This window comes from Lachnoclostridium sp. An169 (assembly GCF_002160525.1).
Classification (GTDB): domain Bacteria; phylum Bacillota; class Clostridia; order Lachnospirales; family Lachnospiraceae; genus Mediterraneibacter; species Mediterraneibacter cottocaccae.
In genome coordinates, this window is sequence record NZ_NFKT01000033.1 from 1 (window position 1) to 50230 (window position 50230).

A 50230-nucleotide genomic window follows, 5' to 3' on the forward strand; every position below is an offset into this window, starting at 1 on the left:
TATCATCAGTATAAGAGGATGAAGACCTGTATGTAATGGCTTTTTTAATTTGACTAGGATTGGCTATTTTAGCCTGACACTAGATGGTTATTTTAACCCGACGCTAATATAGCCAGGTTAGCTAATTCCATTATATTCTGTCTTGCATTATTTATCAAGACATATAAAAAACTTCTGTACTTAACTCCCTGTACTTTTATAATGTGCCACTCCAATCCTCCATATCCCAAGTGAAAATGTGAAGAACAGAGCGCCCGCCGGAAGCGAGATCAGCCCCATGTAAGGTGCCTCCCAACCGCAGACTGCCGCAGCAGGGTAATAGCTGACTACCAGAAGCGGCGCGATAAATGTGAAAAATCCCCGGATCCATCCGGGCATATAGGGCACGGGGATCCGTGTAATCTGATAACTGGCATAGGTAAATATATTGATCCAGTCCAAAGCCTTAATCGTAAAAAATGCAATTCCGGAGCTCATAATAAAGATCCCACTGTACATAAGTGTTCCGCCGATGATTGCCAACAGAAGAAGCATCAGATTAAAGACGGAAAATGTCGCTTCCAACCGATTCAAAGCCCATAAGGAAATTCCAATTCCCGCAAAGGCTCTGGTCAGTCTGTGCACGGATATTACAGAACCGGCAACCTGTAAGATCAAGGATTTTGGGCGGAGCAACAGGCGGTCAAAATCTCCCGAACGAAGCATTTTCCATGGGAAGTTTGCAAATCCATCACAGAAAGCTTCCGCGATTCCAAAGGAAATAACCGCCAGAGAATAGATCAGAAGGATCCTTTCCATTGACCATTCTCCGATACTGCCCATACGGTAGAACATCAACACTGTGGGCAGCAGTTCAATGATGCACATGATAAACTGCTGCAGAAACGCAAGCCACCATCCCTTGTATTCAAGTTTTGACAGAAGGTGCATCTTGAAAAATTTGAAAAACAAACGGATACTTTTTCCCATTGCTTCATCCTCCCTGTACGATCAGTTTTTCTAATTTTCTGCGCATAATCAGACGGCCTGCCGCAATAAAAGCCAAAGTCCAGGCGATCTGAAGCAGGATTGCCTCTAGTGCCTGATCAGGTGCGATCGATCCTACATAGAACCTGAGCGGCAGGTCAAAGGAACTGGCAAACGGTTGCACTGTAAGAAAAGGCTGCAGAAAATCTGGCCACATCTGCAGCGGAAAATAAAGACCGGACAGAATCTCTCCGACCAGAAGCAGGATAACGCATGGTCCCTCGCCCCAGGTTATATTGATCCGCACCGCAGTGACCAGCATATGATAGGCCGCCCAGAAAACAAAAGCTGTAACCGCCGAAACAAGAAACAGGATAAAGTAAGGCAAAGATACAGGCATACCCAGCTTATATGGTCTGGGAATGATCAATGCGATCACTACCAGAATAATGGAACGCCACCATACGCCACCGATCCTCCATGCAGACAGCTTGGCGAACCAATGAGTATACAGATTCCATGGTCTGCATAGTTCCAGACCGATATCGCCATTTTCTATTTTGGCACGGAACTCCGGACAGATTCCATAAGGTGGGAGCATGAGCTGTTTCAGCCAGATATATGAAGCCATCTGAGTCAACGACAGGGACATACTCGAACCGCTGTTACTTCCATATTTATAAAATACAGTAAAAACTGTAATGTCGATCAGCGCGTAAAATACGCACATCACTGCACCGGAAAATGCCGCTGCCCGATACTGCAAGTTGTCAACAGTGCTGATACGGAAAAGCGAAAAAGCCGCTCTGATTGAATGTGTTTTCATTTCTCATCTCCTCCAAATAACGCCTTAAAAAGGCTTTTAATGCCGAAACTGAATAAGCCTTTTTAAGTCAACAGCTTCAGGTCATGGTACATCCGCACGATCACATCATCGATATCTTCTTTCTCTTGCGATCCAAAATGTGCCCTCAGGTCAGATAGTGATCCGTCGAACAGGAGTGTCCCCCGGCCTATCACCATTACACGGTTGCATACCGCTTCAATATCATCCATATCATGGGTGGTCATAAAAACCGTTACTCCGCTTTTTTCATTTTCTTCTTTCAGGAATGTCCGCAGTTCCAGTTTCGATACAGCATCGAGACCGATTGTCGGCTCGTCAAGGAAAAGGATTTGCGGGCGGTGAAGGAGAGCTGCTGCGATTTCACAACGCATTCTCTGTCCCAGAGACAACTGACGGGCAGGTGTATTCAGCAGATCCCTGATCTGCAGCCTCTCCAGAAGTTCATAGAGCCGCTCCTCATAACTGGAATTCGGAATGTTGTAGATATCTTTTAGTAGAGAAAATGAGTCCTTGACCGGCACATCCCACCACAGCTGACTCCGCTGTCCGAATACAACACCGATTCTGGAAACATGTTCAATCCTGTTTTTCCAGGGAATGCGCCCGTCGATTACACAGGAACCACTGTCTGGATTTAAGATCCCGCTCATGATCTTCACCGTGGTGGATTTTCCCGCCCCGTTTGGTCCGATAAAACCCACCAGTTCACCTCTGTTGATGCTAAAGCTCATTTCTTTCAGTGCTTCCACCTTCTTTTTGGTGCGGATAAACGCTCCTTTCAGCAAGCTCCATTTCCCCTCCAGACGTTCATATACAACAAATTCTTTATGTATTTTCTCCATTCGGATCAACTTGTCCATATCTTTTCTGCTCCTTTATCAATGTCTTCTTCTTTTTTTGCTGTCAGCCAGTCCGAAATTTTCTTTCTGCCCTCTTCTCCCCAGTTTAATGGAGTGTTCTGCAGATCATAGACAAGCAGTCCTTCTTCATTTCTTGGTTGTTCTTTCAATATTCGTCCTGATCTGTCGCATATCATTGTCGGCGCTGTCTGGCAGGGAAATATGTTATTGACTGACAATATATATGTAACATTTTCTACTGCGCGGGTCTGAATGTGAGATTTTATCATCTCATATCTGTGATCATCCTTCTGATCAGAGACATCATTAAAAAGAATAATATTAAGATCCGTATGATGGTGATATAGTTCCCTGAAAAATTCGGGAAATCTGATCTCAAAACAAATTCTGACTCCGACTTTTAATCCACCTAACTCAAACACTCCAGTAGTATTTTCAAACTTAAAATTGTCTGCATCCCATCCCCATAAGGCTCTTTTGTGATAAGACATCATCTTTCTGTCAGGTGTAAACAAGAGAGCGCTATTGAAGTAATTGTCACAATTTTTTGTAACGCTTCCAAGAATAACAAATATATCATTCCCGGAAGCAATATTCCTAATCTCTTTATATGCAAGTTCACAATGCTTAAAATTTACAGCGGCAGAATTTTTTATATTTTTCGGAGGATATCCCGTTAATGCACACTCTGGGAAAGCTAAGATCTTTATATCATTCTGACTTGCCAGAGTAATCGCTCTCTTAATAGTATTTAGATTACAAAGTACATCATCTGAAATTTCAAATTGATAAGCCCCAATTTTCATGCCGGTATCCCCCTGTCAACTTTCCCGAAATTCCATAGTTTATCCTTTATATTTTGCAGAATCTTAACCTTTCTTAAGCCCCCAAGCATCACACTCTTCCGTCTCCGCCATATTCCCCGCCAGGATTCTCCCGTCTTCATCCAGCATACGCAGCGGATTAATGGCAGAGTCAAATCCTTTGTTCCAGTCATAGCCAATCAGGTCAAGATATTCATCTTTTTTCTCATATAAGGTGGGACATCCGGGTTCTGTGCGGAAGAGTTCTTCCCACTCCTCCCACAACTTCTCATACTCATCTACTGCCTTCTCGACTTCCTGCTTTCGTCCGCCGAGCACTGCAAACACATTGGCGCGGTACATGACTTCATATAAAGAGTACAGATAAAATCCGTACCGACAAGTCGTGACAATGTATCTCTTTATCGCCAGATCGTCTGACAGGCGTTGTGCCAGACGGCAGATATCTTCCCATATTTCCACACTGCGGCGCTTCTCTTTCAGAAGCAGGTCAGTCTGTCCGACGCCGACAGCGTTCCGGATGTTGAGCATCAGGCGGGAATATTCGATGTTCTGATCTCTTGTCCAGAATACATCCCAGGAGAGGTTTTCGCTGTTTGTTCCCCGTCCCAGAAGGACCGCCCGTTCTGACTGCATGAGGATCTCATAAAAGATCACGGCATCTTTTTCGTTCATTCCAAGCTCTTCTCTGGCATACTTCATGGCATAATAGCGGTCTGAGCAAGAAGGATCTTTTGCCCAGGATGAAATGACATAAGTATTGACGTCCGCCCACAATTCCTCTCCATGCTCTACGGCCACCGTTCCGTCTTTTCCGTTTCTCCCGTTAATATAAGGACCGTCCCATCCGCCGCCTCTGGGCCAGATCCAGACGCCGGCGATCCGTGAGTTGTTTTCTCCTACACTGCTACAGCTATCTGCCTCGCCTCCGTTGCGGTCAGCATAGTCACTTTCAGCAGAGTGCCTGTCCGCACTATCCCTGCTGTCTCCAAAGATCTCCGAGAGAGATTGGACTTCATTTTCCTTCATCAGCCACTTAAATTCCTCGAATCCAGAGATCACACCACTTCCGATATAATTGGGATACGCGCCTTTGCCTTCGTATTCTCTCGCCGCCTGTATCTCTACAACCTGGCGGTGTTTTCCTTTATTGAGGGACTGGTTGAAGGGGAAATCCCGGTGGAAATCTCCGGCGGTATGTTTGATGCAGAAGAAGAACTTCTCATGGGGTTCGATCTGTCCGCTGATCTGCAGATAGCACTCCGGATCATACTGAAATGCCCCGAATCCCCAGGTACGGTAATAGATTTTTCTATTGTGCTGACGGCAGACTTTCTCCATCAGGTACCGGATCAGAAACAGATGAGCTTCCACCTCATCTCCGAGGATCGGATTGTTGCCAAAATGCCAGGGCGTCCCATAGGCCTCTCCGACATAAGTCTCCCCAAAACGGATATAAATGCCGGACACCTCCGGAAACTCGGAAAAAATTTCATCGAAAAGGACATCCATAATCTCCTTCATCTTTGGCTTCCGGATATCGATTTTGTGATCTTCATTGAAGATCTCCGGATAAATGCTTCCGATCCGTTTGGGTAGCACGATGATATCCATCATAAAAAGCACATCCAGGCCGCATTGCTGTGCCTCCCTGTACTTTTTCTTCAGATCCTTTTTCCGCTCCAGAACCCAGAGCCTCTCTTCGCTCCCGGCGGGAAAGACTTTCTCTCTGTCCGGATTCGCCGCATCCAGTCCATCCCATAAGAGCGCGAACTGGGCGCAGTCGAAAAGATCGAACACTTTCCCGTCAAAATTTCTTTTTTTCAGGAAATGCGGGTCGTTATATTTCGACTCATAGGGAGCCAGACCCGGATTATTGTGAATCATACTGTGAGTGAAAAGTTTTGATTTCATTTTTCTACCCTCCTTCAGAAACTGTCAATCCAAAGAGTTTGTTAATAATGTCAAATTGATCATTTTTCTCTGCATTACGAAATGAACTATATTAAGATCCCGTAGAAGTATATTTTTTCACTCCTATTTTCCAAAATATCACCACCAGCACTGTATAGGGTATTACAAACAGCGGTGTAAAAGCATATAGCATATTTCCTGTTTTTCCGGTAAGATAGCTTATAGGATAATACTGGATACAGGCAACTGGCACAACATATGTAAATATCTTAAGAACTTTATCACCGTAAACTGCAAAAGGATACTTTCCGAATTCCCTGCTCCCATCGGTAAATATATTGAATATTTCTAATCCTTGTGTTGTAAAAAAACAAATCGTTGCATATAAAATGAATAGAGAAACAAATAAAACAAAACCGCATATTTGTATTTCCAGTAAAACAAATATGTTAAAAAAATTCCATACTATCTTACTTCTAGGCAATACCCATATATATATCAAAATTGCTTGAAACAACCTTCCTAACCTACTAATTTCAAAAGTTGCTCCTAAAATCTGAAGAATTGCCCCTCTTGGTCGTAATAAAATCCTGTCAAATCTTCCATCTGATATTAAATACGGAAATGTGTCAAATCCTCTTGCGAAAAATTCTGCTAAAGAAAAGGCAAATGTTATATTTGAATAACATAATAGTATTTCCTCGTAAGTAAAGCCACCTAATGAATTAAACTGTGAAAACAAAAAGTTTATTCCTAAAAGAGAGAACAACGAGGTTAGAAATTGACCAATTATAGTAAGTATTGCTGACTTCTTATACTGGGAAATGGACATAAAATAGGCCTTTAAATATTGAATATATAGAATCATTTATCCTCCAAACACTATCACTTTTTTAATAGCTTTCTGCATTAAAATATTTCCAACTAAAATAAAAATCAATACCCAAATAGTTTGCATGAAAAGCGAGTATATAATTTCAAAACCAGCTATACTTCCGCAAAAAATCTGTAAAGGTATATTCTGCATATATGTAAATGGAGAAATTGCCAAAATTTTATTCATCCATTCCGGAAAAAAAGCTAAGGGTATAACTGCTCCTGTCATAAAATCTAAAAGTGCAGACAAAATCATTTTTATTCCTAGAGGTGAAATTATAAAAAAAACTATAATATAAATAAGCATGCAAAATGAAACAACCAATACCAGTGATAAACACATGGAAATAATGAATGCAAAAAATTCATAGCTTTTTATTTCCCATCTTAACCTAAATTCCCCTGGCAATATAGATGAAACCAATATAATGGGTATACATTTAGGAAGAGCCTTTCCTATTCTTCTCGCCACATTTTGAAAAAACCAACTATTGTATAACTTCATTGGGCGACACAATTCATAACAAACAGAGCCGCTTACAATCGAATTAAGTATTTTAGAATCTAAGGACCATGTTGCAAATAAAGAATAAAACGCTTGCTGAAGCCACATATATGATACAACCTGTTGGAAACTCATATTAGTATTATTATTACTTAAGTAGAATGTACGATATAATAAAATGTTCATTACAGCCCAACAGAATTGAACAATAACCCCCGCATATGAGGCTATCTTGTATTGTATCTGATTACTTAAACTAATTTTTATATATGCAATAAAAGTTCTCATACCTGATAGTCCTTATACATCTGAATTACAATTTCTTCTGTCGATAAATCGTGTGATGTTATATCAATAATCTCCGATCTACTAATCAAATATTTAATAGCTGATTCTTCAGTAATCTTTTTTTTATCCAATTTAACGGTAAAATATCCCTCATCTTCATCCTTAATTTCTATTCCTTCGATAAGATTAGGTTTATTACCCTTGCATTTAATATAAACCATCTTTTTATTATATTTCTGTTTAATAGTTTCAATTTCTCCGTCAAATAATATTTTCCCTTTTGCCAGAAAAATAATTCTTTTTGTTAGCATCTCTATATCTTGCATGTCATGAGTTGTTAACAGTAATGTAAGATTTGATTCTTTATTAATATTTTTTATAAATTGTCTGACTGATTTTTTTGAAACAGCGTCTAATCCTATAGTTGGTTCATCCAGAAAAAGTATTCGAGGTTCATGTAAAAGAGCTGCTACAATCTCACATCGCATCCTCTGTCCTAAAGACAATTGTCTTGCCGGAATGTTTATGAGCGAATCCAAATCTAACATATCTGTAAGTCTAAATAAGGTTCTTTTATATTGATTCTTAGGTATCTTGTAAATCTCTTTTAACAAATTATAGGATTCTATGACAGGTAAATCCCACCATAGTTGTGACCGCTGACCAAAAACAACACCAATATTTTTTACATACTTTACACGTTCTTCCCAAGGTACCATACCATTAATGGTGCATTTTCCAGAATCCGGCGTTAATATCCCACTCAGTATTTTTATAGTGCTGCTCTTTCCGGCACCATTCGGTCCAATATAGCCAACCATTTCTCCATCTTCAACAGAAAAACTAATATTATCTAATGCTTCAATTTGCTTTCTTGTCTTAAAGAAAAGATTCCGTATTTTTGTTTTTTCTCTTTTTTCAGACACGTAATAGCTTTTACTTATATTTTCTACTTTGATCATATCTTCCTATTTCCGATATTTAATAATAATTGCATTACACTATTGTTTATTAGTAGACTTTAACAGTTTTTCTTCTTTTAATGCCCAATCCGGAATACTTTGCGAAAAATCTTTAAAATCTTTCAAAATTTCCCGAGTCTGCCGCAGCATTATATCCACTTGTTTTTTGCTTATTTTTGAAGCCCACGCCACAGATGAAATAATATAAAATGCCATATACAGTCCAAGTAACTTCCAAAATTCGTTTGGAATACACCCATTAAAATATCCCCATATTCGTCCATAAGCAAATCTAGTGCTTACATTTTTGCACCATATTATTTTTGTAAACTCTTCCCATGGGTCTCCAAAATCCATTCTATCAAAGTCAATCACATATAAATCATTTCCATCAATAACAAAATTCCCTATGTGATAGTCTCCATGTTGTAATGAAACCGGTCTGCCCTTTAGTAAATACCTATTTGCATCGATATAATCTGTAATGTATTTCTCCTCTTTTAAGACTAATCCACATTCTCTATACTGCTTTATTTTTCTATCTATTTTTTTGTTAAAGTATTCTTCCCAAACCATATCTGTTTTTTTTATTTTATGTATTTCTTTTAGGTAGGCGCCGGCTTTTTGACCAAAAACAAATTGTTCTTCCTTAGAATAGTTAGTTAAAATTTTTCTTGCATCTTCACCTCTTACCCATTCAAATATCATATAAGTATGATATTCATCTTTTTCAAGTAATACCGGTATCGGCATATTAATTTTATGGTCATCATAAAGATTTTTTAGTAAATTAAACTGTGATCGCTTTTTATCGTAGCTATTCACATCACTTACTCTTAACAAACAATTTATTCCATTATAATCAATGAGAAATTTTTTATCATTTGACCATCCCTCTTTAACTTCCTGAATAACTTTATAAATGTTCATTCTATGTTCTCACCTCGACTTTCATTTTTCTAATAGAAAGCACTATTTGCTTTACAATGTACCAATGAAATTCATGCGTCGGCTGCACTACAGCCGGCGCATGAATTGTAATCTGATTTATGATTTATATTTCCCCGAGCATCATGATAACCAGACTCTGTCCGTATGCCATCGGGCAGGTCGGAATATCACGGTAATGCTGCAGGTCAGAACCCATTCCTGTTCCGTATGACACCTGATTTACGGTTCCGTCCTCGTCGATCTGTTCTACGATACCTTCCACAGCTTTTTCTGCAACGGCAAGGTACTCCTCATCCAGAAGCCCCATGTGGACGCCTTTCAGGATGCCGTAAGCAAATCCCGCCGCAGCGCTCGTCTCCTCATAGGACTCTTCCTCGTCAAGCAGAGTGTGCCACATTCCGCTGGGCACCTGCAGTTTTTTCAGGGCTTCCACCTGATTGGTGAGAACGCCGGTCAGGTACCGTTTCAGATAACCGCCTAGACCGAGGATCTCGATCAGCTCCGGGATACCCGCGGTAATCCAGCAGTTTCCTCTTGCCCAGAAGGCTTTGGCGAAATTATGCCTTCCCTCAAAGGTCCATCCGTGGTACCAGAGTCCGGTTTCTGCGTTTGCCAGATATTTGATGTGCAGAAGGAACTGATAGCAGGCTTCTTCTTTGTAATCTTCCCGGTTTTCCATAGCGCCCATCTTCGCCAGGAACAGCACGGTCATAAACAGGGTGTCGTCCCAGAGCTGCTGACGGTTCTCCTCTCCGGAGACGATGTGCTGCAGTCCGCCTTCCTCGGTGCGGGGCATCTCGTTCATCACCCACTCTGCCCACTCCCGGCACATGGCGAGCATTCTCTCGTCTTTCGTCTCTTCTGCCACAAAAGCCATGGTCAGCATGGGCGCGGTCGTATTGACGTTTCGCTCCGGCACGCCCTCGGCGATCCTCTCCTCGAACCAGGAAATGATGTACTGCAGATATTCCTTCGCCCCAGACTTTTTATAATGTTTGTACATGCCGTACAGACCTACGCCCTGGGGCCACTCCCATTTATCAAAGTCGATGATCCCGATGGGACAGGTCTCATCGACGGAGGTGTTGGAGAGATGGAGCATTCTTCCGCACACCTTCTCCATAAGACTGTTGATCTTTTCTCTTTCCATAAGATTAAATTCTCCTGATTTCTATTTTCCCGATTTTTCTGATTTATCTTCCCTGCAATTTACTTCTCTTCCGATTGCTCTTCTCCGGATCTATGCCCGAATCATGCATTTAATAAGGGATTATTCACGATCTCCCGCTCGATCACTTTCCAGATCCTCTGATACCCTTCTTCGTTCGGATGCACGTCATCTTTCAGATACTTCTCATGATTGCCTTCATGGATGCCTGCCAGGACTCTTGTGTCGATCAGTGGAAATCCGTAGTATACACTGGCTTCGCGGATCGCATTGTAGTAATCCATAAGCGTATACCCGGCTTTGTTTGCCGTCTCATAAGCCCGTCCGGCATGTGCGCATTCGTCCGGCGCCTGATACCGGTAGATCGGCGTGAGCATGAAGAGCACCGCGTCCGGGGATTTCTCCCGGATCCGCTCAACTGCACGGTCGAGGGCTCCGAGAAAGGTGTTCCTGTCTTTGCTTCCCAGCCTGCCGATCTCGCTTCCCCAGTACCACTCGTTGGTTCCATGCCAGAGAATGATGATATCCGCATCCGCGTGCAGGTTCTTGTCCTTCTCCAGGATGGACAGGGTATTGTTGGGAGTGCCGAGGGAAAGCCCGCTGGCACTCACGGAATAGTTGATCACTTCCGCGTCAAATCTCTCGCGGAGATAAGCCTCATATCCGCCTCCGCCGTACTCTGTCGTTGAGATGCTGTCTCCGTATATAATGATTTTCTTTATCGTATCCATATCCGATTCTCCCGCTGTTTTCCTGTCTTTCTGTTATTTTACTCCTGCAGCCGGCCCATCTTCTGCTGTTATGTCCCGGGGCTCTGCAGGATCAGCCATACATCAGTACAGATGCAGCTCCAGGAACACAATGCTCTTTGCTCCGGCGGACACTTCCACACAGCTGCCTGTTCCATCTGCTTCCCGGATCAGGGACGCCGCGCTTCCGTTTATGGCAGAGGGTTCTGCCGGATTGCCCTGGATGTCCGTGAGCATGGCGCTCCGAATGCTCCTGCCCGGCACGGAGATCCTGCATGAAGCGTCATGGTCTGTGAAATTCTTTACCACTGCAAGCCATCCCTCTTTCTTATAAAGGGGGCGGATGAACAGGACCGCACAGTCTTCACTCTCGCAGTGGATGAGCTCTGCGCTCTTCTCTTCCGGGCAGCGGATGGACGCAGCCAGGATCCAGGGCTTCTGTGCCTGGAGTCCTCTTTGGTATGCTTCCTTCTCATTAAACTGCTCAAAAGCAGTCAGTTCATAGTGGAAGGTATGCTTTCCGTCCTGGGAGGGGGCAAAATTCGTATTCCAGTAGTTGTTCATAGGCCATGCAAGCAGAAGCGGATCCGCCGCTCTCTCGATGCTACGGTATTCTTTGCCGAAGTTGAATCCGCCGATCTGCACCATGGGCGCATCCGGACAGGACAGGGTTACGCCGCCTTTCCCGTCAAAAAGAGAAACACTCTTGTCAACGGTAATATAGTCTCTGCACATGGTTCCGAGCTGATCGTCATCCAGCGCCACAAAGATGTCGGCTGTGTCATAGACGCATTTCCATCCCTCGTCCAGGCTGAGCGGGAAGGTAAAGTAGATTCCCTCCGGCTCCACGACTGCATCTTTTGTAAATGTAATATCCAGTCCGATCCGCGGGTGTACTGCGGAAAATGTGATCTTCTGCTCGATATTTTTCAACGTCTTTGACTCGGAGAAATAGCGGATCACCACTTCTTCCCCGTTCTCCTCGATCCCGAATCCGTCGAATCTCGTGATTCCCTGGCGTACTGCGCGCCAGTTGTGCTGCCACTGGGTAATGCTCCGGTTTCCTTTATCCAGATCTCTCGGGAAGATCGATTCTCTGTCGGGAGCTGCGAACCGCTGGTCCACGTTCTCTTCCACCACGTCGAAGAGTCCCCACTCTGCGCCTTCTTTCAGAAGGTTCCGTCCGTTTCTCTTATCCCGGATCTGCAGGATCCGTCCGTTTGCCGGGTTCATCGCCACCAGATAGAAAGGCGTCTCGATCCGGTCCGCGGAAACCTGGCATGCAGAGCTCTTCTCCGCTGCCTCCAGAGAGGAAAAGGGAATCCACTCTGCGGAGAAGGGTTTCACTTCCCTCGTCCCGAAGTCGCGGACGCACTTCTTGTTCTTTTCATAGGGCAGGAAATCTTTGGCCCGGAGGGCGCTTAAAGTCCGTTTGTTTTCCCTGGCATTCTCCAGCATATACTCCGGCACTTCCAGTTTGCTCTCCATCGGTACGCCGGTGGGGTTCACGACCAGGATTCCCTCCTGCCCGTTTGCCTGAAGGGGATTCCCTGCGAATTTTTCGATCTCCCGGCTCACCAGATATGCGCTTACGTCAGCGGCATTATAGGCGAACTCTTTCTTATGGTTTAACTGGGCGTAAGTCTCATCCTCATCCGGCTCATTGATGGAATCGGTAGCGCCCCAGGTGTGCTCGTCAAAGAGCATTGCATTCTCATAAGCCTCTTCGGTCAGATTCCGGTACCGGACATCCTTCTCGTCATTGATGCATCCCATGAAGTCGCTCTTCTGGAGAAGCACTTTCGCGGCACGGCTGATCTTCGTCTCCCTTGCCGTACTTGCGCATCCGAAGTTCCAGTAGTCCGTCCAGTCACCGGCATGTACGTCCAGATTTTCCAGGCCTTTTTCCTTCACCCGCTCAAAGAGCATCTCCGGGGTGACGAAGCGGATCTTCTGCTCGTGCCCCTCTTCGTTGTATTTCCGGATCAGCTCCGCCAGATTCGCATCCGGGCAGTTGTTGTCCATCAGCGGCGGATTGGTGGCGGTCAGAAGTACATAGTCCTCCTTCCATCCGCTCTGCCCGACCCGGTTTACATATTCCTGCACTCCTTCGTGCATCTTATCCGTGCTTCCCAGGTCTGTAAAGAAGAACTGACTGAACAGGGAATAATGCTCTCCCACAAAGGAGGGAAGCTTCCTGCCGTCCGGCGCCTCCCAGAGAAACGCATAGGGACGCGGGAAGGGGATGCCGCCGAAATGAATATTGATTCCCGTGAGGTAGAACTTCACATTGCTGTCGATCAGCATGGGCGCGAATGTCCAGGGCTGTCCGTTTACGTCGTGGTTGATGGCTGTGGTGATCGCAGAACCTGTCAGCTCCCGGATCTCGTCCAGGTGCTGCAGGTACTGGGTCAGCTGAAGGGAGGTGAATCCCGGAGTCGTGTGCATGGGAAGAGCCGCGATGCTGATGCGTCCTTCCTTTACCAGTCTGCGGAACAGTCCAGCTCTCTCTTCGTCCGCAGTCTTTAACCATTTTAATACCGGATATGTTGCTTCACAGGTCCAGCGGTATCTGGACTCTTCCGGCCAGTCCGCTGTCTTTACACACAGGTCAATGGCCTGGTCGATGTAGTCGCACTGCAGCTCCAGAAGCATGTTCTGGGGATGGGTGTATCCCACATCCAGATGGCTGTGGTGCAGGCATAAGATTTCTTTGATTTTTGACATGGCTCTAGTAAATTCCTTCCTCCCACCAGATTTTGTTCATGATCTCATAGCGCTCCAGATCCAGTCCGGTATAGACACAGTTGGAGGATGAGAAAATATAGCCGTATCCCGGCATTCCCTGTCTGAGGGCACGCCGCACGTCGTTCTCCAGTTCTTCCACAGATCCGGTCTGCATCAGGCCACAGTTTACATTTCCGATCAGGCAGACTTTGTCGCCGTAGAGCTTCTTCACTTCACTTAAGTCCACGCCGCCCTGCGGGTCGAGAGAGTGAACCGCATCCGGCCTGCAGTCTACGATCATGTCAAGGATCGGCATGACATTTCCGTCAGTATGCTTGATGGAATAGAAGCCGTTCTCCCGGTAATAGGAAAGGATGTCCTTCAGATAAGGCTGTACAAATTCTGCGAACATCTCCCTGCTGTAGAACGGGTTGGCGTTAAAGCAGTAATCGGAGCACAGGGCATAGCCGTCCAGAAGCCCCGGATGTTTGCTCAGCTCGTCGCACTGGCTCACTGCCTCGTCAAAACTGATCCTGGTGGCTTCGTGGAGTTTCTCCGGTTCCTCGTACATCTGCGCCGCGAACTCCATCATCGTATCTCCGGTGGGGATCGGCAGGGTCGGGTCGCCGTGTACCATCAGGAAATATTTGTCTCCGGAAAGGTCGCGGATCGTCTCGAGAATCCTTCTTGTAGACTCGTTGTTTCCCGGAAGAGCGCCGTTGCGTCCCGGATTGGGATGGACAAAAATTGCGCTGTGGTGATATTTTTCTGCAACTTCGATATAAGACTTCGCCATGTCCTCAAGCTGCAGATTCTGCTCTTTCTTACTCATCTGATGCCACTGCTCGTAATTCCTGTGGAGCGGGTGGACTCTTCCGACTGCCTCCAGAGTAAGGAAAAATACGAGTTCAAAGTGAGGCACATGCCCTTCTATTTTTTCTCTTTTCAACGCTTTGATAAATTTTTCTCTCGGTGTCATCTCTTCTATATTTCCTTTCCTGATTTTTCCTCCATGCGCTGTTTCATGCGGTGCTCCTTCGGCGATGTGCCGAAATAATTCTTGTACAGCCGGTAGAAACTGGAGGTCTCAAAACCGCACTTCTCCATGATCTCACTGATCAGAAGGTCTGTGTGCAGGACAAGTTCGCCGGCGTGTTCCAGACGAACCTGGTTGATGTATTCCTGGATACTGCTCCTGGAAATCTCCTTGAACAGCATCCCCATGTATCCGGTTGACATGCCGAAATGTGCGGCAATCTGTTTGCTGCAGAGATCTTTCTCCGCATAATTCTCATCGATATATTCCCGGATCTTTTCAACCATTGCTTCATTTTTCTTGTTCACGTTGGACGGCATCTGCTCCATAATCTCCCGGCAGAGGCCGCAGAGCAGATGATATACCTGTTCGTCCGTCTCCAGGCTTTCCTGAAGGACACTCTCGAAATCGACCTCGACCTTGATCAGCCGGTGTTGGTTTGCGTGGCTTACCTGAGTCTGTATGGACAGGATCAGCTTGTGCACGGAGGCAATATATCCCTCGATCCTGCCGTCTCTCAGGTAGTCGATGAAACTGCGGACCGCCGTCTCCATTTTATCCGCCTTTCCGTCCGTCACTGCATTGATGATCTCCGTCTCCAGTTTCTGGGGATATTCCAGATTTTTCCTGCCTGCCAGGTCAACTTCCGGCTCGAACAGGATGCATCCTTCCCCATAGATCAGGGTATACCGGCTCATACTCTTGAGCGTCTTATACGCCGCTCCCAGTGATTTAATGTCATAGATGATCTCCACTGCAAAAGCGGATACCGTCACGTCGATTACCTTGCGGACATTCTCTTCCACCTCATAGAGCAGGCTTCTGCACAGCTCCGGGTCATGCTCCTCTCTTCCCAGCAGAAGGGCTACTTCGCCGCCGCTGACCGGGATCACTTCCACCCGCCCGTACTGCTGCATGATCTCCTCCGAGATATTACAGACGACAAAACGGATCAGGTTCCTCTCCGCCACATCCTCCCGGTTCAGCCTGTGATAACCGGCGATGGAGAAAAGGACGATGTAGATGTCCTCTCCCCTGGCGAAAATGTCGTAGGACGCTTTGCTCTCGATCTTCCCGCCCGGTACGGTCTGGGTGCCGTTTTCCAGGAGCATGTTCTTCACTGTCATCTTGTGGAGGATGTTCTCCGTGCGCTCCTTGTAATCTCCGTAGGTGTGAAGCTGTTTCTGCTGGCGCTCCAACACTTCCGAGAGCAGGGCGACTTCCTTCTTCTTTTCCGCCGTGCCGCCCCCATATTGTGCTTTTACCCTGAGAAGCAGCGTTGACAGCGGTTTCAATGCTTTTTCGGCAAAGATAACTGTCAGGATCAGCGTAATGGTCAGAATAATAATGACGGTGATAATAATACTGTTCCGGATCTCTGCAATCGCACTGAATACTGTGTCGTAGGGCTGGATCGATATAAGGAAACACTGGGTTCCCTCCACACCCTGAATATTGATGACCTGTCTTTCTCCATCCACTTCTTCGATAAAAACATAGTCGTCCCCGTCATTCAGATGTTCTGAAATCCGGGGATTCAGATCGTCGCTTTCCCCGGTTCCGGAGTTGATAATAATATTGCCCTCACTGTCAGAAAGAACCAGATATCCCCCCGTCGAGTCGGAATTCTGTATTTTCTCTAGCATCTTATCCTTGTCTACATTGACAACGACCGCATACTCCACAGAGTTATCTCTGGCGTCCAGAGAGGACATGATATAGGTGAGCAGGTTGCGCTCATCCGTCCCCGAAAACGTTCTGGAATAAATATCCACCAGTTTTCCGTCCTTATCTGCATGCAGAAGGTCTTTAATCTCTTTATCCTCCTGCTGAAGGATCAAATCCGTATAGTAATACTCATCCAGGCTGCCGTTGTAGAGCATAACGCTGTCGATCATGTCGTTGGCTGACATATCCTTGTTGATCTGATTGAACACCTGAATATAGTCAAATTTTTCCACTGGTTCCCTCGCAGTGACCAGACTGCGAATCTCGCTGTCGTTAAACTCCATGTTCAGAAATGCCAAGTTCGTTTCATGGATATAGCCCACCTGATAGGCAAGCTGTTGGAATACCATTCTTGTATTGTCCTGAACAGTCTTAAGAAACTGCCTTTCAATGACCGCGTTTAATACTCCGCTCATAGATACTGCCAGCAAAATCATGGCAATACATATATAGACTATGGTATTAATAAAGATCCTTGAAAAGCGTTTCATAATAAAAGCCTCCGTTTCTGAATTTCTTCTTTCGATTTTCATTCCCGGAAATGAACTTGCCAGGCACAGGATCTATCTGGATCTGCCCTGAAAATCCGTCGGAAGTTTCCAGTGACACACCGGTCTCCTCCTCTGAAATTCTGTAAACGCTTTTTTTCTTCTCTCCGATCCTGCGGATCTCCACTCCGTACAGGATGTAAGCCTTTCCAATCTCGTGGAAATCAATCCGTGTCCGCTCCCCCTGATACAGGTTCAGACGGACGCCCTTACATTCCGCTGTGTCGATCAGCTCTGCCTGCACCGGTCCGTCGCCAAAACATGCTTTCAGAATGTGCAGTTCGATCTCACAGCCGCCTACAGTAAAGAGATACCCGCCTTTGCCGAGCTCTTTCACCGCCGTCCTGTCAGGTGCACCTGTCACCGTAAAATCCAGGGACAGCCGTTCCGCCTCCATGGCGCCGTCCTCCAGGGGCGTCAGAATATAGTGGTAATCCCCGTGATCCGTGACAAAGGAGACTCCTCCTGCCGCTGCATTCTCATGTTGGACATTCTGCATCAGGGCTCCGGCGAAGTCCATGGCGTCGTGCATACATCTGGCGCGGAAACATGCTGTCCCTTCCTCTGTGCGGACAAACGCCATCAGCGGTCTTCTCTGGTTCCACATATCATGCCAGGCAAAGGTGCCCAGGCAGTAATCCGGATGCAGATAGGTACAGGAATGAAGCTTCGGCGTGCCCTTCTCGATGAGCACCCGGATCTGGTCGTCCCGGATCGGGTCAAAACCGCGGTAAAAGTCTTCTTCCTGAATCCGCGGATACTCCGGCGCGGCAAAATACTTCTCATATTCTGCCGGGCAGTCCAGTTCCATATATGGCCACATCAGATTGACGTCCCACTCCTCTGCGCCGACAAGCTTACATCTGCCTTTCGTCCCCACTGTAATGAGCGTGTGTATATCCGTACCCTGAATGTCATCGTAACATCTGGCGTGGGGCGGAGCGATCTGTCCGGTGGGCGCATGATAGTGCTCTGCGAAAACCTTCCAGGCATAACCATGGAGCCGGCGTGCCAGGCGCAGCGCCTCTTCATTTTTTGCGTAATACAGAATCCTTCCGGTTTCTTCAATATCTATCATACCATAAGTCGGACTGTTGTACTCGGCAAATCCGCCGTTTTGCCTGACGAATTCCAACTGTTGCCGGAGAACTTTCAATCCGTTCTCAATGAACTCTTTATTTTCAAGCAGCTCTCCTCCTGCAGTCAGGACAAACCCGGACATCAGGACGATGTTCGTGTAATCTGCCCCCATCTTTCTTCGCAGGATGCTCTCACAGGCGCACTTAAGAGCTTCTTTCATGTTTTCCTGCAGTTCTCCGGGCAGCAAGTTACCGCACTCGTGCAGGATTGTAATCAGAGAGCCTCCAAGGAAGGGCGCCCAGTTCCAGTCCGGATTCTTCATCTCCGCGAGAGGTTCCTCGAACAGATAGGGCCAGATCCCGTATGTGGGACTGTCCGGGTCCCGGTCCTGGAGCTTTAACACTTCAGGGACCGCCCGGACTGCCGCAGGGATCCCGACTTCCCGGTTCCAGGAAATCAGCGCCGGGATCCAGCTTAAGTTTTCTCTTGTGCGGTGCACGACCCCCTCTTCCACTGCCGTGTGGTAATTGACGCCTTTGTTATAGTCGTACAGCAGACCGGTCTTTTCATCATAAGAGTCCCGGTACATCTGCTCTACTTTTTTATTTACATACTCTCGCAAAATCTCTTTCAACATGGGATCACCCCTTTACAGCTCCAAGCGTAATTCCTTTTACCAGATACTTCTGGAAGAAGGGGAACAGGACAAGCAGCGGCGCGATGGACAGGAACGCCATTGCCATACGTGCACTCTCCGACGGAAAGTCGATCACTGACATGGAGCCACTCACCGAGGCGTCCTTTGCCAGTTCCTCGATTCCTTTCATCAAAGTATACAGCTTATACTGCATGCTCTGTTTGGATGTATCTGTGATGTACAGCATGCTCAGCCACCAGTCATTCCAGTATCTCAGCACGATCAGGAATCCCACGGAAGCGAGTCCCGGTTTAGACAACGGAAGCACGATTTTGACAAATGTATGGATCTCTCCTGCGCCGTCGATTCTGGCTGCCTCGATAATATCGTTAGGTACTCCGTTGAAGAAAGAACGGAGCAGCAGGATGTTCCATGCCATCGCCGCGTAGGGCAGAATCAGAGCAAAAATGTTGTCCTTCAGTCCCAGAACATTGGTGACAACCATATAGGTCGGCACCATACCGCCGTTGAACAGCATCGTGAAGAATACGATGAAGTTGACCGGCCGGCGGTACTTGTAGTCCGGTCTGGAGAGCGGGTACGCGATCATGGCTGTGACGATCAGGCTGAACGCGCCTCCCAGGAAGGAAACGATGATCGTCACGAGATAACCGCTGATCAGACTGCTCGGGTTCTTAAAAATATATTCGTATGCAAGAAAATTGATATTTCTTGGAATGATGCTGTACCCATACTCGTAGATCGCATCCGAGTCTGTGATGGAAACGGAGATCATCAGCAGGATCGGATAGATACACGCGATGGTGAACAGGATCATGATGATGTTCAGTATTGTCTGCGTCCGAAATTTTTTCTTTTTATTCTCTACCATTGACCTATCCTCCTTAGAACAGTGCGCTTTCTTCGCTGTACTTCTTGGTGATCTTGTTCGCGATCACGACCAGAATGAATCCGACAACACTCTGGTACAGACCGACCGCCGTACTCATACCGACGTCGCCGAGCGCGCGCAGGCAGCGGTATACGTAAGTATCGATAACGTCTGTCACCGGATACAGGATTCCTGCGTTCTGCGGTACCATGTAGAACAGACCGAAGTCTCCGTAGAAGATCTTTCCTACCATGATCAGACCCAACATGATGACCATCGGGCGGAGCAGCGGGAGCATGACGTGGCGGATGACCTGGAAACGGGTCGCGCCGTCCACCGCGGCTGCCTCGTAGTAGCTGCTGTCGATACCGATCAGTGACGCATAGATGACGATCGTGTTATATCCCACATTCTTCCAGAAGTTGACCAGTGGTATGATAAAGGGCCAGTACTGCTGTTCCGCATACCAGTTGACCTTCTCTCCAAGAAGGCTGTTCAGCACACCGTAGTCCACATTCAGGAAGGCGTATACGATAAACGCTACCACCGCGTAGGAGAGGAAATATGGGAAGAACATCACGTTCTGATAGAACTTTACTGCTTTCCTGCTGGTGATCTCATTGAGGATCACGGCAAATATCACCGCTCCGATCAGTGTGCTGGCGATAAATATCACATTGTAAAGGATCGTGTTTCTTGTGACGGTAAACGCGTCGCTTGACTGAAAGAAGAATTCAAAATTCTCAAATCCTACCCAGTCGCTCCCCCAGAATCCTTTGTCATACCGATAGTCTTTGAACGCATATGCAAGTCCGAAGATCGGCAGATAATTGAAAAGGAGCAGAAGGATCAGTGCGGGCAGGGTCAGAAGAGTCAGGGTACGGGTCTTTTTCCGGTCCACCCTTGCGCGATGTGACTTTTTGTTTGGCTTTACATACTTCATAGCTTTCTCCTCATAATTAACTCATTCTCCAGAAAGACATCCCGTCCGGCTGCCGGCACGACAAGGTACGGATATATGCTGTCTTCTGATTGGATGGGAGTGTCACACTCAGATACATCTCCCGGCATAACACTCCCATCCTTATTTCATCTGCATGATTTTTGTTGTTACTGATTACTCGTTGGACGCTTTCCACTCATCGAGCTGTTTCTGCTTCTCAGCGATGATGTCGTCTGCACCAGCCTGCTCCAGCTTGTCAAGGAACTCCGGAATGTACTGATCCGGGTCAACACTTCCTGTTACAATTGATTTTTGATACTGATCAACAATACTCTGGCACTGTGCGATCTGGTTCTGTACCGGCTCCTGGTCGAATGCGAATCCAAGCAGCGGGCTGACCTCAGAGGACTCGTTCAGAGCGATGGTCTGCTCCCATACATCGTCCGGCTGGTCGCCTTTCAGGTAAGCGTTGAACTGATTTCCGAATGCCCAGTCAACGTTCGGCTGGTAACCGCTGTTCTCTACGAGTTCGATACGGTTGTCACCGGTCTTGTTGTAGTGCTCGCCTTCGATACCGTAGCAGAGCAGGTTGTAAACTTCCGGATCTGTGTTCACAAGGTTCAGCAGCTCCATAGCTTTCTCCGGATGCTGGCTTGTGGAAGAGATACAGTTCATCGTAGCGGATACCATGCTCGGAAGGACACGGCCTTCTGTGATCTGCTTCTGAACGACCGGTCTGCCCCAAGCAATGCTCTCCTGCTCTTCTCCGCCCGGCTTTACGTTACCGAATCCTACTGCGATCTTTCCTGCCATCTGCAGCTCGCTTGCATTCGTAGCTGTTGCAATGTCTGTCTGGATGTATCCTGCTTCATACCATTTTCTCATCAGGTCTACATAATCTCTCCACTCCTGAGTCTCATACTGGTTTACTACTGTAAGAGAGTCATCGCCAATCATCACTGCTCCCGGGCTGTTCATTGTTCCAATCTCGTCATATCCGATCATCGGCATTGTATCCATATGGTTAACAGTGATAGCAACCATATCCGGATATTTCTCATGGATCTCTGCCAGGTACGGCTCAATGTCTTCCAGGGATGTCAGGGAATCTACATCAATGTTGAACTCCTCGATGATCGCCTCTGGAATAGTAAAGCCGTTCGTCTTAGCCTCGATCTGGTAGTTGATCACACCGTAGATCTCGCCGTCGATCATAACTCCTTTCCAGATATCTTCCGGGATCGCATCGTATGTCTCTTTTCCATACTCCTCGAGAAGATCATTCAGCGGCAGGAAAGCTCCCTTTGTCGCGTTGCCCCAGAAGTCTGCGTATCCGGATCCTGTGAAGATGATATCGCACTCTTCACGACCGCCGATGATAACGGACATCTTATCATTATATGTAGCACGGGGGATGTTCATCAGGTCAACTGTACATCCGATCTTTTCTTTTACGATCTCGTTCAGCGCGTCCTCAACTTTCTGCGTGTCCTCCTGATCGTCAAAACGGATATACCATTTTAATACGATGTCTTCATCGCTTGACCCTGAACCGGATCCGCCTTCTGATGAATTTCCTCCTGTTCCACATCCACCGAGCAGTCCCATAATGGAAACAGCGGTCAGTGCTCCGGCAACGAGCCTCTTCGTTCTTTTTTTCATCTCTTTTTCTCCTTTTCTCTTTTTTCGCTTTCGCCCCTGCGGCTGTCTGTCTCTGTTGTTTCACATGCTGTCCTTTTGCAGCTGTTCGGGTGCGATTGCTTTTTGCAGTTCTAATGATAGCCGCCCTTCCGCAAAAAATCTATTGCCAGACATCTCTGTTTTTTCCAAATCTACTCTTAATTTTCATTTTTTCTCTCATTTTGTTCTCTGAGAAGTCCTGGCAACTTCAAATTCTGCGGATTCTTCATACAAAGCAGTCATATTTTCCATCTTCCAGTCCGGTGTGGATCCGTTCCCCATGGTGATCATGAACCTTCCTTCCGGCCGGTCGTAGGTGTCCATCAGGAACCGTACCTCCTCTTTTACCTCATCCGGCGTCCCGAAAGCCATCACATGCTGCACTTCCACTCCGGCAAGGATGCAGATCTTATCCCCATACTTCCGCGCGATCTCCTCCTGATCCATGGTATTCTTCTGGATCGGATGGATCACGTCCAGTCCGGCTTCGATCAGATCCGGGAGGAACGGCTCGATACAGCCGCAGCTGTGGAGCCAGAAGTGTGTGCCCAGCTCATGCGCCCTGTCGATCAGCCTCTTATAATAGGGAAGAAAGAACTCACGGAAGATCTCCAGGGAGAAGAACGGGCCTGTCTGTGTGCCGATATCGTCGGAGACAAAGAAACCGTCCACGTCCCACTCTTCTTTCGCCCGCTCCATAAGGCGGATAAAGAAGCCGGTCAGGCGCTCAAAAAGCGCATGGATCTCATCCGGATAGAGATAGAGGTCTGTCAGCGCGTTCTCCATGCCGCGGATCGCCCAGAGACGCTCGAAATAGAGCCCCCACCAGCGCCCGATCAGGTATCTGCCGTCCCGCTCGAGCTTCCTGTACTCCGGGAAATCCGGATCCGGGAATGTGCGGTAAAAGGCTTCTGTCTCCTCTTCATCCTCCCAGTCGTGGATGATGATCTGCGCGTCCAGGCCTTTTTTTCCTTCATTGGAAGAACCGGGGATACACCAGTCGTACTGAGGCGTCTCCTGCTCTCCCCAGGTCATTCCCGGCACAGGCAGGAAGATCTCGTCCACATCTCTGGGATACCGGTCCAGCCAGCTCTGCAGCTCTTCCTCGGAATTGTGGAAGGCATTGCTGCGGATCCAGATGTCATAGAGCAGCGGAACCCGTTTTGCACGGCCCTTGCCCTCGATGGTACGGATAATATCCTCTTTTGTCAGCGGTTCTGTCGATAAAGCTTCCTCCGAGATAATTTCTTCTTTTGAGATAATTTCTTCTTTATTCTCATTTATCGCTTTATTCTCATTTATCATGATTTCTCTCACCTGCTTTTTTGTCGCGAACTTTTTTAATTTAAAGTAAATGATTTCATATCTATAGCGCCTTTTCCGATATATCGGAAATACAACGCATCTTTTTCTGATCCGCCTGGGAATCCCGCGGAAAATGTCTGATACTCCTCTCCTGCCCGGATTGGGATCTCAGCGAGAACGGCCCCGTTGGGTTCCCTTTTTATGAGGAACTTACCGGTTGCTGTCTTATCGGCTGCTTCCAGTCCTTTGGAGTTTTCCGTCTTTTCGTCAGTCGGAGTCACGCGCACTTCCACCTCGATCTGCGTGGTGCCGCGCAGGTCAAAGTATTTATATCCGATAAGAGTGCCGTCCGTGATCTCCGCGATGTACGGCACCGGCGTTCCCGAAGCGCCTTTCCATGCGTCTTCGGATCCTTCCGTCCCCGGGACAGGCGTATAGTCCGGTCCATCCTGGGTAAAGTACGGATGCCCCGCGTAATCTTCCTTCTTATTGCTGTAGTGTCCCGCGCCGTTCTTCCCGGTCAGGCTGCAGGCGATATATGCGCCGTATGTACCTTTTCCCGTCAGCGGTTTCCCGTTCAGCCCGCAGCTTGTGATCTCCACCTGGGGGATGCTTCCGTCCGGCATGATCCGGATCGGCTCCGCGCATCCCTGCCTGGAGTAGCAGTGGCGGTTCGTCTGTCTGTGGTAGAAGACATACCACTGACCGTTCACCTCCACGATACTGCCGTGGGTATTCCCGGTATAGCTGACCCGGTCTTCTTCTCTTCTTCCGTGGAGACCGATATCTCCGTTGCTCACGATTGTACCTCCGTACACAAAATCCCGGTCCGGGTACTGGCTTGTCGCATAGTTCAGCTCATGGCTGTTGATCGAAGAATAGATAAAGTAATAGGTGTTGCCGATCTTGCGCATGGAGCTGGCTTCAAAGAACTCATGTCCTTCAAAACTCGTTTCTTCTGCTTTTCCATATTTGGGAACGATCAGGACCGGTTCACCTTTCGCAGTCAGCATATCCGCTTCCAGTTCGATCACATATCCGCCCTCAAAAGGACGCCAGTGGAAATTGGCGCCTCTTTTGTCCTCTTTCGGGCCAAAACCTGTATAGAGAAAAACCCTTCCATCATCGTCGATGAACACTCCCGGATCAAACTGGTCGATATCTCCTTCCTGTGCTCCGATGATGTGTCCGTCCTGACTCCGGACATAGCCGTAGAATTCATACTGTCCGGCAGGCTCGTCGCACACCGCCACAGCCATGATGCCCTCGCCTCCCTGGATGTAGTAGATGTAGTATCTCCCGTCAGGTCCTTTCTGGACGTCCGGCGCAAACATAAACGCCTCCTTTTCGAGATACCTGGGGTCCTGATCTTTCCGGTAGATCACGCCTTCATATCTCCACTGGGACAGGTCATCCGTCGGTGCGGACCAGCACACATAATCATTCATGCAGAACTGATCCCCGTCAAATTTGTCATGGGAACCGTAGATGTAGAGGCGGTCACCAAACACATACGGCTCTCCGTCCGGGATGTACTCCCAGGATGGCAGATATGGGTTAAATACCTGCTGTTTCATTTTCCTTTTTCTCCTTTCTCAGCCCCATTTTGGGCCATTTTCATTATCTCCCGGTCGCAGTGCAAATGCTATTGTAAAGCTGCCTGTTTTGTCCGCGGGGAAGTCTCAAATTTGAAGATTAGTGTCAGATTTGAAGATTGGGGGCGCCGGAATTTTTTTACGGTAAATGGTTGCGGAGATGAGTAAGATTGTCTATACTAATGGTAACGCATCTTATATCTGTAAAAATTGTACGAAAGGGTGACACTGGCATGTTAAAGAAGTTTAAGATAAAAAACTACAAAAATTTTAAAAATGAAGTCTGCCTGGATTTTAGTAATACAGCAGGGTATCAATTCAGTTTGGACTGTCTCACGGATGGTCTGATCAGCAAAATACTGATCTACGGACGCAATGCGACAGGCAAAACAAATTTAGGAAAGGCACTCCTCGATATTTACAATACAATGTTTAACTCTTCCCGGTATGTGCAGGATGGAATATTTCTTAATGCTGATTCACATGAAAGATCGGCTGTTTTTTCATATGAGTTCAGCTTTTCGGACCAGACGCTCCTCTACAACTATGCAAGATATTCAGAATCCGAATTGCAATGGGAAGAATTATTTATTGATGGCACGCCTATTTTTAATTGTGACTTTTGCAGTAAAACATATAATTTTGATAATTTGAAATATATCAATGCAGAAACAGCAAACACCGAGCGCTATTTGCAGTCATTGGAGGAAGGACAGGACACGAAGGATATCGCTGAGTCTAAACTGCCGTTTCTTAGATGGCTTATCAGTAATGTGGCTTTGAAGAACGATTCAATGCTGATCAGATTATCAAATTATGTGAGGCGTATGGTAGTGATCTCCGCCGGAAATGTGATGCGCTCTCAATCCAGAAAAATATATGACGGCTTTTTTGAAACATTAGAGGATAATGCGAAGCTAAAGGATTTGGAAGATTTTCTGAATGTAATGGGGCTGAATTGCAGTCTTGTTCTGAAAGAATTGCCTGACGGACAAAAAGAACTTTATTTCTCCAATGATAAATTAGTCCCGTTTTTTGAAAATGCTTCCAGTGGAACCCTGGCTTTGTTTGATCTGTACCGCAGACTGATGCCTTCTGTCTGGGACGCATCTCTTATATATTTAGACGAATTTGATGCATTTTATCATTATGAAATGGCAGAAAATGTAATTCGATTTTTCAAAAAGAGATTTCCCCGGTCACAGATCGTCATGACCTCTCATAATACAAATTTAATGACAAATAGGCTGATGAGACCGGATTGTCTTCTGATCCTTTCTACGTCCGGGAGTCTGACGCCACTTTGCAATGCAACGGCAAGAGAACTCAGAGAAGGGCATAATCTTGAGAAAATGTATATAAGCGGGGAGTTTGAGGAATATGAATAGTTTATCGGATCCCTTGCAGAAATCATATTTCAGCAGGAATCCGATAACAATTCATTCAGCAAAGTATCCTGGGGCAAAGAACCAAATACATCATTCTCGACTGCGTTTCGGAGAGAATCTGTATTTCTCTTCAATACCTCCGACGCTGGAATTGCAGATACTTCATATCCCTTGCTTTCCCTCTCTCTTCTGAGAAAAATATAACTGTGTTTTGGCAGGTTTAGATCAAGCATATCTGTATTATGCGTTGTGAAGATCATCTGCTCATTTTCTCCAATGTGATCCAACATAATACCAAAAATTCTTTTCTCAATATCGCTCTGGATATAAGAAAAATGTTCATCGCAATAATAAAAGCTGCCCGCTCTGGCAATCATAGCAGCTAAAAATATGGCTATATCAATACCCTCTACCGTTCCACTGGAAAGCACATCACGGTTCAGAAGCTTTCCTTCCTGAATAATAATTTCTGTGCCACCCCGTCGAATAATAAATGTGTCTTTCAAGTCTTTTGCAAGACTGATATTCTGGAGCGTTGGATCGAGAGTCCCGATGACCGCGCGAAGTGTCTTAAGCAGAATCTTTCTATTTGTTCCACTTAATTTCAGAGATTTCTCTATTTCCGGATAGGCAAAACGATACCGCACTTCACCAATTACTTTTTTCAGAGAAGTCACCGTGCGTGTTGCCTCTTTAGTAGAATCTTTCAACTTTGCCACGCACTTTTCATACGAGTCCATTATATCGATCGCTGCTGTAAAGTAGTGAATAACAACGTCATTTTCATTAGGATAAATTTCTGCAGACAACCTTTGCAAACGATAATCTCCGTTGACAAAATCGATGCAGAAAGTTCCTTTTTTGCCGGAGACCATTTCAAAGAGCGGCGCAGGATTCCCGCTAGTCATATAGTTAAAAATGCGGAGCAGAGCCTTTCCCAGACTGGTTTTTCCTGTCGCATTCGCTCCCATAAGAATAACTGCTTTCTTATAGCGGAATCTTTCTCGTCCTTTCAGATGCTCATTTTCAATAATGGAGTTGACAATTTTTTTCGGATAGCTGAAGTTGATATTAAAATTTTCAAATCCATAAACTCCATCCAATGCAAGGTTCAGAATAATCATTACGCAGGCACTGCCTTCCCATTAGTTCGCTTATTGCGAAATAATGTTATCACACTTTATATTAATATTCAAGACTTCCGTCAAGTAAATATCCCTGCAGAAAAGACTATTCCTACAGGGATATATTTACTACATCTTTATTCTATTTTTTGATCTTTCTGATCGCAGTGATCACAGCGATACATCCGGATGCTGCAGCCAGGGCAAACAGCATGAAGATATTTGAATGGTCGCCGGTATCCGGTCCTGCGGATCCGTCAGTACTGTCATCAGCGTTTCCGGTGTCGTTACCGGTATTTCCAGTGTTGCCGGTGTTTCCGGTGTCTCCGGTATTGCTGTCATCATCGGTATTACCGCTGTCGCCGGTATTGCCATCATCACCGGGATTCCCTCCGTCTCCGGGGTCCTCACCATCGCCAGGATCTTCTCCGTCTCCAGGATCCTCACCATCTCCGGGGTCCTCACCATCGCCAGGATTTTCTCCGTCTCCAGGATCCTCACCATCTCCAGGGTCTTCTCCATCGCCAGGATCTTCTCCATCGCCGGGGTCTCCTCCGTCGCCGGGATCCTCACCATCGCCAGGGTCTCCGATATCTCCACCGCCATTATCATTTACAATGAGGGTGAAATGGACGAGCTCCGGATATTCATCGACACAGCCGTCAAATGTAAATGTTCCGGCTTCGTCTGTACTTGCCTCACCGTTCCATGCGACGTGTACAGTCTGCTTTGATCCGTCAGCCATTGTCACTTCGATCTCTGAGGGCAGGGCAAATTCGTCACCTTTTTCTTTTATATCGCCCATATTTTCTACAGAGGCGATCAGGTTCCAGTTCTTCACACCGCCGTCCGTGCGGACTGTCATCAGAAGCTCGTGCGTATTCCGGTCAAATATCCTGCTTTCTACAACCGCTGCTTCATATCCTTCCGTATTCTCGTTCAGAAAGTCATTGTTGATCAGCTGGCTGTCTGCCATATACAGGTTCAGGATATCCAGAGACTTATCAAAAGCCTCCTGCAGCTGTGTGAGCTGCTCTTCTGTATATTTATCCGGATCAAAAGCATCCGGATCAGTCAGGGCTTCCTCATTCGCTTCTTTCACCAATGAGATCATAATATCCGTCTGTTCTGCGAGCGATCCATACTGAGCTGCATCCCATCTGCTGTCATCGGAAATACGGCGGAACAGACTGATATAATATTCGCCTGCGCCATCTTCTCTCAGACCTTTGATAAATGCTGCACGCGCGGAATCAAAACCGGCTAACACACCTGCATTCTCATCTCCGGCATCTCCATCTGACACATCATCTGATGTATCCGCATCTTCCGTTGCCGCGACAACGGCTGTTTTCACAGCAGCAACAGGCGCTTCATTCTGTACAGCCGGTGCATTGTAGACTGTCGTGCCGTTTTCACCTGCTGTTGTCTGGATCTCAGATACCGCATCTACCGTATCCGCCCCCTGATCTTCGCTCTGTCCCCAGGACTCCGGTACTTCTGACGCCTTCACCGTAAGGTTCTTCATGTAGTAGGTTCCCGCGGATCCTCTGTAGAATCCTGAGGTAAGATTCTTGAGGACGCCGTTATTTCCCGGACGCCATTCCAGACCTTCCGTGCGGAGCTCCCCGTCAATATAGATGTCGTATGTTCTCGTATCCGGGTTGATCACCATCTTCGCGTTGTGCCATGCGTTTGTATCATATGTTCCGTCATATACTTCAGCACCGGAGTGATTCCAGTGCCAGATTTTTCCGCTTCGATGGAAGATCTGAGCCAGAGAATCATTTTCATCTGTTAAGTTTAATGTATAGGCAATAGCGGATGTTTCCGGTCCTTTGATATCCGCGGACACTTCGATAAATCCGCTGATACCTTCCAGGGATATTTCCATTGTCGGTGAGAAGTCTTTGGTGGCAGCAGTTTTTACTACTTTTACCGCCTTTTCGCCGTCGACTTCTTCCACTGTGATCATATCCTGTCCTGTCTCGCCAGTAATCTTGATCCCCAGCGGATTCTCCTGTTCGGAGATCTTCTTTCCGGTCTCGTAGTCTGTAAGATCCAGTTCAAAGACTGTTTCCAGTCCGGTAATGAGCGTTATGGTAACCGTCTGGCTACCCAGGACATGCTCTGCTCCGTCTGCGGTATAGAATACTTCCGCCCGGATACTGTAAGTTCCCGAAGAAACTTCCGGCAGTTTAACAACTGTCGTATCTGTCTCTCCTTCTTTCGGCGGGGCGAATTCTGCGGATACTGCTTTTCCTTCAGAAATCTGTACGGAATCACTGTCTCCAAAGACTACATTTCCCGTCATCTCTTCCGGCAGTGTCAGTCTGTACTGCAGGTGAGCGCCTTCCGGGATATTTTTCACATTGGAAGTGGTAAGCCGGATCTGCAGGCTGTCGTCCTCCGTGATATCTTCCGCTGAAAGCGTCGCCTGGGGCGTTCTCGTTGTATAGACCTTAAGGTCTTTGAAGTCAAACGTTCCGTTGTGCCCCTTATACATGCCAAAGCTTAAGTTTGTGATCTGCTTGTCGCTTGTCTGTGTAAACGCAGCGCCTTCTAAGGTAAGTGCGCCATTGACGACCGCGTCGTATGTATTTTCATCCATGTTCAGGATGAGCAGGATCTCGTTCCACCCGCCGACTGTGTATGTGCCAAGCTGTCTGTACTGACCGTCGCTGAGCTCATGGACGATGCGGCTGCCCTCATGCATCCAGGTAACGCCCATCAGACCGGAAGACGCCGTATTGACGCCGAACCCGTAGGTCTTCGCGTTTGCCTGATTTTCCCGGAACTTATAGGTGATGATCGTCTCGCCCGCTGTGGACGGAGTTACCGGGATCGTCGCCGCATAAGACGCAGAAGTATTTCCTGTTTTCTCAAAATGGATATATCTTCCGTCTTCCTCTGTCTCCTCTACTGAGATCGCTACATTTCTATCCTCTGTAAATGCGATCCCGTCCGGATTTTCAACCGGCGTAACAGCACCGTCTTCATACTCGTCCAGATTAAGGTCCAACACCTGATCATATTCCGAGAAATCTTCCGGCTGTGAGTAAAGGGATATTGTCTGGGCGATCAGTTCCGTGGAAGCATCCCCGGATACTTTTTCCCAGGAAACTTTCACCTCTGATTTTCCTTCCGGAAGCACAAGGCTGATCTTTGCTGTCAGTCCCGTTTTTCCCAGAATCTCGGAGAGATCACTTACCGGCATAGGTTCACCGAATAGGACTTTTCCCTCGGAATTTCCTGTCCCGGCAAGTTCCGTGTCATTGATCACTGCCCTGCATTCTTTCCCCGCAAGACCTTCGCTTTCTGCGCAAAGCCGGATCATGTCGTCTGCTGTTACATTCATCAGATCACTGGTAACTGCCGTGAGCGGATATTCCTCTCCCGCGTTGTACTCTAGCGACATCTTTCCTTTTGATATGGAGCAGGAGAAATGATTATGCCCGAAACCTTCCTGTACTCCGGCTTCCTCTACGATCTTCTGTGCCTCCTCCGGAAGGTTGTCGCCTTCAAAGAAGGTATTGTTCTCCAGTTTTGCCGTTCCCGATTCAAATGGACTTTCATGGTTCGCCATATAGGTCTGATTGCTGTAATTGTCATGAACATAGTTCTGCACATGTTTGGTCAGAAGGAATTCCGGCGTATTCTGGATCACATTGTCGTAAACATCGTAGTAGTCGGCGCCTTCGTCCAGATAAACGCTGCCGTAAAGGTTTGTCTGATCCGCAATATAGTTATTGCTGATAATACTCTTTCTCGCCCATCCATCCTCTCCAGATGCGCATGCCTGGATTCCGATCGTGTAAATGGCACCGCCGTCTTTCTGCTCCAGCATGCAGTCATGGATGTAATTGTACTGGATCCGGTTATTTCCCATTGGGGAAACAAGCTCCGGCCAGGAAGTCCATCCGTAACCGATATGGAAGCCCGAATAAGGAATATCAAAGATCTCATTGTGGGAGAAATCAGACTCCTCGATCACAGCCGCGCTGATCGCAGCGGAAGAATAATATTCCTGTCCCACATCATGGATCACATTGTTGATCACATCGTTATTGGACTGCAGCCACCGCCAGTCCCAGTCATCCATGGTAACATTTTTGGACGGATCATTTGCATCAGTATACAGATAGAAGTTCAGCGGATCGCTGTAAAGGACGTCACCGATCTTGATCGCCTGGGCAGACAGATCATAGAAATGGCATCCCACGATCAGGTTATCTTTATTTCCCTGATGCATAAATACCGCTGTATTTCCCATTCTCGCGAATTCGCAGGAATTGAACACAATATTCTGCGTTGCCCTCAGATAGATATTACCGCCGGTCGCACGGTCGCCGCCCGCATTGATTTCACGGATATTGTTGTCCTGGGCGTCTACCATTCCATAGGTATTCGGGCGAAGGTATGTGCCATGTTCAAAAGTAATCCCTTCAAACTGCAGGTTGCTCACAGGGTTATCGATATCATCGCTTTCAATATGGATAATCTCCTCCACAACCGGTGTGATCACCTCTGCGGTATCCATATCTTCGCCTTCTTTGGGCATGTAATAGAAGGTGTAGGCTTCTCCTCCAATCGCGCCGGTCTTATCCAGATACCATTCGCCCGGCTCATCGAGAAGCTCGTAAGCGTTCTCCACCCATCTTGGTGCGCTGCTCACCGAACTTGCCCCTTTATTTCTGGCATTGTTCCAACAGGGCTGTGCCATCGTAATGATCGCCTGCTCCGGATTTTCCGGATTGATCTCGATCTTTTCTGCAATACACCGGGGAAGTGTCCAGGCACCGACAAATGAGAATTCGATGCTCTCCTGATTTTTCCATTCCGCCATCTCAATATTGGATGTGGCCATTCCGAGTTCACCCGTTGCAGCTCCCGGATCCATAACAACGTCGTTGATCCCGCCGACACTGCGCGCACGGGTAGCCCGGGTGTCGTTGACATAGAGCTGTCTTGTGTCCACTTCTGAGCCAAATGAAGCGCTGTAAATGCCTTTTTCTTCATCAAATACCGTCCATCCGGTGACCTGCTGCCCTCCGCTGATGGAGACAGACTCATTTCCATACGCCTTGTAAGTGATTGTATGTCCGTTTGTTCCGGAATCCTCTGCGGTGAATTCCAGAGTTTCTGTCTGGCGATACACGCCTTCCCGCAGATATACGACGATATCTCTGTCCATATCATCATTCATAGTACGAACCAGATCCCGTGCCGCGGCTATCGTCTGAAGAGGTTCTTCCAGAGTTCCCGGATTGCTGTCATCTCCGTCAGAGGCAGAGACATAGACCGCATCTGCATCCATGTGGACGACGGTTTTTTCGTCTTTATCCGTGGAAGCTGTTTCCTGGGCATAAACATTGGGCGTCATGGTAAATATCAGTGACATTCCTGACGCTGCTGCAAGTATTCTTTTTAGTTTTTTTCGCATCTCCCTTTTTCCTCTCATATTATTTTCCGAGCGCTCTGAATAAACAAACAGCTGCATGAACTACCCTTAGCTGTTTATGTAACTATTATTGTGATATACTTCTCTGATTTCAATTCCCAAATCGCTTTTTCACCATATTATCAGTTCTCAAATTTGCATTTTACTGTCAAAAACATTGAAATTTGCGTTGATTCCCCCTGAAAATCTATAATATTTATTTATAATCTCCGCGGAGTTCTCTGGCGATCTCGATCATATTCATGTACCCTTCCGCCGGAACATATACCGGGATGGAATTTCCGGTTCCAAAGGCGAAGCCGCCATGTCCCTTGCACTGCTCGAAGATGTCGGTGATATACTCTTTCATCTCCTGCTTTCCGTAATTGCATACCACGTCAACATCTATACCGCCGAAGTTTCCGATCCGGTCGCCGTACCTTCTTACCCACTCCGGGAACGGTGCGATCTGGTCTTCATTGGAATGTTTCGCGTCGATTCCCACAGCCAGAAGGTCTTCCATCACATCAAAGATCCTTCCGCAGGAGTGAAGCAGGAACGGGCGGTTATAGGAGTGTACCAGATCGATGATCGGTTTATATTTCGGAATGATGTGGTTTCTCGTATCATCCGGTGAGAGCAGCGTCGTGCTCCGGTATCCCAGGTCATCGCCAAAGCGGAGCACGCAGTAGAGGTCATGGTATTTCTCCATGAAACGTCTCCAGATTTCCAGGTTTGTTCTCCCTACCTGATTGAACAGTTCTGCGTAAAGTTCCTCATCGTCAACAGACAGATAGCACAGATTCTGGTATCCCACAAGATCCTGGACACACTCGAAGATTCCGTTGCCCACGCCGCCGATGACCTTCATTCCCTCCGGCATCTGTCTTTCCAGGGCGTCGAAATATCTGGTATATGCCTTAAAGTACATATCCGGAATCTCTTCCCACGGATAATTGCGGAAATCTGAGGCATCTTTGATCACCGGATCCACACGGCTGTCGCCAAGGGCTCCGGAGCCGGGCATGATTGCGCCGATGCAGCACTCAAATGTCACCACATCATATCCGTTGTCTTTGAAAAAGTTACAGTAATAGTGGAAGAACTCGTCCAGGTCCGCATCCGATCCTTTGTAGAGAGAATCCAGGTCCTTTCCGATGATCTCTCCGATCTTCTCCCAGGAGACATTGTGCTCGTACAGCGGCACCCGCGGAACTTCGATGTTTCTCGCAACATTTACAACATTTCGGTAATCTGGTTCAAATGGTTTCATTGTAATAACCTCCGTTTTTCAAATATTTTCTTCTCAGTATTCACTTTCTTACATTATAACAGGGCTTTTTCCCATGCTCATCCACTTACGTAGCGTGTACAAAATTGTAAATGGCGGAACTGCACCAACAGGATATCAATGCAGTTCCGCACGCTTTCATTTCAGATGCTCTCTCTATTCTTTTTCTAAAATGTCCAGTGTATCTGTGTAAGCAGATCTCCGGACTTCATCTCCTTAGCCACGGAAAGCGGGAGGTTTCTTGAAGAATTCCCGACTTTGATCCGGTAGGTACCGTTCTCCACAGTCCATTTTCTCAGAGCAGTATTATAATAGGTAAACGCATCCTCAGACAGTTCGATCACCACTCGTTTTGTCTCATGTGCAGGAATCTGTACTTTCTCAAATGCTTTCAGCTCCTGTGCAGGGTGACTGGTCCAGGACTCTCTCGGAAATTCAATATAGACCTGTGCTGTCTCCTCGCCGTCGCGGTCACTGATATTTGTAATGTCAAAGGAAAGTGTGTTACCATCCAGTTCAGGATTTGCAAACTCGAACGCTGAGTAGGATAGTCCGAATCCAAACTCATATTCCGGCTCGATATGGTTGGTGTCAAAATGACGGTATCCGACCATCAGTCCCTCTTCGTATTTCACTTTGTAACCGTCTCCCGGATAGTTTTCCAGGCTTTTGACATCGGAAAGGGATTTCGGAAATGTCTCCGGCAGTTTTCCGGAAGGGTTGTTCCTGCCAAACAGAGTCTCTGCCACTGCCCTGCCCATTCCCTGTCCGCCCAGCCAGGAGACAAGGATGGAGTCCGTGAACGGTTCCCATTTTCCGCAGGAAACAGCATCGCCGATATTCAGCACAGCAATAATGTTGGGATTCGTTCTCCGGCAGGCCAGCATCGCATACTCCAGATTCGGGGAGATCTCGATACTGTTGCGGTCCACCGCCTCGCTGTGGCAGGAATAATCCTGGGTGAGAAAGAACACAACCGCGTCGGCATCGGATACAATGGACGCAATCTCCCCTTCCATAACGCCGATCTCGTTTTTAAACATGTTGATCTTTTCGTCACCGAGGAAGATCACTTCCACGGAATCGCCCATCATCTTTCTGATCTCATCCAGCGGGACATCCACCTGTGTCGGATTCTTCACGCGGGAACTTCCGTCACCGCCGATAAATGGCTGAACAGCAGCCTCTCCGACTACCACCAGTTTCTTTAACTTTTTCGCATCGAGAGGGAGCAGATTCTTTTCATTTTTCAGCAGAACCATGGATTTCCTTGATGCCTCTACCGCGGTCTCATGGTGCTTTGCGAAATCGCACTCAGACGCTTCATAGACACTTTTTGTCCTGTCGTAATACAGGAACAGCCTCTCCAGTGCTTTATCAATCATTTCATCGTCAATAATGCCCTTCTCATATGCTTCTTTTAACTGACCGTATGCCTCCGCCTGGTAGGGCATGCACATCTCAATAGACGCCAGCAGGGAATATGCACGGTTCTTCACAGCGCCCCAGTCAGAGATCACGATGCCGTCAAATCCCCACTCCTCTCTCAGGATGTCGATCAGTAACTGTTTATGCTCGGATGCATATACTCCGTTCAGCCGGTTGTAGGAGCACATGATAGACCAGGGGTGCGCCTCTTTTACCATGATCTCAAAGGGTTTCAGGTAAATCTCGCGCAGGGTCCGCTCGTCAATCTCGCTGGACACATATGCGCGCCCGCTCTCCTGATTGTTGGCGCAGAAATGCTTCGGGCATGTCCCCACGTTCTTCTCCTGTGTACCCTTTACATACTCCGCTCCCAGCTTTCCTGCCAGATAGGGGTCCTCTGAAATATACTCGAAATTTCTTCCGCACAGGGGGTGTCTCTTGATATTGACCGCAGGCCCGAGGATGCCGTTGATCCCGTAGTAACTGAACTCCTCACCCAGGGCATTTCCCACTTCTCTTAAAACCTTTTTATCCCAGGTTGCACCCAGGGCACAGCCGTTCGGGAATGCAGTAGAGGGTACTTCATTGCCTTTTACCGCATTGGGAAATGCGGATCGGATCTTCAGTTCCACATCCCCCTGTTTCTGGTTGTCCTTTTTCTTCATCCGCAGTCCGAAGGGGCCATCATGATAGCGCATCTTCTGGACCGGAAAGCGGGTAAGTTCATACCCGGAATTCATATCCGCTCCAGTCAGATAATTCAATTTCTCGTCCAGTGTCATCTCACTGATAATTTTTTGGTAATCCATAGGTTCCTCCTGCTATTTGATTTTTGTTTTATTTATTTCAGGGAATCAGTCCAAGCTGTCCACAGACGCCTCATATAAGGCTTTCAGACTCTCATGCTTCCAGTCCGGCGTAGATCCGTTGCCCATAGTGAGCATAAACCTTCCGTCCGGTCTCTCAAAAGTTTTTCTCAGGAAATGCACTTCCTTCTTCACATCTTCCACCGTGCCGAAGGGGATCGTATTCTGCACGTCGAATCCTGCCAGGATACAGATCTTATCCCCGTATTCTTCCGCGATCCGGCGCTCATCCATGGTATATTTCTGGATCGGATGGATGACGTCCAGGCCGATCTCAATGAGATCCGGGAGGTAGAGTTCTACGTTCCCGCATGTGTGCATCCACAGATGGATTCCCAGGTCATGTGCCTTATCGATCAGTTCTTTATAGTAGGGACGGAAGAATTCCCGAAAGATCTCCAGGGAGAAAAATGGTCCGGTCTGTGTGCCGATATCATCTGTGATAAACACGCCGTCCACATGTCCCTCTTCTACTGCCCTCTCAAGGATCCGTTTATAGAAATCCGTCAGATGGCGGAACAGTCTGTGGATCTCATCCGGATACAGATAAAAATCCGTCAGCGCCTGCTCCATGCCCCGCAGGGACCAGAGCCGTTCAAACAGCCAGAAACACCATCGTCCCACACGGTATCTGCCGTCCTCCTTTACCTGCTGCACAAGACCGTGGTACTCCGGAGACGGGAAGTTCTGATAGAAGGCTTCCACCTCTTCCACGTCCTCCCAGTCCTCAATCACGCTCTGTGCATCAATTCCTACATTCTGCCGTGCCTCCATCTCTCTGGGAGCCCACATATACTGAGGATCGTCCGCCGGCGCTTTGTAAGTATCCGGCAGATAAAGCTCTACCGGAACCACATCGCACGGAAACTCCTCCAGCCATTCGGCACGCTTCACCGGATCTCCGTCAAAAATATTGTCGTAGATCCACAGATCATACAAAAGCGGTACTCTCCCTGCCGCACCCTTTCCTTCAATTACCTTCTTAACCTCTTCACGGCTTAAACTTTTCATATATCTCTCCTGCTCTTTCTTTCTCTGAAATTATGAAATCTCCTGATTTTCTTGAATTTTATCACCGCCCGTGTTACGATACAAGACAGTATAAATGCGTTTTATAGACAAAAATTGCGGTCAGGAATAGAAGGAGGCAGATATAATGATTCCTTTTTATGAAAATAAATTTCAGGATATTTATGCGTCAGACGCGTACTCACTGACCTTCCAGCCACATCTCCACAACCTGATCGAATGTATCTATGTGGCTGATGGCGAGATCGAAGTTCAGATCGGACAGACGGGGAAATGCATGAGAAAAGGGGAGATGGCCGTAATATTTCCCAATGTGGTTCACTCCTACCATTCGGACGAACAGCACCGGAATTTCTGCGAGCTTTTTTTCTATCCACTGAAAACAGCCTCCCCGCTCTATCATCTTGTGAAAGGAAGCCGTCCGGAGAGTCCCTTTTTGTCCGCGGAACAGATGCATCGGGAAATCCCGGGACATTTTCATGAAATTGTTTCACTTTATAAAGGGGAATCACAGGATTTGATTCTGATAAAGACATTGATGGAACTGATCCTCATACGGGTCCGGGATCAGCTGGTTCTTACAATGCGGGAACACCCGCAGACAGAGTCAGTGATAGAAAAAGCGGTAACGTATTTTATGGAAAATTTCAGAAATGAAGTCAGTCTGGAAGAGACGGCAAAGTATCTGGGCGTAAACCGCTACTACCTCTCCCATGTATTGAACGATTCTCTCGGAATGAGCGTTCCTGCCTATATAAATAATCTCCGGATCGACTATGCCAGAAACCTGCTCTCCACAACAGATCTTCCCATTTCCAGGGTGGCAATGGAAATCGGGTATGAAAATCTCCGGACATTCAACCGGTGTTTCCGAAAGGTGTCAGGGTGCACCCCAAAGGAATACCGGTCCGCAGGCGGCTCACCTGCTTGATAACTATTCTTCTCGCCCGTACAGATTTGCGGTGAGAGAACTATTTCTCACGCCCGTCCAGGTCCCGGAGGCTCTCGGAAAAACTGGCGGGCTGTTTTTTATGCGCATAGTCAGCCGGGCTCTGACTTGTATATTTTTTGAAAACAGTAGTGAAATAACTGCTCGTGTTAAATCCAAGCTTCATCGAAGTCTCTGTCACGGATTCCCCGGATTTCAGAAACTGTTTGGCGAGCTCGATCTTCTGCATGTTGATATAATTTCTGGGCGTAATCCCCATCTGACTCTTGAATTTCTGCTTGTAGGAAGAGACGGAAAGTCCGCAAAGCTCCGCGAGCTCATCCAGCGAAAGCTGCTGCGTCAAATTGCGGCGGATGTACTGGGCGGACTGCCGGATATCCTCGGATAACGCATTCTCCTGCGGATGGATCTCCTCGGTCATCAGGTTCAGGATCAGCGCAAGATACGATGCGCTCAGCTGTGGAGACTGTCCGCGGATCACGCTCTGAAAAGCATCTTTGATCAGGGAATACATACACGTTTTCATGCGGAAAACGTGGCCTTTCAGTCCGCACATACGTTTCAGCAGATCCGACGAAGCCTGCGGTTCCAGGAAAAGCATTTCTTCCGGTCTCGACACATCGAGCTGAAACCAGATGATCTCGCTTCTTAAGACCGGCATCATATTGGAACTGTGGACTTCATCCGGAAAAGTTACGAAAATATCCCCGCCGTTAAGGTGGTATTCTTTCTGAATCTTTTCTCCCGTTCCTTCGTCTGACTGCTCCGTACCGAAAGCAATCGTTCCCTCCAGTACAAAAGTCAGTTCAAAACAATCTGGGTGATAGTGAAGTTCCAGAGGAGGGAGCGCTGACTTTATCGTATGCCGCCCGATCATCTCGATCCCGGGGATACAGATCTGCTCCCGCGTAAGGACCGTCCTGTGTTTCGATTGAAATTGATTGTCCTTCATTGGCACAGGGGTGTTTTCCTGCATTTTTCAGTCCTCCTTTCTCAGCCTTTACGATCTCTGCGCATTTTAGCAAGCTGTATGTATGATTATATCAAACATTTCTTTTTCTGAATGCATAGAAAAACTCCTTAATTTTACTTACAGATATCATACCACTCTCCCGCATTTGAAGTCTATGGTATTGTAAAGGACATTACACAGATTGTATTCAGTAAAAACGGGAACCCCTGCACTTCCATGCAGGGGTGTCTGACTGATATCAAGTTTTCTACATTCATCAAGATAATACTTTCATACCTTAATTTCTAAAGCCAACCATCGCTTAATCTTGAGCTTTGATCCAACTGCTGAATTTGTTAAAGTTTTTTGATAAGAACACCTTTATCCGAATCAGAAATTCCCATAGCCACTAATGCCTGCTCTGCCGTCAAGCCCAGATTCTTCATCAGATTACGAAGTGTTTTAAGTCGGTCTTCGACAACAGCTTCTTTTCTCATATCTTCCATGGCTTTACACATAGCTTCCACTCCTTTCACATCTTCTTTAAAATAGCGTACTCGATCAGCTAAAATCTTATAGTACATATCTTTCGCATCCGTGCAGGAAAAATCGTGCATCAGTTTACCAAGTTCTGTTTCATCTTTTATCTGGGAATTTACATATACAATGTGCGCTTCATCCTCAAAAACCACACCAGTTTCTTTAACTATCCGATTAATATGATATATAGGCAGTCCTGCGTTCAGTACATCATTCTCTGTAATAAAAATAACATATGTCTCTGCAAGATTTTCATAATCATCCCCCGGTTCCGTTACATTTGCATCCAACAAACTGCTGTTATACCTTGCCCTCTTAATGTTGGCCCCCTTATCACTTCTTTGGATTTCAATATTATAGACACGCCCACTCTCGTCAATCGCTATGATGTCTAAACGGACGGAACGCCCCTGCAAATTTTTTACATCATGCTGTACGTGTACTTTTTGGACAATCAAATCCTTTTTTCCCAAAATAATCTGCAGTAAAAACTGGGAACACGCTTTATCTTCAAAGACTTTGCTCATAAAGTCATCATCCAAAAGACGGAACCCCCGCAGTCTCTGCAAATCTTCTGCATGTTTTCTTTCAAAATTCAGTTCTAGCATCGTCTCACTGATCTTCCTCTTGTTCAAATTCAAATAATAGACTGATTTTTATGTTATTCATATCATACCACAGAAAAAGTCCCTTTACAATCAGCTCGATTTTTCTGAATGTAAATTTTTCATAAATCTTCGTTGATTTCTGCCCGTCGTACCAATAACAAGCTGAATAATCATTTACTTTCCTCACTCATACCACTGTGCCTGAACTGCATACTATCAGCATACTTACCCGGACGTGCTAGCAGCTCTTCATGGGTTCCCTCGTCGACGATCCCGCCTCCATCCATCACAATGATCCGGTCAGCCAGTCTGGCTGAACCCATCCGGTGGGTCACGATGATGGCGCACTCGTTTTCCGCCAGCTTCATCTCTGGAATTTCTGAAATACGCCGGATGTTTTCCTATACAAAGATGTGGGATCTGTGTCCGCTGTATCAGCTCCTCCGATAGTCACACTTCCCTGACCCGGCCGGTAGATCCCGGTCAGCAGACGAACGAGAGTGCTCTTGCCAGCTCACTGGCGATTACCTTGACCAGACTTTCGCTGGCAAGCTGATAACAGCTTGCAGAACACACGACTTTCACCTGTTAGAACGTGCGCCTGCCGGACGCACAAATTAAGCACCCTTACACTGACGCGCAAGGGTGCTCTTCACACGGTTCCACCTTGGATTTAACAATTGTGAGTTGCTTCTCAGTCTTCTTTCTACGCTTCCCCTCTGATCTTCTTCAGCGAATTTCTCGCTGCTTCCAGTACCTTCGGATCTTTTTCATGTCCGAGGCAGTAGGAAAGCTGTGTCTCCACATAGCTTCCGGTCGCATCTCCCAGCGCCGTAACTACAGCTTCACGGATGTCCGCATCGCTGTCCTCTTCCATATTGACCAGCGTATTCAGGGCGTCCTCATTCTCGGAGAGTTTGCCGAGACCCTTAATGGCTGCCACGCGGACCTCTTTATCACTGTCTCCCGCCAGTGCCACCAGTTTATGTACCTTTCCTGATTTTATATATTTTAATGGTATTATCAATGACGAAAACGCAATAATAGGGAGAGTGATAAGATTGAATATACAGCAGTTGGAGACATTTATTTCCGTGGCAGAGAACCTGAATTTTGCCAGGGCAGCGGAACAGCTCAACATCACACAGTCCGCAGTCTCGCGTCAGATTCATGCCCTTGAGGATGAACTGGGGACAAAGCTTCTGTACCGCAGCACCAGAGTTGTCGCGCTTACATCGGAAGGAATCAGTTTTCTCGAGGATGCAAGACACATCGTAAACCGGCTGAAATTTGCAGAAGCCAAAATAAAGCACCACACAAATGCGCAGCTTCAGGTATTATCCATCGGCTGCGTAAACGAGACATATTTTGATCTTCTCTGCAAGATACTTGATATCTGCCGGAAGAAGATTCCTTCTTTTCACCCTGCCATGCGGATCCTGACACACCCGGCACTTCTCCCTCTTTTTTACCAGGGAGAAATCGATCTGATGTTTGGCTTCCGGGAAGATATTCCCCTCCACGACGACATTATTTTCCGGGAACTGTGCAGAGTGCCTCTCTGCTGCGTACTGCCGGATTCTCACCCGCTGGCGGAAGAACAAAGGATTAAAGCGGAAGATCTCTGGAAAGAAAAACTGATTACCTGCTCTTCCAGCCTGATCCATTTTAAAGCCGTTGAATTTCAGAATCAGCTTGCGCAGCATCTCTCCCCGGAGGCCATTCATATCTGTGAGAATTTCTCGTTTATCCTGCTGCTGATCCGGGCGGGATACGGATATTCCATTCTTCCCCGGTCACGTTCGGAAAGTGAGGGTCTGTGCTATATTCCATTAAAAGAAGCGGAACCGCTTTCCTACGGAATATTCTACAGAAGGGGCGCATCAGATCCGCTCTTAAAAGAGGTAATTGCGGCAGCCAAATCAGCCGCGCAGGAGCAGAATTTTCTTTATTCCAACTCAAAAGCGCCTGTATAGAGCTGATAATACTGCCCCTTCCTGGCAAGAAGTTCCTCATGGTTTCCCTTTTCTATGATCCGTCCGTGATCCAGTACGATGATCACATCGGAATTTTTCACTGTGGAAAGGCGATGGGCTATGACGAAAACCGTCCTGCCTTTCATCAGGGCGTCCATCCCTCTCTGGACGATTGCCTCGGTGCGGGTATCGATGGAAGATGTCGCTTCATCGAGAATCATAACCGGAGGATCTGCCACTGCTGCCCGGGCAATGGAGAGGAGCTGTCTCTGCCCCTGGGAGAGATTGGCACCGTTTTCCAGAAGCTGTGTGGCATATCCTTCCGGCAGCCGGGTGATAAAATCATCTGCTCCCGCCAGTTGTGCTGCGGCGATACACTCCTCATCCGTGGCATCCAGCTTCCCGTAGCGGATATTTTCCATAACTGTGCCGCCGAACAGGTTCGTATCCTGCAGAACGATCCCCAGGGAACGGCGCAGGTCTCCTTTTCTGATTTTATTGATATTGATCCCGTCATAGCGGATCTTTCCGTCCTCGATATCATAGAAACGGTTCAGCAGGTTCGTAATCGTTGTCTTGCCTGCGCCGGTAGCACCGACAAAGGCAACCTTCTGCCCCGGTTTCGCATACAGGGAAATGTCGTGGAGCACGGTTTTCCCTTTCTCATAGGCAAAGTCCACATCATAAAGGCGCACGTCGCCGGCAAGTTTCGTATAGGTGACCTCTCCGTTCTCCTGATGCGGTTGTTTCCACGCCCAGAGGCCGGTTCTCTCCTCGCACTCCCTCAGCTGTACTGAACTGTCCATATCACTTTCTGCCTTATTCCGCAGTAATTCCGGGTTTTTCTTCTCCTCACAGACGTTTACAAGAGTGACGTTTCCTTCATCCTGTTCCGGTCTCTCATCCATCAGCGCGAATATTCTCCCGGTTCCCGCCATACCCATGACCACTGCGTTGATCTGATGGGAAACCTGGCCGATATTTCCGGAAAACTGTTTCGTCATATTCAGGAAAGGGACTACAATGCTGATTCCCACCGGAAGCCCTGATATACTTAAGTTTGGCACACCGCTTAAAAGAAGGAGTCCACCGGAAATAGCCACAACCACATAAAGGATATTTCCGATGTTGTTCAGTACCGGACCGAGGACGTTGGCGTACTGGTTTGCCTTTCTGGATTCCTCATAGAGCGCATCATTATAGCGGTCAAAATCTTCTTTGCTCTCCTCTTCGTGGCTGAAAACCTTGATCACCTTCTGACCGTACATCATTTCCTCCACAAAACCCTCGACCTTTCCCAGAGCATTCTGCTGGCGGACAAAGAATTTTGCAGAGCCTCCGCCCACCTTCTTCGTGATCACGGTCATCAGAATAACGCCAAGTACCACCACGAGAGTCAGCCACAGGCAGTAATATACCATAATCCCGAAAATCGTCAGCACGGTCACGCAGGACATCAGAAGCTGCGGGAAGCTCTGGGAGATCATCTGCCGCAGCGTATCAATATCATTGGTATAATGGCTCATGATATCTCCATGGTCATTTGTATCGAAATATCTGATCGGCAGGCGCTGCATTCCCCCGAACATTTTCTCTCGCATTTTCATCAGCGTGCCCTGGGTAATGACCGCCATCAGCTGATTGAATGCAAAACCGGCTGCAAGAGAAAGAAGATAAAACACCACCAGTGTCCCGACAAGGCGGAACACTGTCCCGCTTACCGCACTCCAGTCGCCGCTCTGCCAGCTTGTTTCTATCACAGCAATGATGTTCTGCATAAAGATGGAAGGCACCGAACTTACCGCTGCATTAAAAATAATGCAGGCAATAGTGACAGGCAGCATGACCGGATAGAAACCGAGTACGGTCTTAAAAAGTCTTATCAGTATTTTCCCGTTTTTCTTTTCTGAACGGACTGTTTTTCTATTCTCCAAGCTGATTCCCCTCCTTATTCTGCGAGGTATAGATCTCCCGGTAAATCTCATTGCCTGCAAGCAATTCCTGATGTGTTCCGACTGCGTTGATCTCACCGCCGTCCATGACAATGATCCGGTCGGCATCCTCCACGGAAGCCGTCCGCTGCGCGATAATGATTTTCGTCGTCTCCGGGATGTATTCCTTCATGGCTTTACGGATTCTGGCGTCGGTTTTTGTATCCACCGCACTGGTTGAGTCGTCCAGAATCAGGATCTTCGGCTTCTTCAGAAGAGCGCGGGCGATGCAGAGCCGCTGCTTCTGCCCTCCCGAGACGTTAGCGCCGCCCTGCTCGATATATGTATCATATCCGTCGGGAAACTGGGAGATAAATTCATCCGCACAGGACATTTTGCACACCTGGACCATCTCTTCGTCAGTAGCGTCTTTATTGCCCCACCGCAGATTCTCACGGATTGTTCCGGAAAAAAGAATATTTTTCTGCAGCACAACAGCAACCTGGCTTCGCAGCGTTTTCAGATCATAATCCCTTACATCTGTACCGCCGACTTTCACACTCCCCTCCGTTACGTCGTATAACCTGGAGATCAGCTGTATCAGGGATGATTTAGACGATCCCGTGCCGCCGATAATTCCGATTGTCTCCCCGGAGCGGATCTGCAGATTGATATCGCTTAAGACCATACGTTTGGCCTCTTTTGCATATTTAAAGCTCACATGTTCGAAGGAAACGGATCCGTCCTTTACGTCAAAAACCGGATGCTCCGGGTTCGTCAGACTGCTCTTTTCCTCCAGAACCTCAGCGATCCTCCGGCCGGATTCCCCGGCCATGGTGATCATGACAAATACCATGGAAAGCATCATCAGACTGTTAAGCATCATGAAACTGTATGTAATCAGTGCCGAGAGCTGCCCCACATCAAGATCAAGTCCCCGGGAGGTAATGATCGTATAGGAACCGAATGAAAGCACGAAGGTCATCACCGTATAGATACAGAACTGCATCAAGGGACTGTTCACTGCAAGGATCCGCTCAGCCCGCGTAAAATCACGGCAAACATCCTCTGCCGCCTGATTGAACTTTTTCTGTTCATAATCTTCCCGGACAAATGACTTCACCACCCGGATTGCCTTGATATTTTCCTGGATGGAACTGTTGAGCCTGTCATATTTCCGAAATACTCTTTTAAAAAGCGGCATGGTCTTATAGATTACGACCGAAAGCCCTGCGGCGAGCACAGGCAGGACAAACAGGAAAATCCACGCCATTTTCCCGCCCATGACGAATGCCATGACAAAGGCGAAAATCAGCATCAGGGGAGAACGTATGGCAGTCCGGATCACCATCATATAGGCATTCTGTACATTCGTGATATCCGTAGTCATCCTTGTGACCAGGGAGGATGTCATAAATTTGTCTATGTTTTCAAATGAATAGTCCTGAACCGCATAGAAAAGATCTTTCCGCAGATTCCTTGCCAGACCGCAGGACGCCGTGGCACAGGTGGAGCCCGCCAGTCCCCCGAACATCAGAGACAGCAGCGCCATCAGCGTCAGAACGGCTCCGTACCGCAGAATTACGGACATACTGCATCCGCCCTTTACCTCATTTACAAGCAGAGCTATGATAAATGGAATCACACATTCCATCACCACCTCCCCGCTGACAAGAATCGGAGTTGCAATGGAGACGCCCCGGTATTCCCTTATACTTTTTGCAAGCTGCCGTATCATTTTTCTCCCTCTTTTCCATCTTTGAATTTGCAGCTTAAGTATATCATTTTTCTCCTGTCAGCGGCAATGATAAATCGGTCATTTTCTTGACGATATAAAGTAAATGCCGTATCATAGAGCTGTCTATATTAACAGCAAATGGGGTAAGCTTATGTTACATTCAGACAGACACTTATATAAATACCTTCGATATACTTTAATTTTCGGATTACTCTGCATTATTGCAGCTTCACTCGTAAAATCGTTTTATCTCGAACCGGTAGGAGCGATCACTCAGAAAAAAACATTCGAACATCTGAAGGCAGCACCCTTCACTCAGACAGTTCCGGATAATACTTTTTCGGAAACCTGCACCTATCATGTCCCGGTAGGCGTGTACTCCAGTCCGGTTCTGGCGGTGGAACCGTTCTCGAATACAGTACAGGTCGCACTGGACGGAAGGGAGATCTTTTCTTATGAGGACAGCGAGAAAGAAAAAGGCTTTAATATACTTTGGATTCCGCTTCCGGACGATGCCGCCGGTAAGCTTCTGACTGTCACCTGCTCATCAGCTTCGAGGAATTCCATCGAGCCTCTGATTATGCTGGGAGATCAGAACGCCCTGTTTATCAATTACCTGGGTGACAATTTTATCTCAGCCCTTGTGGGAAGCGCCTCCGTACTGATGGGAATCATTCTCTGTGCGGCATCATTCCTGCTTTACCTGAAGAACCGCGGCATCAGCCAGGCTGCCCTTTTTTATCTGGGAATCTTCATTCTGCTGACAGGCATATGGATTCTCACCGACTCTGATATCCTGCAGTTTATAACGGGAAGAACAGCAAGCACTACCCTTGTATCTTTTCTCGCCTTTATGTTTATGCCGTATTTCTTCCTGCTGTTTTTCCAGAGAATCCTGGAAAAGAGTCCCCGCCCGCTCAGAATTCTCGGTATGCTCATGCTGGTAAACGCGGCATTTGTAACGGTCTGCTATCTTTTCCGGATTCTGATTCTGTATGCCACGCTGCTCGGCTCTCATCTGCTGCTGGTTGTGGTGATGGGATTTATCCTGAAAATATCGTTCACCGAGTTCCGGCGCCGTCAGAGTCAGGAACTGAAAAAGATTCTCATTGGGATCGGACTGCTCCTTGCAGGCGTACTTGCCGCACTGGCAGCATTTTACATTGATGTAGCAGGCAGATGGTATCCCATCTGTTACAGTGTGGGGATTCTGTTCTTCATCCTGTGCCTGACCAGCGCCGCGCTGGACAATACATACCGGAGAATGAGCGAACATGCCTCTCTGAAAGCCTACAAAAAGATCGCCTACACTGACGTTATGACCGGCATGAATAACCGTTCTGCCTTCACAAGATATGAGAAAGACCACATACTCCCCGCTGCCAGCGCATGTCTCGTGTTCGACATCAATAACCTCAAGCACACAAACGATACATTCGGCCACCTTGCAGGCGATGAGCTTATTATTGAAGCTGCACAGTGCATTACGGAAACATTCCATTCAGCAGGAAAATGCTTCCGCACAGGCGGGGATGAGTTTGTTGTAATCCTGGAAAATATACAACCGGATGGGCTGCGCCGGAAACTTCAGGACATGAAGGCTCTTCTCGATGAGAAAAACAAGTCCAGAAGCCCGGCGCTCAATCTCGCATACGGCTGCAATTATGCAGATATCACCGGACGCTCTGTAAGAGAAATGTTTGAAAAAGCTGACCGGGAAATGTATGATATGAAAAAACGTATGAAGCAGGAGGAAGGATGACACATTTGTGCCTTCCTCTGCTGTTATCTGCCCGGATGTTCATCCGAACCTCTGTCATGTCCGTCTGAACCTTTATTTTTTTTCCTTTTTTTGGTCCACCACTCTTTGGACCACCAGGTCCCTGCCAGTGAGCAGCTTCCTCCCGCGATACATAATATAAAAATAATAATCGGCCATAAATCAACCATTTTCTGTTCCCCCTTTCGCAGACAAATTATTCTAATATCCATAGAAAAAATAAGCTGATAATCACACCGAACGCTCCGGATGCCGCCACCATCAGTATCCTCTGCCAGAGCTGTTTCCGTTTTTCTGCGGCCTTCCGGGACTCGCTTAATTCTTTTCCTTCCATGTAGGACATAATCTCCCGGTATGTATGAACATCTGCCTGGTTTTTCTTCTTCTCAACGAGCCATCCGACATAGATTCCCGCCTCCAGGATAACGATCCAGATTCCCAGGCCCACATAGGACAGAAAGTGAACCAGCGGGATCGGTGTAATGGCGATTGCCAGGAACAGCCCGGTAAATATGTAACTCAGGCGTTTAAAGTCTTCCGGGTCTTCTCTGATTTTTTCTTTCATGATTTCCACGTCTCCTTTGATTAACTGATCCAGGGAGATTTCAAAAACTTCACTCAGAAGGACGAGACTGTTTACATCCGGATAGCTTTTGCTGTTTTCCCAGTTGGATATAGTCTGTCTGGAAACAAATATTTTTTCCGCCAGGGCATCCTGGGACATTGACCTTTCATTGCGATATTCCCGAATCCGTTTTCCAAGTTCCATTCTTTTTTCTCCTTGCAGTTCAAATTTAATCAAAAAGTGGTAAATCCGTCTATCAAAAGGCTTTGACAATGCGACATTTTGCACGCATTTCAGCTGTCAAAGGGCTTTTACACTATACAAGCCTGATAATTATATCATTCTTTTGGGGAGCTGTCAGCCCAATTTATATTTTCTCCAGAATCGAAAGAAGCCTCATTCAGGAAACAATGAATCATCTAATTCCTGAATAAGGCTTCTTTGAAATTTTATAGGATTTATTACTGGTCTTACTGAAGCTTCTTACCGGTCAGCATCTCATATCCCTGCAGATATTTATCGATCGTCTTCTGCACGATATCATCCGGCAGTGTCCAGTCGTTGTCCGGATTCTCCTTCAGCCAGTCGCGGGCAAACTGTTTGTCGAAAGAAGGCTGTCCGTGTCCCGGCTCATATCCTTCCGCCGGCCAGAAACGGGAGCTGTCCGGTGTGAGCATCTCATCGCCGAGAACGATATTTCCTTCCTCGTCAAGACCGAATTCAAACTTCGTGTCTGCAATGATGATGCCGCGGCTCAATGCATAGTCCGCACACTTTTTGTAAAGGGCGATTGTAAGGTCGCGGAGTCTGGATGCGTACTCCTCACCCTTGCCCGGAAAATATTTTTCAAGATGTGCAATACTCTGCTCATAAGAAATATTCTCGTCGTGATCGCCGATCTCTGCTTTTGTGGACGGAGTGTAAATCGGTTCCGGCAGCTTGTCGGACTCCTGGAGCCCCTCCGGCAGCTTAATTCCGCATACCGTGCCGTTCTCCTTGTAGCTTGCCCAACCGCTTCCGGTTATGTAACCGCGGACAATACACTCTACCGGGAGCATGTTGAGTTTCCGGCACATCATGCTGTTTCCGTCAAACTGCGGCTGACGGAAAAATTCCGGCATATCATTTACATCAGTAGAAATCATGTGATTCGGAACAATGTCCTCTGTCATCTCAAACCAGAATTTGGACATCTGAGTCAGCACAGTTCCCTTTTTTGTTACCGTGTTGTTCAGCACTACGTCAAAACAGCTGATCCGGTCAGTTGCCACCATAATCAGATTATCGCCGTTATCATAAATCTCACGGACTTTTCCTTCTTTAATCGGTTTCATAGTCTACCTCTCCTCCATTTGTAAAGTTGATACTGTACTATTATAGCATTATTAAGAGATCTGAACAGTCCCTTTTTTATTTTTCTGTGAAATCTACCTGCAGTAATTTAACCCGTTGTGCTAGTTAAAATAAGAAACTCCAACAAAATGTGCTATTCTATTTATAGGGAATATAAATAAGAAAGGGGGCATCATTATGTTGAAGTTTCA

Annotated in this window: 39 protein-coding genes; 4 read left to right on the forward strand and 35 right to left on the reverse strand. The window is 47.1% G+C overall.

Features of this window, described 5'->3' with window-relative positions; all coding sequences use genetic code 11:
* Positions 1-180: 180 nt before the first annotated feature.
* The 20 genes from B5F07_RS18010 to B5F07_RS18105 all read right to left on the reverse strand — a co-directional run bounded on the left by B5F07_RS18010 (position 181) and on the right by B5F07_RS18105 (position 25063).
* The gene (locus tag B5F07_RS18010; RefSeq protein ID WP_087162598.1) at positions 181-969 is read right to left on the reverse strand and encodes an ABC transporter permease; all 789 of its coding nucleotides are present in this window, start codon (positions 967-969) and stop codon (positions 181-183) included.
* A gap of 4 nt (positions 970-973) precedes the next feature.
* Positions 974-1792 carry an ABC transporter permease gene (locus B5F07_RS18015; RefSeq protein WP_087162599.1) on the reverse strand — a complete coding sequence of 273 codons (819 nt, stop codon included), beginning with the start codon at positions 1790-1792 and terminating at the stop codon, positions 974-976.
* A 62-nt stretch (positions 1793-1854) separates the two neighbouring features.
* A complete protein-coding gene (locus tag B5F07_RS18020) occupies positions 1855-2673 on the reverse strand; it encodes an ABC transporter ATP-binding protein (RefSeq protein ID WP_087162600.1) in 819 nt (272 codons plus the stop codon).
* Positions 2661-3479: a carbon-nitrogen hydrolase family protein gene (locus B5F07_RS18025; RefSeq protein WP_087162601.1), complete on the reverse strand. Its 819-nt coding sequence runs from the start codon at positions 3477-3479 to the stop codon at positions 2661-2663. The genes B5F07_RS18020 and B5F07_RS18025 overlap by 13 nt, the downstream gene beginning before the upstream one ends.
* Before the next feature lie 63 nt (positions 3480-3542).
* Positions 3543-5411, reverse strand: coding sequence for a hypothetical protein (locus B5F07_RS18030; protein ID WP_087162602.1), 1869 nt, complete (start codon positions 5409-5411; stop codon positions 3543-3545).
* 91 nt (positions 5412-5502) lie between these two features.
* Entirely contained in the window at positions 5503-6279 is a 777-nt protein-coding gene (locus B5F07_RS18035) for an ABC transporter permease (RefSeq protein ID WP_087162603.1), read from the reverse strand.
* Entirely contained in the window at positions 6280-7080 is an 801-nt protein-coding gene (locus B5F07_RS18040) for an ABC transporter permease (protein ID WP_087162604.1), read from the reverse strand. It abuts the gene before it with no gap.
* Complete coding sequence (locus B5F07_RS18045) at positions 7077-8042, reverse strand: ABC transporter ATP-binding protein (RefSeq protein ID WP_087162605.1); 966 nt, start codon at positions 8040-8042, stop codon at positions 7077-7079. The genes B5F07_RS18040 and B5F07_RS18045 overlap by 4 nt, the downstream gene beginning before the upstream one ends.
* A gap of 39 nt (positions 8043-8081) precedes the next feature.
* Positions 8082-8972, reverse strand: a complete 891-nt coding sequence (locus tag B5F07_RS18050; protein ID WP_087162606.1) for an aminoglycoside phosphotransferase family protein — start codon at positions 8970-8972, stop codon at positions 8082-8084.
* A 124-nt stretch (positions 8973-9096) separates the two neighbouring features.
* Positions 9097-10143 (reverse strand): beta-galactosidase BglB, encoded by a 1047-nt coding sequence (bglB, locus tag B5F07_RS18055; protein WP_087162607.1) that lies wholly within the window; start codon positions 10141-10143, stop codon positions 9097-9099.
* A 101-nt stretch (positions 10144-10244) separates the two neighbouring features.
* Positions 10245-10892 (reverse strand): SGNH/GDSL hydrolase family protein, encoded by a 648-nt coding sequence (locus tag B5F07_RS18060; RefSeq protein ID WP_242972579.1) that lies wholly within the window; start codon positions 10890-10892, stop codon positions 10245-10247.
* 102 nt (positions 10893-10994) lie between these two features.
* Positions 10995-13637, reverse strand: coding sequence for a hypothetical protein (locus B5F07_RS18065; RefSeq protein ID WP_087162608.1), 2643 nt, complete (start codon positions 13635-13637; stop codon positions 10995-10997).
* Between the two features lie 4 nt (positions 13638-13641).
* Positions 13642-14616, reverse strand: a complete 975-nt coding sequence (locus B5F07_RS18070; protein WP_087162609.1) for a uroporphyrinogen decarboxylase family protein — start codon at positions 14614-14616, stop codon at positions 13642-13644.
* A 5-nt stretch (positions 14617-14621) separates the two neighbouring features.
* Positions 14622-16892 (reverse strand): AraC family transcriptional regulator, encoded by a 2271-nt coding sequence (locus B5F07_RS18075; protein ID WP_162613168.1) that lies wholly within the window; start codon positions 16890-16892, stop codon positions 14622-14624.
* A complete protein-coding gene (locus tag B5F07_RS18080; RefSeq protein WP_087162611.1) occupies positions 16864-18666 on the reverse strand; it encodes a hypothetical protein in 1803 nt (600 codons plus the stop codon). The genes B5F07_RS18075 and B5F07_RS18080 overlap by 29 nt, the downstream gene beginning before the upstream one ends.
* A gap of 4 nt (positions 18667-18670) precedes the next feature.
* The gene (locus B5F07_RS18085; protein ID WP_087162612.1) at positions 18671-19558 is read right to left on the reverse strand and encodes a carbohydrate ABC transporter permease; all 888 of its coding nucleotides are present in this window, start codon (positions 19556-19558) and stop codon (positions 18671-18673) included.
* A 13-nt stretch (positions 19559-19571) separates the two neighbouring features.
* On the reverse strand, positions 19572-20501 hold the full coding sequence (locus tag B5F07_RS18090; protein ID WP_087162613.1) for an ABC transporter permease: 930 nt from the start codon (positions 20499-20501) through the stop codon (positions 19572-19574).
* A 174-nt stretch (positions 20502-20675) separates the two neighbouring features.
* Positions 20676-22163 (reverse strand): ABC transporter substrate-binding protein, encoded by a 1488-nt coding sequence (locus tag B5F07_RS18095; RefSeq protein WP_087162614.1) that lies wholly within the window; start codon positions 22161-22163, stop codon positions 20676-20678.
* A gap of 195 nt (positions 22164-22358) precedes the next feature.
* Positions 22359-23486, reverse strand: coding sequence for a uroporphyrinogen decarboxylase family protein (locus B5F07_RS18100; RefSeq protein WP_087162615.1), 1128 nt, complete (start codon positions 23484-23486; stop codon positions 22359-22361).
* Between the two features lie 35 nt (positions 23487-23521).
* Positions 23522-25063, reverse strand: coding sequence for a family 43 glycosylhydrolase (locus B5F07_RS18105; RefSeq protein WP_087162616.1), 1542 nt, complete (start codon positions 25061-25063; stop codon positions 23522-23524).
* Between the two features lie 251 nt (positions 25064-25314).
* Here B5F07_RS18105 and B5F07_RS18110 point away from each other — a divergent pair, with 251 nt between their 5' ends.
* A complete protein-coding gene (locus B5F07_RS18110; protein ID WP_087162617.1) occupies positions 25315-26469 on the forward strand; it encodes an AAA family ATPase in 1155 nt (384 codons plus the stop codon).
* Positions 26470-26498: 29 nt separating this feature from the next.
* Here the strand turns inward: B5F07_RS18110 and B5F07_RS18115 are convergent, their stop codons facing one another.
* From B5F07_RS18115 to B5F07_RS18135, 5 genes are all read right to left on the reverse strand, one after another.
* Positions 26499-27593 (reverse strand): AAA family ATPase, encoded by a 1095-nt coding sequence (locus B5F07_RS18115; RefSeq protein WP_087162618.1) that lies wholly within the window; start codon positions 27591-27593, stop codon positions 26499-26501.
* A gap of 142 nt (positions 27594-27735) precedes the next feature.
* The gene (locus B5F07_RS18120; protein WP_162613169.1) at positions 27736-33036 is read right to left on the reverse strand and encodes an Ig-like domain-containing protein; all 5301 of its coding nucleotides are present in this window, start codon (positions 33034-33036) and stop codon (positions 27736-27738) included.
* Between the two features lie 214 nt (positions 33037-33250).
* Positions 33251-34306, reverse strand: coding sequence for a uroporphyrinogen decarboxylase family protein (locus tag B5F07_RS18125; RefSeq protein WP_087162620.1), 1056 nt, complete (start codon positions 34304-34306; stop codon positions 33251-33253).
* 185 nt (positions 34307-34491) lie between these two features.
* Positions 34492-36561, reverse strand: coding sequence for a glycoside hydrolase family 3 C-terminal domain-containing protein (locus B5F07_RS18130; protein ID WP_087162621.1), 2070 nt, complete (start codon positions 36559-36561; stop codon positions 34492-34494).
* Between the two features lie 45 nt (positions 36562-36606).
* Positions 36607-37629 (reverse strand): uroporphyrinogen decarboxylase family protein, encoded by a 1023-nt coding sequence (locus B5F07_RS18135; protein WP_087162622.1) that lies wholly within the window; start codon positions 37627-37629, stop codon positions 36607-36609.
* 145 nt (positions 37630-37774) lie between these two features.
* On the opposite strand from B5F07_RS18135, the gene B5F07_RS18140 reads away from it, so the two are divergent.
* Entirely contained in the window at positions 37775-38578 is an 804-nt protein-coding gene (locus tag B5F07_RS18140) for an AraC family transcriptional regulator (protein WP_087162623.1), read from the forward strand.
* Between the two features lie 40 nt (positions 38579-38618).
* On the opposite strand, the gene B5F07_RS18145 is transcribed toward B5F07_RS18140, so the two are convergent.
* From B5F07_RS18145 to B5F07_RS22675, 5 genes are all read right to left on the reverse strand, one after another.
* Positions 38619-39572, reverse strand: coding sequence for an AraC family transcriptional regulator (locus B5F07_RS18145; RefSeq protein WP_087162624.1), 954 nt, complete (start codon positions 39570-39572; stop codon positions 38619-38621).
* Positions 39573-39904: 332 nt separating this feature from the next.
* Entirely contained in the window at positions 39905-40696 is a 792-nt protein-coding gene (locus B5F07_RS18150) for a PD-(D/E)XK nuclease family transposase (RefSeq protein ID WP_087162625.1), read from the reverse strand.
* A 170-nt stretch (positions 40697-40866) separates the two neighbouring features.
* Positions 40867-41064, reverse strand: coding sequence for a hypothetical protein (locus B5F07_RS18155; protein ID WP_087162626.1), 198 nt, complete (start codon positions 41062-41064; stop codon positions 40867-40869).
* Complete coding sequence (locus B5F07_RS23745; protein WP_242972580.1) at positions 41061-41150, reverse strand: hypothetical protein; 90 nt, start codon at positions 41148-41150, stop codon at positions 41061-41063. The genes B5F07_RS18155 and B5F07_RS23745 overlap by 4 nt, the downstream gene beginning before the upstream one ends.
* Before the next feature lie 252 nt (positions 41151-41402).
* Complete coding sequence (locus B5F07_RS22675; protein WP_162613170.1) at positions 41403-41675, reverse strand: HEAT repeat domain-containing protein; 273 nt, start codon at positions 41673-41675, stop codon at positions 41403-41405.
* A gap of 73 nt (positions 41676-41748) precedes the next feature.
* On the opposite strand from B5F07_RS22675, the gene B5F07_RS18170 reads away from it, so the two are divergent.
* Positions 41749-42672: a LysR family transcriptional regulator gene (locus B5F07_RS18170; protein ID WP_242972581.1), complete on the forward strand. Its 924-nt coding sequence runs from the start codon at positions 41749-41751 to the stop codon at positions 42670-42672.
* Here B5F07_RS18170 and B5F07_RS18175 read toward each other — a convergent pair.
* Positions 42645-44657, reverse strand: coding sequence for an ABC transporter ATP-binding protein (locus tag B5F07_RS18175; RefSeq protein ID WP_087162630.1), 2013 nt, complete (start codon positions 44655-44657; stop codon positions 42645-42647). The two genes, B5F07_RS18170 and B5F07_RS18175, sit on opposite strands and share 28 nt — an antisense overlap.
* Positions 44596-46341 (reverse strand): ABC transporter ATP-binding protein, encoded by a 1746-nt coding sequence (locus B5F07_RS18180; RefSeq protein ID WP_087162631.1) that lies wholly within the window; start codon positions 46339-46341, stop codon positions 44596-44598. The genes B5F07_RS18175 and B5F07_RS18180 overlap by 62 nt, the downstream gene beginning before the upstream one ends.
* 151 nt (positions 46342-46492) lie before the next feature.
* Between B5F07_RS18180 and B5F07_RS18185 the strand changes: the two genes are divergently transcribed.
* Positions 46493-48103, forward strand: coding sequence for a sensor domain-containing diguanylate cyclase (locus B5F07_RS18185; protein WP_162613171.1), 1611 nt, complete (start codon positions 46493-46495; stop codon positions 48101-48103).
* A gap of 23 nt (positions 48104-48126) precedes the next feature.
* Here B5F07_RS18185 and B5F07_RS22880 read toward each other — a convergent pair whose 3' ends face one another.
* The 3 genes from B5F07_RS22880 to B5F07_RS18195 form a co-directional block, all read right to left on the reverse strand.
* On the reverse strand, positions 48127-48291 hold the full coding sequence (locus B5F07_RS22880) for a hypothetical protein (RefSeq protein ID WP_191404222.1): 165 nt from the start codon (positions 48289-48291) through the stop codon (positions 48127-48129).
* Between the two features lie 26 nt (positions 48292-48317).
* Positions 48318-48890, reverse strand: a complete 573-nt coding sequence (locus B5F07_RS18190; RefSeq protein WP_087162633.1) for a helix-turn-helix domain-containing protein — start codon at positions 48888-48890, stop codon at positions 48318-48320.
* Between the two features lie 266 nt (positions 48891-49156).
* Positions 49157-50020: a phosphoribosylaminoimidazolesuccinocarboxamide synthase gene (locus B5F07_RS18195; protein WP_087162634.1), complete on the reverse strand. Its 864-nt coding sequence runs from the start codon at positions 50018-50020 to the stop codon at positions 49157-49159.
* Between the last annotated feature and the right edge of the window lie 210 nt (positions 50021-50230).

Bases quoted from the DNA above. Each gene is read 5' to 3' on its own strand.
- B5F07_RS18070 (WP_087162609.1), bottom strand. From the start codon at position 14,616: ATGACACCGAGAGAAAAATTTATCAAAGCGTTGAAAAGAGAAAAAATA.
- B5F07_RS18020 (WP_087162600.1), bottom strand. From the start codon at position 2,673: ATGGACAAGTTGATCCGAATGGAGAAAATACATAAAGAATTTGTTGTA.
- B5F07_RS18135 (WP_087162622.1), bottom strand. From the start codon at position 37,629: ATGAAAAGTTTAAGCCGTGAAGAGGTTAAGAAGGTAATTGAAGGAAAG.
- B5F07_RS18080 (WP_087162611.1), bottom strand. From the start codon at position 18,666: ATGTTGAAAGAGATTTTGCGAGAGTATGTAAATAAAAAAGTAGAGCAG.
- B5F07_RS18060 (WP_242972579.1), bottom strand. From the start codon at position 10,892: ATGGATACGATAAAGAAAATCATTATATACGGAGACAGCATCTCAACG.
- B5F07_RS18130 (WP_087162621.1), bottom strand. From the start codon at position 36,561: ATGGATTACCAAAAAATTATCAGTGAGATGACACTGGACGAGAAATTG.
- B5F07_RS18190 (WP_087162633.1), bottom strand. From the start codon at position 48,890: ATGGAACTTGGAAAACGGATTCGGGAATATCGCAATGAAAGGTCAATG.
- B5F07_RS18145 (WP_087162624.1), bottom strand. From the start codon at position 39,572: ATGCAGGAAAACACCCCTGTGCCAATGAAGGACAATCAATTTCAATCG.
- B5F07_RS18180 (WP_087162631.1), bottom strand. From the start codon at position 46,341: ATGATACGGCAGCTTGCAAAAAGTATAAGGGAATACCGGGGCGTCTCC.
- B5F07_RS18125 (WP_087162620.1), bottom strand. From the start codon at position 34,306: ATGAAACCATTTGAACCAGATTACCGAAATGTTGTAAATGTTGCGAGA.
- B5F07_RS18150 (WP_087162625.1), bottom strand. From the start codon at position 40,696: ATGCTAGAACTGAATTTTGAAAGAAAACATGCAGAAGATTTGCAGAGA.
- B5F07_RS18090 (WP_087162613.1), bottom strand. From the start codon at position 20,501: ATGAAGTATGTAAAGCCAAACAAAAAGTCACATCGCGCAAGGGTGGAC.
- B5F07_RS18120 (WP_162613169.1), bottom strand. From the start codon at position 33,036: ATGCGAAAAAAACTAAAAAGAATACTTGCAGCAGCGTCAGGAATGTCA.
- B5F07_RS18035 (WP_087162603.1), bottom strand. From the start codon at position 6,279: ATGATTCTATATATTCAATATTTAAAGGCCTATTTTATGTCCATTTCC.
- B5F07_RS18185 (WP_162613171.1), top strand. From the start codon at position 46,493: ATGTTACATTCAGACAGACACTTATATAAATACCTTCGATATACTTTA.
- B5F07_RS18115 (WP_087162618.1), bottom strand. From the start codon at position 27,593: ATGATTATTCTGAACCTTGCATTGGATGGAGTTTATGGATTTGAAAAT.
- B5F07_RS18025 (WP_087162601.1), bottom strand. From the start codon at position 3,479: ATGAAAATTGGGGCTTATCAATTTGAAATTTCAGATGATGTACTTTGT.
- B5F07_RS18195 (WP_087162634.1), bottom strand. From the start codon at position 50,020: ATGAAACCGATTAAAGAAGGAAAAGTCCGTGAGATTTATGATAACGGC.
- B5F07_RS18095 (WP_087162614.1), bottom strand. From the start codon at position 22,163: ATGAAAAAAAGAACGAAGAGGCTCGTTGCCGGAGCACTGACCGCTGTT.
- bglB (WP_087162607.1), bottom strand. From the start codon at position 10,143: ATGGAAAGAGAAAAGATCAACAGTCTTATGGAGAAGGTGTGCGGAAGA.
- B5F07_RS18050 (WP_087162606.1), bottom strand. From the start codon at position 8,972: ATGAACATTTATAAAGTTATTCAGGAAGTTAAAGAGGGATGGTCAAAT.
- B5F07_RS18110 (WP_087162617.1), top strand. From the start codon at position 25,315: ATGTTAAAGAAGTTTAAGATAAAAAACTACAAAAATTTTAAAAATGAA.
- B5F07_RS18010 (WP_087162598.1), bottom strand. From the start codon at position 969: ATGGGAAAAAGTATCCGTTTGTTTTTCAAATTTTTCAAGATGCACCTT.
- B5F07_RS22880 (WP_191404222.1), bottom strand. From the start codon at position 48,291: ATGGTTGATTTATGGCCGATTATTATTTTTATATTATGTATCGCGGGA.
- B5F07_RS18155 (WP_087162626.1), bottom strand. From the start codon at position 41,064: ATGAAGCTGGCGGAAAACGAGTGCGCCATCATCGTGACCCACCGGATG.
- B5F07_RS18175 (WP_087162630.1), bottom strand. From the start codon at position 44,657: ATGAGATTTACCGGGAGATCTATACCTCGCAGAATAAGGAGGGGAATC.
- B5F07_RS18030 (WP_087162602.1), bottom strand. From the start codon at position 5,411: ATGAAATCAAAACTTTTCACTCACAGTATGATTCACAATAATCCGGGT.
- B5F07_RS18075 (WP_162613168.1), bottom strand. From the start codon at position 16,892: ATGAAACGCTTTTCAAGGATCTTTATTAATACCATAGTCTATATATGT.
- B5F07_RS18015 (WP_087162599.1), bottom strand. From the start codon at position 1,792: ATGAAAACACATTCAATCAGAGCGGCTTTTTCGCTTTTCCGTATCAGC.
- B5F07_RS18100 (WP_087162615.1), bottom strand. From the start codon at position 23,486: ATGATAAATGAGAATAAAGCGATAAATGAGAATAAAGAAGAAATTATC.
- B5F07_RS18040 (WP_087162604.1), bottom strand. From the start codon at position 7,080: ATGAGAACTTTTATTGCATATATAAAAATTAGTTTAAGTAATCAGATA.
- B5F07_RS18140 (WP_087162623.1), top strand. From the start codon at position 37,775: ATGATTCCTTTTTATGAAAATAAATTTCAGGATATTTATGCGTCAGAC.
- B5F07_RS18105 (WP_087162616.1), bottom strand. From the start codon at position 25,063: ATGAAACAGCAGGTATTTAACCCATATCTGCCATCCTGGGAGTACATC.
- B5F07_RS18085 (WP_087162612.1), bottom strand. From the start codon at position 19,558: ATGGTAGAGAATAAAAAGAAAAAATTTCGGACGCAGACAATACTGAAC.
- B5F07_RS18065 (WP_087162608.1), bottom strand. From the start codon at position 13,637: ATGTCAAAAATCAAAGAAATCTTATGCCTGCACCACAGCCATCTGGAT.
- B5F07_RS18045 (WP_087162605.1), bottom strand. From the start codon at position 8,042: ATGATCAAAGTAGAAAATATAAGTAAAAGCTATTACGTGTCTGAAAAA.